Origin of the sequence: Caballeronia temeraria (assembly GCF_001544795.2) — a bacterium.
GTDB classification, from domain to species: Bacteria; Pseudomonadota; Gammaproteobacteria; order Burkholderiales; family Burkholderiaceae; genus Caballeronia; species Caballeronia temeraria.
Genome location: NZ_FCOI02000004.1, coordinates 281,140 through 336,098, shown reverse-complemented (window position 1 = coordinate 336,098; position 54,959 = coordinate 281,140). Strand labels below are relative to the sequence as shown.

Here is a 54,959-nt window from a genome sequence, read left to right as displayed (position 1 = left end):
TGCCGATTCTCGCGGGCATGCTCGATCGCGGCTTCACGAGCGTGCGCGATGCGGGCGGCGCGGACTATGCGCTTTCGCGCGCGATCGAAGACGGCGTGATCGCGGGACCGCGTTTGTTCGTCGCGGGCAAAGCGCTTTCGCAGACCGGCGGCCACGGCGATTTTCGCGAGCGTTTCGACAACTCCGATCCGGACCCGTGCGGCTGCAATCGCAACATGGGCGCGATCGGGCGCGTGGTCGATGGCGTCGATGAAATGCGCCGTGCCGTGCGCGAGGAAATGCGCGCGGGTGCGCATCACATCAAGATCATGGCGTCGGGCGGCGTGGCCTCGCCGACCGATCCTATCGGCAACCTGCAGTTTTCCGTCGATGAAGTGAAGGCCGCCGTCGAAGAAGCAGAATCGCATCAGACGTATGTGATGGCGCATGCATACACGTCGAAGGCGATTGCGCGCGTGGTGAAGCTCGGCGTGCGCACCATCGAGCACGGCAATCTGATCGACGAGGAAACCGCAGGCGTGATGGCCGAGCACGGCGCATACGCGGTGCCGACGCTCGTCACCTATGACGCAATGTCGAAAGTCGGCGCGCAGATGGGCCTCGCGAAAGACACGCTCGACAAGAACGAATCGGTGCGCAAGCGCGGCCTCGAAGCACTAGCTATGTTGCACCAGCGCGGCGTGAAGATCGGGCTCGGCAGCGATCTGCTCGGCGACATGCATCAGTATCAGAGCGATGAACTGTCGATCCGCGCGGAGATCGTCGGCGCATTCGAGGCGATTCGTCAGGCGACGGCCATCGGCGCGGAGATCGTCAACATGAAGGGCAAGCTGGGCGTTATCGCGGCGGGCGCGTATGCGGATCTGCTCGTCGTTGATGGCGATCCGCTGAAGGATATTCGCGTGCTCACGGGGCAGGGCGGGCGCATCGCGGGCGTGATGAAGAACGGCGCGTGGGTGCGTGAGAAGTTGCTGTGAGCCTGCATGCTACGATGCCGCAACTTCACGCATAAGCCAAAAAGAACATGCCTCCGGTCGCCAACAAGCCTCTTCGAACAGAGAGCGACGCTTCGCACAGGATCGTGCGCACGACGACGGTCGAACTCGTCACCACCGCGATCCGGCAACGCATTCTTTCCGGCGATCTCGCGCCCGGCGAGGTGCTGCGACAGGAGGCGCTCGCCGACGAACTCGGCGTGAGCCGCGTGCCGATCCGCGAGGCGATCACGCGACTCACAGGCGAAGGCTTGCTGACAAAAGTGCCGCATAAAGGTGCGTATGTCGCGGAGCTGTCGATAGAAGAAGTGCGCGAAACATTCGAGATTCGCATACGGCTGGAACCGTGGCTTTTTTCGCAGGCGATTCCGCATATCACCGATGCCGAAATCGCGAAAGCCGAGCGGCTGGTCAATGAAATGGATCACGCGGATTCCGGCGTCTGGGGCCAACTGAACTGGCGTCTGCACGAAACGCTCTATCTGCCCGCGCGGCGCGATATCACGCTGCAAATGCTGCGCGTGCTGCACGATCGCAGCGACCGCTATTTCCGCTTTCAGGTCGTGCAGGTGCCGATCCGCGAGCAGTCGCACGAAGAGCACATGAACCTGATCGGTGCATGCAAAAAGCGCGACGCGAAGCTCGGCGCGAGGCTGCTCGAACAGCACGTGAAGACGGCCGGGGAGCAGATCATGTCGGTTGTCGAGGCGATCATGGCGCGATGATTCGCACGCTGGCCGCCTGTGCCGCATCGATTGCGATGTGAGCATCGACGGCGGCGGCGATGTGAGCGAACGCGGCTTCATCGACCATCACAACGGGCACGTTCGTCGCATACAGTTCGTTCGCGACGATCGCGCCTATCGACAGAATCAGATCGCGCTCCGTCAGCACGATGCCCGCGGGTCCGGTGCCGTTGCGCAACGCTTCGGCGAGCACGCTGCTGCTCGAACTCGATCCGCGCGCACGCGGCATCACGAGAATGCGCGACGCGAGGCTTCGGCCGTTGCCCGCATGCGTGGCATCGACGATCACGCCGCTTTCGGCATCGTAGCCGCCCCAGAAACTCAACGGCGGCAACGCGATACCCGGCGCCCGCGCGCGGCCCGGAACGAGCGTGATGGCTTCAAACGTGTTCATCGATGCACACCTTTCCTTCGAACGCCGATCGCACGCATTCGCTCATGCTGCCGAACGCCACCGTCACGCCGATATTCGCCGGCGCGTAGTGCGCCCATTTGCCCGAGTTGGTCATCACGAGGCCGCTGATCTGCTTCATCACCGGCGTGATGTATGTGCACGTGTCGACGACGATCTGCACGCCGCGTTCCGCGAGCTTCTGCGCGAGGCCTTCTTCTTCCAGTTGCCAGAGCACGAAGCGGCTCGTGTTCACATAGAGATCGCAGCGCGGCGCGCCTTCGTATCGATCAAAGAGCGATGCCAGCGTGCGAAATTCGTCGACGGAAAAATGCGGCGTGCCGAGGCTCACGGCGGCGAGCGCGTCGCCGGGCTTTGCTTGCGACCAGCGTTGGCGCACCGCGTGGAGGTCCGAAGCGCCGACATCGATCGTGCGTTCGGGCGCGCGACCCTGAAGCGCGGCGTCGAGCGTCGCGGCTTCCGGCGTGATGCCGACCGCATGAAACAGCGCCACCGATCCGCTCGATGCCGCCGCCGCGCCGAGCGCCTTCAGCTCGTCCTCGGTGGTGTCGCCGGGCAGGCCGGTGATGGCGGCGACCGTCGCGCCGGCCACGCTTCCCAGCAGAAAGCCGAGCGCGGCGAAAGCGGCATCGCGATGCGGCGATGCACGCAGATCAGGCGCGTTGATCACGATGCGCGCCGCGCGATTCGCCGTGACGTGCAGGCCGGCGTTCGGTACGCGGCCGGTGATCGCGGCGGCGAGATCGAGGAAATCGCCGTAGCGGCTCGTGCGCGCGCCGAGCACGGAGTTCGCGAAGACGATCGCGTTCGATTCGGCCCACGCGATCTGATCGCCGAGCGTCGGCCGATGTTTCAGCTGATATGGCGCGCACGTGAAGCTCGCTTCGCAGCCGAGTTCGACATGCGCCTGCATGAGCCGCTTGCCGGCGCTCGCGACATGGGCATCGCCGCGAAACAGCTCGGGATGGATGAGATCGAGCGAGCCGACGTTGAGCGTGGTCGGCACGGCGACCTTCGCGCCGCTCGCGACGAAGCGCTCGACGAAATCGAGGCTCGCCGCGCCGTGATAGAGACAGCCGTCGATATGCGCGCACGAAATGTCGATGAGCGATTCGGCGTCCATGACGCGGGCCGTCGCCGCGACGATGCGCATCGCGAGCGCGAGGCCATCGCCGAGATCGCCGTCGAGCATCGCGGTGTCGCGTGGAGAAAGAGTGAGCATCGGGTTCGCTGCCACAGCGCTGATGGATGACAGCGCAGGATAGCGGATCGGCCTGATTCGATCTACCCGATGCGATGGCGGCGGGACGCGGACTACCTATTCCCGAAGCGCCGGATGAAACAATAGAAGAGCCACGGATGGATCTTCAACATGGCCATCACGATAGAAAGTTTCGGCCGATGATCCGAATACATGCCGAGCAAATGCGCGATGCGAAGCTTCTCCGACACACTGAGCAAAATCGGCTTCGCAAGTCCGTAGGTGGGCGCCTTCATTGCCGCCTGAAAGGCGATCGTGCGGTAAGCGTAGATGTACTTCAACCTGAACAGCAGCCGCCGATAATTCGGAATCGGCATCGGCGCGGTGATTTTCTCCACGCGATCGATGATGGCGAAAAGGTCCACGATATTCGGATTGAAGCGCGTGGAAATGCCCGTTTCGCGATACATGTACGAATACAGGGTATCGGGCATGAGCCGCACGATCTTCGACTTGCCGAGCGTCTGGACCGATACGCAGATATCTTCGTAGATCAGCCCGGTTGGATGTTCGACGCCGAGGAATATCGAACGGCGCACGAGTTTGTTACAGCAATAGGCCTGCAACGACAGATCGAGGATCTTCTCGACAGCCTGCACGCCGCTGATCACGGCGTCGCCGGTTTCGACGCGGTAATTGACCTTGCCGTCGGACGTGATGTTCTCGGCCGCGAAGACCACGACATCCGCATTGTGCGTTTCGGCTTCCTTGATCACCCGCCGAATGGTGTCGTGATGAATGTGATCGTCGCTGTCGACGCATAAAACGTATTCGCCGCGCGCCGCCATTGCGGCGATTTTGCGGGTTTCGGCGAGCCCTTTATTCTCAAGATTTTTAATAAGCTTCCACGGAATTCTGTCTTGCTGTTCCAGAATGCGGGAAGTCATTTCACCAGATCGGTCAGGACTGCTGTCGTCAACGGCAATGATTTCGAAGTCGGTGGAGGTTTGTGACAATAGCGAGTCGAGGCATTCTTCGATGTACGGCTCAACTTTGTACACAGGCAGCAGGACGCTGATTTTTGGCGGTGCTTGCATGTATGTGAACCCCAAGCTTCGGGATTTTTAAGTAGAACGATGGGTGGCCTTGTGATTCTACTTGGTGCATCGCATGCACGCATCAGGGTCATTGGCTATTGCCTGCACTCTTTGAGTGTTATTCAGCACATTTTGCTTGTAGATAAGCGACCGCACACGAAGTTAATACTTGAGTTCTCCTCCAATTGTGAGCTTTTGAAACATCGACCGCCTGCATGTTAGTAAATGTCATGCCGACACCGGATAAATTTTTTTCGAACGAACGGCAATAAAAATCGAAATGGCGAGTTCGGACCAGCCTTCCGGCGGCGCAGAGTGTGTCACGCGACGAGAGCAGACTGTCGCCGCGAGATTGACGTAGCGCAATGAGACCGGCATTAGACAGGCATGGCATCGTCCTTGCAGACGCATTTTCCTTCGGTCTTTCGAACCATCGTTCAACACGAAAAGGAGAGTGCCCATGAGTCTGGATCTGACGTTTCGCGCAGGCGAAGCAACCGTGTTCGCTGCGCCGGGACAAACCACCGATGCAATGCCCGAAATTCTCATCGGCCGCGCCGACGGGCCGGTCGGTCACGCGTTCGCCAACATGATGGCGCAGTCGAAAGGACACACCGCCATGTTCGCGATTCGCGCTTGCAACCAGATGGTGCGCCCCGCGACGATGATCGTGCCGAAGGTGACGCTCAAGGACATGGCGAACATCGACCTGTTCGGCGGCGTGGTGCAGTCCGCGACCGCCGACGCTGTAGTCGATTGCCTGATCGAAGGCATTCTGCCGAGGGACCAGGCCAACGACCTGTGCATCATCAGCCTCGTGTGGATCGATCCGCGCTGCGCGACGGACGCGAACCTCGACAAAAAGGACATGTACCGCACGAACTACGAGGCGACGAAGCTCGCCATTCAGCGTGCGATGAGCAACGAGCCGAGCGTCGAAGAGCTCATCGCGAATCGCCACAAGATCAAGCACGATATGGACGACTGGAGCTGATCCGCCATGACGACGCCGTGTCACGTTCGCGAACGGGAACCTGGTGGAGGTGTCGATGCAGATCGCGCGGGATTCCGGCGACCGATGCCGCCTCCTGTGGATCAGCGATTTCCTGCCGGACGAGGCTCGCGCTTTCGTGGAGCCGCTCGTCGGCGCGGGCTGCGCGGCGATTGCGCGCAATCTTCATCGATGGCGGTATCGGCGGATTTGCGTTGCGCGACGGCGGGCGGGGCGAGATCCGCCGCTTTCAACGTGAAATTGACGTGCACGGTGTGGAAAGGAAAGACGATGGCGCCGTGCTCGTCGTGCTCCAGCAGGCCGGCTTCGAGGAGCGCTTTCACATCGCGGTGCACGCCCTTCACGTCGCGTTCGAGCCGCCGTGACAGCTCGCGGATCGACATGGGACCGGCGCCGGTCATTGCGCGGATGATCTGCCAGCGTGGCGTCGTGAAGGTGCGGAAGAGAAGCTCGGGCGTGGCGTAGGAGAAGAAATGGCCCGGGAATTTGCCGCTGTCGACCGCCTTGAGCGCGCGATTCATGACCTCGTCCAACGACGACACGCCTATCGTAACGGTCCTGATCATATCGACCTCCATTTCTTCCAAATTTCCAGGTCCGACCTGAAGTCGGCAAGCAACTGTTTTAGCGACGTGAATTCGTACGGCGTCTCGCGGCCGGCAAAGTGCCGATGATCGCCTTTTCCGCGCTCGTTGTCGTATCGCAGCACGCATTCGCTGGAAACGACGTAGGCAAGTCTGTACTTGTATAAATGCCTGCTTCCCGGCACCGGTATTGGAAGCTCCCATATATTCAGTTCCACTAGTGAACCGGGCGACAGTTCTTCACGCTCACCCAAGATGAGCCTCGCTTTTCTGTTGTACATTTTGACAACACCCTGATGTGTTGTCAAATGCTCCAACACCAGCCGTTTCCCCGCCATTCACCGGACGGACGACTTGACGCACTTCCTCTGCCAAGCTCGCAAGACGCTGCTAGACTGAAACGGGCGCTGAGTTGCGCGCTTTCGTGACGAATCGAAGTCAGGCGCGCCGCAACAAGCTGGCGCCTGCGATCCCGCACTGCAGCATGTCGGCCTATAGCCGTCACCTATCATCGGCATTGCAAAAATCGCATTCTATTGAGCGCCGCTCTCACGTATTTTTTAAGTTGCACAAGGCTGCCGGGTCGATACACGCATCGCCCGGTGCACGCCGCGAAATCCCTTATCGGACCAGGTTCGTGCAGCATCGCAGTCACGAGTAGCAGAAGAACGAGTACCAGTGGGTACGTCCTCGCAAGGAGATAACGCATGTCAAACGAATCGAAGTGCCCGTTTACGCATGCCGCCGGCACGGGAACCACGAACCGTGACTGGTGGCCGCGTCAACTACGGGTGGATCTGCTGAGTCAGCATTCCGGCAAGTCGAATCCGCTCGACCCGGGCTTCGACTACGCTGCAGCATTCAAGAGTCTCGATCTCGCTGCGGTCAAGAAAGACCTCGCGGCAGTCATGACCGATTCGCAGGATTGGTGGCCTGCCGACTTCGGTCACTATGGTCCGCTGTTCATCCGCATGGCCTGGCACAGCGCCGGCACGTATCGCATCGGCGATGGCCGGGGAGGCGGCGGACGCGGCCAGCAACGTTTCGCGCCGCTCAATAGCTGGCCGGATAACGTCAGCCTCGACAAAGCCCGCCGTCTGCTATGGCCGGTCAAGCAGAAGTACGGCCAGAAGCTCTCTTGGGCCGATCTGATGATCCTCGCCGGAAACGTCGCGCTGGAAACGATGGGCTTCAAGACTTTCGGCTTCGCCGGCGGCCGCGAGGATGTGTGGGAACCGGATCAGGACGTCTACTGGGGCAATGAAAAGACCTGGCTCGGCGGCGATGTCCGCTACGGCAAGGGCGCGGCCGGCAATGATGAAGATCCGGGCGTGATCACTGCCGACGCACAGAAGCACGGGGAGGAAGTCAGCCGCACGGACAACGGCCGCAATCTGGAGAACCCGCTGGGCGCGGTGCAGATGGGGCTGATCTATGTCAATCCGGAAGGTCCGGACGGCAATCCCGATCCGCTCGCGGCGGCGCATGACATCCGCGAGACGTTCGCGCGCATGGCGATGAACGACGAGGAAACCGTCGCGCTGATCGCGGGCGGCCATACCTTCGGCAAGACGCACGGCGCGGGTCCGGCCGATAACGTCGGTCCGGAACCGGAATCGGCCGATCTGGAAAACATGGGCTTTGGCTGGAAGAACAGCTACGGTAGCGGCAAGGGCGCGGATACGATCACGAGCGGCCTCGAAGTCACCTGGACCACGACGCCGACGAAGTGGGGCCAGGGGTTCTGGGAGAACCTGTTCGGCTACGAATGGGAGTTGACGAAGAGCCCGGCGGGCGCGAATCAGTGGATCGCGAAGGATTCGACCGAAACCGTCCCGCACGCGCACGACGCATCGAAGAAGATCAAGCCGACGATGCTGACGACCGATCTCTCGCTACGCTTCGATCCGGAATACGCGAAGATTTCGAAGCGCTTCTGGGAGAACCCCGACCAGTTCGCCGACGCCTTCGCCCGCGCGTGGTTCAAGCTGACGCACCGCGATATGGGTCCGAAGGCGCGCTATCTCGGACCGGAAGTGCCGCAGGAAGAACTGCTGTGGCAAGACCCGATTCCGGCGGTCGATCATCCGCTCGTCGACGATCAGGATGTCGCGGCGCTCAAGCAGAAAGTGCTGGCGTCGGGGTTGCCGGTTGCCGCGCTGGTATCGGCGGCATGGGCATCGGCATCGACGTTCCGTGGCTCCGACAAGCGCGGCGGCGCGAACGGCGCGCGCGTTCGCCTCGCTCCGCAGAAGGACTGGGAAGCGAACGAGCCTGAACAGCTCGGCAAGGTGCTGTCGACGTTGGAAGGCATCCAGAAGGAGTTCAACGGCGCGCAGTCGGGCGGCAAGAAGATTTCGATGGCCGATCTGATCGTGCTGGCGGGCAACGCTGCGATCGAAAGGGCGGCGGAAAAGGGCGGTCAGAAGGTCACGGTGCCGTTCACGCCGGGCCGCATGGACGCGTCGCAGGACAAGACCGACGTGCAATCGGTTTCGGCGCTCGAACCGGTCGCCGACGGCTTCCGCAACTTCGTCAAGTCCAACGTGCGCGTGCCGGTCGAATCGCTGCTCATCGACAAGGCGCAATTGCTGACGCTGACGGCACCGGAAATGACGGCGCTCATCGGCGGACTGCGTGCGCTGAACGTGACGGCCAGCAAGAATTCGCACGGCGTCTTGACCGACAAGCCCGAAACGCTGACGAACGACTTCTTCGTCAACCTCCTCGACATGAACACGGAATGGCAGGCGCTGTCGTCCCGCCGCGATGTGTTCGAGGGGCGCGATCGGAAGACGGGAGAGCGCAAGTGGACGGGCAGCCGCGTCGATCTGATCTTCGGCTCGCATTCGGTGCTGCGCGCGCTCGCCGAAGTCTATGCGAGCAGCGATGCCAAGGAGAAATTCGTCAGCGACTTCGTCGCCGCATGGACGAAAGTGATGAACCTCGACCGTTTCGATCTGAAGAAGTAAGCAACAGCGCCGGTTGAAGCAGCACGCCACGCGGCGGTCCTTCGGGACCGCCGCTTCTTTTTTGCAAAGCGCGTCAATGTGCGTCAATGGGCGACGCGCGCGGGCCGCTGCCTGAAGATGAAGCCGCACACGACGATGAACATCACGAGCGCGATCGATGCGCCGTAGCGGCTCATCGCGAGTCCGCCGTTCGCGATGGGTTTGTCGAGAAAATCGCCGACCACGGCGCCGAGCGGCCGCGTCAGGATGAACGCGCCCCAGAACAGCGCGGTGCGCGACACGTTCGTGAAGTAATACGCGAGCACGATCAGCAACAGCAAGCCGCCGAAGATCATCGCGGCGCCGATGTAGCCGAAGCCCGCGCTGTCGGCGGTCCAGTCGCCGAGCGCGGTGCCGAGCGTCTGCGAGAACATGATCGTCACCCAGTAGAAGGCTTCGGCTTTCGGCGATGCGATCGTCGATACCGACACCGATCCCATCACGCGGTACCACACCGCGAGCGATGCGATCAGCAACGCAAGCAGGATCGCGCTGCCGCCCGCGTAGCCGATGCCGAGCGAGCGGTCCGCGAAGTCGGCGAGCGTGGTGCCGACGGTCGTCGTCGCGATGATCGTGATCCAGTAGAGCGCGGGCTGGAAGCGGTCGGCCTTGACTTGCGCGATCACCGCGACGGCGAACACCGCCGCGAAGATGAACGTGCTCATCAAATAGCCGAGATTCATCGACATCGAGAGCGCGTCGCCGCCGGTTTCGCCGAGCGTCGTCGCCGCGATCTTGATGATCCAGAACGCCAGGGTCAGTTCGGGAACCTTGGCGAGCGCGTTTTTTGCGTGCTCCATGTCGTCTCTCGTGCGAGGAAAAGACTCGAGCGTAGTGCGTGTGTGCTTAAGAGAGACTTAGCGTCCAGCACGCTCTCACGCGATCGCGTATTGTCTACGTTCTGTTCCGTTCACTGCCGACCAGGAGACCCGCCATGCCCCGCACCGTCGCCGAGAAACGCGCCGCTTTTCGCGCGCTGCACGAATCCGGTTGCTTCATGTTGCCGAATCCCTGGGACGTGAGTTCCGCGCGCTATCTCGCGATGCTCGGCTTCAAGGCGCTCGCAACGACGAGTTCGGGCTTCGCGTGGTCGAAAGGCTACGCGGACAATCACGTGACGCGCGACGCGGTGCTCGCGCATTTACGCGAGATGGTCAAGGCCACCGATATGCCCGTGAACGCCGACTTCGAGAGCGGCTTCGGCGAAACGCCGGATGAGGTCGCGCAAAGCGTGACGCTCGCGGTGCAGACGGGCGTCGCGGGCTTGTCGATCGAGGACTCGACCGGCGATGCCTCCACGCCGCTCTTTCCGGTCGATGTCGCCGTGGCGCGCATGAAGGCGGCGCGGCGCGCGATCGACGCGAGCGGCGGCGATACCTTGCTCATCGGCCGCGCGGAGAATTTCTTCGCCGGCAAGCCCGATATCGACGATGCCATCGCGCGTCTGAAAGCGTATTCCGATGCCGGCGCGGATTGTCTCTACGCGCCCGGCATCAAGACGCGCGAGCAGATCGAAGCCGTGGTGAAGGCGGTCGGGCCGAAGCCGGTGAATCTGCTGATCGGGGGCGTGTCGGAGTTCACGTTGCGCGACGTGGCCGCGCTCGGCGTGCGGCGCGTGAGCGTCGGCGGCGGGCTCGCGCGTGCGGCGTGGGGCGGCTTCATGCGCGCGGCGCAAGGTCTCGTCGATGGACGTTTCGACGGCTTCAAGGACGCCGCGGCCGGCAACGATCTCAACGGAATTTTCGACGGCCGCGCGTAGTTCTCAAGACCAGGGAGACGACGAACATGGCTCGCGACATCATCCGCGTCGAACCGCTTTCGACGTGGCTCGAACGCTTCAAGGCGCCGACTTCCGCCGTTACGCGCCACGGCGACACGGTCTACGTGTCCGGCTTTCCGCCGTTCGATCCGCAGACCGGCGAAATCGTCGCGAACGCGACGATCGAACGTCAGACGGAACTCGTGCTGCAGCAGTTGAAGCTGTGCGTCGAAGCGGCGCGATCGTTGCTCGATCAGGTGCTGAAGTGCAATGTCTACTGCACGTCCGTCGATGCGTTTCCCGTCGTCAATGCGGTCTACGCGCGCTTCTTCGGGCCGAATCCGCCGGCGCGCATCTTCGTCAACGTGCCGGCGTGGCCGGGCGGATTCGACATCGAGATCGATTGCGTGGCGGCCGTCGCCTGAGCGAATCCGCTACTTCTTGCGCTTCGCCATGTAGCCGAGATACGCGATGACCGCATCGAGATCGCTGTCGCTGATCGCGTTTTTATCGAAGCCTGGCATCTTCATGTCGGCCCATGCGCGGATCGACTTCGGATCGCGGATGAACGACTTCAGCACCCACGGCTGAAAATATTCGGTCGGATTGTGCGGGCGATTCAAATCCGGTCCGACCGATGCATCGCCGGCGCCGTTCAGCTTGTGGCAGACCATGCATTGCGTCGCGAACACGGTCTGACCGCGACGAACGGGCGAATTGGCGGGCACGTTCTTGTCGACGGCAATCTGCGGAAAGCGCGCGGCGAGCGTCGGTGCGATGCGGATCGCGTCGACCTTGAACGGCCATTGCTCGCTCGACACGCCCGACGCGGCCGGATCGATCCACACGACATAGAACGGGCCAATGTCGCCACTGCCCGGCACTTGCGGCCACGGCTCGTCCGGCGATTCGATCGCGAGCCACGGTTCGGCGCGCTTCTTCGCCTCGCCGAAGAGCAGCTTCGCGGAGAAGTGCGTGACGAAGCCATCGCTGGCGGTGATCTGCAACTCTGTGCCTGCGGGCATTTCCGTGATGCCGAGCAACGCGCGCAAAGGCACCGCGCGATACGTCATCGTGCGATGAAACGTGACGTCGTTCGGCACGCGAATGGTCGCGGCGTCCGGGCGCGAAAGCAACTGCTCGGTCGTAAGCGAGCGCTCGCCGCCCACGTTGATCCTGAGCGAAGCGGCCGTCGATGACACGCAGGCGAGCATCAGGCTCGCAAGCGCCAGCGCATGTTTGAACTTCATCGTCGCGGTCCTCCTTTGCGTCCGACGATCATACTTCGTCGCCGCTCAGTCGATGCGCTTCTGCCATGCCGCGATCACGCTCGCGCACAGCGCCACGCCGACGATGTAGCAGAAGCCATCCTGCGAACTGAGGAAGTTCGCCTGCTGCATCACGGTGCGGCCGATCTCGGCGAGCGCGAGGCTTTTTGCTTCGGCCGCGCCGTGACCCATGCGCTCGAACGCGCCGAAAAGTGCCTGAAACACGCTCTGAAACGCCGGGTTATACGGATTCACCGTTTCGACGAGCCGCGTCTGATGCAGCGCGACGCGATGCTGTTCGAGAATGATGATCGTCGCCGTGGAGAACGAATACGTCAGTTGCTTGACGATATTCTTGAAGCGATAACCGTGGCTGTATTCCTCGATCGCGAACACGCGAAACGTCAGGTTCGCGACCGGCAGCGCGATGAAGAGCAGCAGCATGCCGCGCAGGATCATCGGCGCGATGAGCCACGGCATGCTGACGCCGGGCGGCATGTTGATCATCCATGTGCCGATGAACGCCGCCAGCAGAAAGCCGGTCATGATCATCCACTTCTTGTGCCTGATGCGCGCCGAGTAGCGGAAATAGACGACGGCCATCGCGAGCGAGGCCATCGACGTGAAGCCGACGAGCCGCCCCGCGTTTTCCACCGGATAACCGAGCCCGCCTTCGAGCAGGCGCGAGACGAGGAAACTCATCGCGTTGCTGATGTAATAGAACGCGATATACAGCACGATGCCCACCTGAAACGTCTTCTCGCGCAACGCATGCAGCCGCAGCAGCGGTTTCGGATGATGCCACTGATGCCACACGAACCAGCCGAGCGACAGCAATGCGACGACGGTCATCACGATCAGTTCCGGCGACGTGCTGAACAGCTCGAAACGCACTTGCTGCATGACGATTTGCAGCGCGCACTGCGCGAACGCGAAGATGATGTACGGCCAGAAATGCGCATCGCCGCGTGCTTCGGGGTCCACGCGGCCCGTCGACGGCACCGCGACGAGCGCGAGCACGCCGAGCGCGACGCCCGCGAACGCCGTGCAGCTAAAGAGCGCGCGCCAGCCGAGCGCCGCGACCAGATAGCCGCCGCACAGGGGCGCGAGCGCGCTGCCGAGCAGGATCATGTTGAGAAAGCGGCGCGTGGCGGGAGGACGCGCCTGCGGCGTGAAGCGCGTCTGGATCAGAATGCGCGCGGCGCTCATCATCGGGCCGATGAAATAGCCTTGAAAACCGCGCGCGAGCGCCAGTTCGATCGCCGATTCCGACATCGTCGCCGCCATCGCGCCGACGGCGAACAGAAAGAGGCATCCGGCGATATAGCGGCGACTCCCGAGCCGCTCGATCCACCATTGCTGCTGCAGGATGCCGAGCACGGACGCCACCGCATACGCGCTCGATGCCCATACGAGCTCATCCGACGACGCATTGACGCCGCCCGCGATATAGCTCGTGAAAAAAGAAAAGACGGAGTTGTCGAAATAATCGAGGCCCGTGGCGAGCGCAATGGCCCACGGAAACAGATCGCCGAGGAACCGCTCCGCCAGTTGCCGCGGATGCCGCCATGCTGCTGCGATCATTCGTCGGCTTCTCCGGCGCTTTTTGTCTTGCGTTGTTTGCGCGCGGCCATGCGCTCCTGCAACAACGCGTCCTTGCTCTCGCCCGCGATGCGCCGCCGCAAATAATCGAGGTCGCTCGCGAGTTCGCCGCGCACCGCCTGCGCTTCCTTCAGCTCGCGTCGCACGGAAGCGATGCGCGCATCCACCGCTTCGATCTGCTGCGACAGCGCCGCCTCAATATCCCGCAACGATGACGCCGAGTAACCCGTGCGGCCTTCGCCGAGCGTTTCGATCGGCCGCTTCAGCATTTCGACGATGCCCTGCAACGAGAACCCGAGCGAGCGCAGGCGCAGGATGCGCGCGAAAAGGTCCAGATCCTGCTCGCTGTACAGCCGGTAACGGCCTTCGCTGCGAGACGGCGTCACGAGGCCGCGCTCCTCGTAGTACTTGAGCGTGCGCGGCGTAACTTGCAGACGCTCGGCGGCGTCGCGGATGGTGAGAAGCGCGGGTTTGGTCGCGGACATGGCGGGCATCGGAATGCAAACTCGATGCCGCGCATTATAACGCCAACCTGTACGTTCGCGTACAGGTTGGCCGGGCATGCGTAGTGCTAAGGAAAGAGGGCGCGATGATAGACTTGAAAGTCTTGCGGCGCCGGTCATCGGCGCTGCCCGAACGTCACGAAAACCGAAACGAATGAAAGCCAAACGATTCTCGATGATCCGCGACTTCCACCTGGCCGACTGGTTCACGCTGGGCAACGCGGTGTGCGGCACGGGCGCGCTCTTTTCGTCGATGTCCTATCTCGACGATTCCGACGTCCTGCATATTTATCTCGCCTGCGCGCTCGTGTTCGCGGCGCTCGTCTTCGACGTGCTCGACGGCCGCATTGCGCGCTGGCGTCAGAAGGCGTCGCTCCTGGGCAAGGAACTCGATTCGCTCGCCGATGTGATCTCGTTCGGCGTCGCGCCGGCGATCATCGGCTATGGATTCGGTATGCGCGGTCTCTACGATCGCGTGATTTTGGCGTATTTTGTCGCGTGCGGCGTGTCGCGGCTCGCGCGCTACAACGTCACGACCGAAGAGATGTCGGGCGCGAGCGGCAAGGTCACGCACTTCGAAGGCACGCCCATTCCGACGTCGTTTCTGATCGTGCTGCTGCTGACCATCGGTGCGTGGTCGGGCGCGATCGGCGAGAGCATGTGGCTCGGCACGCTGCGTCTCGGCGGCTTCACGCTGCATCCGCTCGTGCTGATCTACGCGATTTCCGGCTCGCTGATGATCAGCCGCATCCGCATTCCCAAGCCGTGACGTTCAAACGCGGCTCGACTTCAGGCGCGAGCCGCGTGATGATGCCGCCCGATCAGCAGAAAGTGCGCGAGCGCGACGAGCGGAAAGCACGTCGCGACGCTCGCAACGAGCGTCCAGCCGCCGTGCTCGTAGAGCGGGCTCGCGAACGCCGAGCCGAATGCGCCGCCCACGAAAATGCTCGTCATGTACACCGCATTCAGCCGGTTGCGGCTCGCGGCGTGTAGCGCGTAGATTTCGCGCTGGCCGAGCACCATGTTCATCTGCACGGCGAAGTCGAGCACGATGCCCGTCACGACGAGCGCGCCCACGCCCCACGCGGGATGAATCACCACAGGCAGATACGCGATGGCCGCGAGAATCAGCGCGATGAACGTCGCGCGCACGGTGTGGCCCGCATCCGCGAGACGCCCGGCGATCGGCGCGGAGGTCGCACCCGTTGCGCCGATGAGCGCGAAAATGCCGATGGCCGTCTGCGAAAGCCCGTAATGCCGCGTCAGCTCGATCGGAATGCCGGTCCAGAACAGGCTGAACGACGCGAACATCAGCGCCTGATACAGCGAGCGATGACGCAGCACCGGCATCGTGCGCACGAGATGGCCGAGCGAGCCGATGAGCTGAAAGTACGTCGCCTGATGATTCGGCTGCCGGCTCGGGATGGTGAACGCGAGCACGGTCGTGATGCCGACCATCAGCACGGCGGCGGCGCCGAACATCACGCGCCAGCCGAAGTGACCCGCGACGAGACTCGATATCGGCCGCGACAGCAAAATGCCGAGCAGCAGCCCGCTCATGATGGTGCCGACCACTTTGCCGCGCGATTCGTCCGGCGCGAGATGCGCGGCGAGCGGAATCAGAATCTGCACCGCCACCGACGAAAAGCCGATCAATAGCGAAATCACGAGAAACCAGCCCGGCGTGTGCGTGAACGTGGCGGCCGTGAGACTCGCAATCGACACGAGCGCGGTCGCGATCATCAGCTTGCGGTTCTCGAGCAGATCGCCGAGCGGCACGATGAAGAACAGCCCGAGCGCATAACCGATCTGCGTCAGCGACACGATCAGGCTCGCCATGCCGCCCGCCATGTGCAGATCGGGCGCGATGAGCTCGGTGATCGGCTGCGCGTAATAGAGGTTCGCGACGATCGCGCCGCAGCAGAACGCGAAAAGCGCGATCAGGCCGCGCGTGAGCTCGACGTGCTTGCCGCCGTCGCGCGCGGCCGATGTGGATGTCGACATGGGGGATATCCGGAGTGGCAAGACGGGACTATACGGTTTCGGCGCGAATCGCGCTCGGCGCGCCGTCCACGACATTTTCATCATATGAAACCGCGCGCCCGGAACCTATACGTACATATGATTTCGTGGCCCTTGCCGCGTGCGTAAGATGACATCCCATGCCCGCCGATATTCACGCACGGTCCAGGACAACGCCCTTGCAATCGCCTTCGAGAGTCTCCGTAATCGACGATGACGAATCCGTCCGCGTCGCGTCTTCCAGTCTGTTGCGCTCGCTCGGCTGGGACGTCAGCCTGTATGCGTCGGCGGAATCGTTTCTCGACGCCGATTCCCTCGACGGCCTCGCGTGCATCATCACCGATCTCAACATGCCCGGCATGTCCGGCCTGCAACTCCAGCAACGTCTGCGCGAGCTGAAACCGGGCGTGCCGGTCATGTTCATCACCGCGTTCGCATCCGATGCCGCGCGCCGTCAGGCGCTCGACGGCGGCGCGGTGTGCTTTCTCAGCAAGCCCGTCGACGGAACCGTCGTCGCCGATTGCCTCGAACGCATCAGGCAAAGCTTTTTGAAAGACTAGAATGTTTCTCTTCCAACGCCGATGACCCCGTGATGGACACCATCCAGAGCGCGCCGCGCGCGGTGCGTCGCGATACCCGCATCGTGTCGATGCTCGCGGCGGCCATCGCGCTCGCCGTGTTTCTCATCGACGCGCTCACGCCGCTCGATATCGCCATCGCGGTGCTGTATGTCGTCGTCGTGCTGCTGATCGCATCGACGGGCAATCGCGCGGCGACCGTCACGACCGCGTGGGGCTGCGTGATCCTCACGCTCATCGGCTTCATTCTTTCGCACGACGAGAACGTGTCGGGCGGCGCGCTCGCGCGTTGCGCGGTGAGCCTGCTCGCGATCGGCACGACCGCCGTGCTCTCGCTGCGCATTCAGGCCACGACGACCAAGACGCAGGAACAGCTCGAACTGCTCAATCTCGCGCACGATGCGATCGTCGCGCATGACATGAACGACCGCATCACCTTCTGGAATCGCGGCGCGGAAGCGCTCTACGGCTACACGGCGCGGGAGGCGATCGGCCAGCCGGTCCAGCGCATGACGCAATCGAACTCGCCGGTGCCGCACGCACAAATTCGCGCCGAGCTGTTGCGCTCGGGCCGCTGGGACGGCGAGATCACGCGCGTGCGCCATGACGGCGGCGAGATCGTGATCGCGAGCCGCGCGGCCTTGCTGCGCGACGCCAAAGGCATGCCGCGCGCCGTGCTCGCGACGAGCAACGACATCACGCAGCGCAAGCGCATGGAAGCCGAATTGCAGCGCCAGCGCGATGCGTTGAAGCGCAGCGAAGCCTTCCTGCTCGATGCGCAGCGCCTTTCGCTCACCGGCACCATCGCGACGCGCCTGCCCGCCGGCACAATGTGGTGGTCCGGCGAGGCGTATCGCATCTTCGATTACCCGCGCGACATGACGCCTTCCATCGACGCGATTCTGGCGCGCGCGCATCCCGACGACATCGGCATCGTGCGCGGCGCGCATGAAGCCGCGTTGAACGGCGCGTGCGATATCGATGTCGAGCATCGACTGCTGCTGCCGGACGGCTCGGTGAAGCACGTGCATTTCGTCGCGCATCGCGCATCGGGTGAAAGCGACGGCGATGAATACGTCGGCGCGCTGATGGACGTCACCGAAACCAAGCTCGCGCAGGAAGCGCTCGCGCGCTCGACCGCCGAGCTCGCGCACGTCACGCGCGTCACGATGCTGGGAGAGCTGGCGGCGTCGATCGCGCACGAAGTCACGCAGCCGCTGGCCGCGATCGTCACGAGCGGCGACGCCGGCCTGCGCTGGCTCAATCGCGCGCAGCCGGAAATCGCGGAGGCGCAGCAGTCGATCACGCAGATGATTCGCGACGCCAGGCGCGCGAGCGAGGTCATCGCACGCATTCGCGCGATGGCGAGAAAGCGCGACAGTCAGCCCGCGACGCTCGACGTGAACGAGATCATCGGCGAGACGATCGAGCTCGTGCGGCGCGAGCTGGGCCGTCATCGCGTGGATGTGCGCACCGATCTCGCGACACCGCCGCCGACCGTGCGCTGCGATCGCGTGCAGTTGCAGCAGGTGCTCATCAACCTGATGATGAACGCCGCGCAGGCGATGTCCGGCGTGAACGGGCCGCGCGTTTTGCGCATCGCGACGCGCGAGAGCGCAAGCGACGCCGGTTGCGCGGAGATCGCCGTGCAGGATTCGGGCACGGGCATCAGCGAAGACAATGCGCGCCGTCTCTTCGACGCCTTCTTCACGACGAAGGCCGAAGGCATGGGCATGGGTTTGTCGATCTGCCGTTCGATCATCGAGGCGCACGGCGGCAGGATCTGGGCGGAATCGCCCGATGAAGGCGGCGCACGTCTGCTGTTCGTGCTGCCCGAAAACGAAGGGAGCGACGATGAGCACTGACAAGCAGGCCGCGATGGTCTACGTGGTCGACGACGACGAATCGATGCGCGACGCGCTGCGCATGCTCTTGCGCTCGGTCGGCCTGAACGTGACGACATTCGCGTCCGCGCACGAGTTTCTCGCGTTCGACATGCCCGAAGTGCCGAGCTGCCTGATCCTCGATGTGCGGCTGAAAGGGCAGAGCGGCCTTGCGGTGCAGGAGCAGATGGCCGCGAGCCAGCTCGGCCTGCCGATCGTCTTCATGACGGCGCACGGCGACATCGCGATGACGGTGAAGGCGATGAAAGCCGGCGCGAAGGATTTTCTCGCGAAGCCGTTCCGCGATCAGGACATGCTGGATGCCGTCGCGCAGGCGCTCGAAGCCGACGAGGAACGGCGCGCGGCGAGCCGCTCGGTCGCGGATTTGCGGCGCTCGTACGATTCGCTCACGCCGCGCGAGCGCGAGGTGATGGCGTTCGTCGTGTCGGGTCTGATGAACAAGCAGATCGCGGCGGAGATGAATCTGAGCGAGATCACAGTGAAGATTCATCGCGGTCAGGCGATGAAGAAGATGGCCGCGCGCTCGCTCGCCGATCTCGTGCTCAAGGCCGAAGCGCTCGGCGTGACGATGCCGCACGGCGCATCGACGCCGGCGCGTGCTCAGCGGCTTTGAAGCATCGGGGACGCGGTTTCGTCTTTCAACGCGATCCGCTCCAGCGGCAATTCCGTGTCGTAACCCGCGCGATCCAGCGCGCTCCAGTCGTGCGGCGCGCTGAACGAATACCACGTTCCGAACGCCAGCACCGCGGCGCAACCGGATAACAGCCTGCGTGTCGATGTATCGCTCATGATGCGCTCCCGGTGCCTGACCATGACGTCAGCTTAGAGAAGCGCACGCGCGCCGGCCATTCTACGAACGGCTCGGCGCGCCTATACGAACGTTTGATTTGCTCTCCGCCCCGTCCCGCTTGGCCCCGCCCGAATGACAAACGTTTGCCGATGAAATACTTACGAACGGCCGTCAAGTTCATCTATCCGCCGCCGTTTACCCGTAGATGAAAAGGCGCGGCCTGCCCGGCGCGCGGCCTTGTCCAGAACGCCTGGCTCGCCGCGACGACATCGCGCGGCATTCCCGAGGCGGCACACGGAAACCCCGAAAACCCGTTGGAATGCCTCTCGCATGCGTTCGATTCACCCCAGGATGCGCGTCGCCGGCCTCGCCGTCGCGTTGCTCGCGTCGTTCTCGCCGTCCGCTTTCGCCGACGATCCGCCCGTCGTGCCGCTCACCGGCGGCAAGCTGCTGCTGACCGGCGGCGTCTCGGAAATCGAAGGCGCGGCCGGCGGCGGACTCACGCCCTGGGCCGTCATCGGCGGCTACGGCACCGCGAGCCAGCTCGGCGCGAACGCGCACGGCACCTACGTCCACACGCAGGATTACGCGCTCGGCACGTGGGGCCTGACCGTGGGCATCGCGAATCGCGTCGAACTGTCGCTCGCGCGCCAGAGCTTCGATACGCGCGATGTCGGCGCGCAGCTCGGCCTGGGCGAAAACTTCAAGTTCAACCAGAACATCTTCGGCGTGAAGGTGCGTCTCATCGGCGACGCCGTGCTCGATCAGGACACGTGGATGCCGCAGATCGCGGCCGGCCTGCAGTTCAAGCACAACGAAGAGGGCGATATCGTGAAGGCCGTCGGCGCCGCGAGCAATTCCGGCACCGATTTCTATCTCTCCGCGACCAAGCTGCTGCTCGCGCAAAGCCTCCTGCTCAACGGCATGCTGCGCTTCACGAAAGCGAACCAGTTCGGCCTGCTCGGTTTCGGCGGCGACAAGTCGAACGCGTATCACGCGGAATTCGAGTCGTCGGTGGCGTATCTGTTGTCGAAGAACGTCGCGATCGGCGCGGAGTATCGGATGAAGCCGAACAATCTCTCGTTCGCGCGCGAGCAGGACGCGTACGACGCGTTCGTCGCGTGGGCGCCGAACAAGCACGTCTCGCTGACAGCGGCCTATGTCGCGCTCGGCGATATCGCGACCGTGAAGAATCAGCGCGGTCTCTACGTTTCGCTACAGGCGGGGTTCTGACGATGAAAATCCGCCACGCCGCGCTGCTCGCCCTCATGCTCGTCTGCGCCGGCGCGCACGCCGACGACGCGCTCTACAAACAGTTCGGCGAAAAAGAAGGGCTGACGAAGATCGTCGACGACATGTACGACAACGTGCTCGCCGATCCGCGCACCGCGCCGTATTTCGACAACGCGCCCGTGAAGCGCATCAAGCAGAAGCTCGTCGAGCAGATCTGCGTGCTGCTCGACGGCCCTTGCGTCTACACCGGCCGCCCGATGCGCCGCGCGCACGAAGGCCAGAACATCGACCGGGCCGCGTTCAATGCGCTCGTCGAAGACCTTCAGGCCGCGATGGACAAGAACGGCGTGCCCTTTCACGCACAGAACAAACTGCTGGCGAAGCTCGCGCCGATGTACCGCGACGTGCAGGACCGCGAATGAACATGCTCAAAACCCTTTTCACCGTGCTCGCGTGCGGCGCGACGATCGCCCACGCCGCGAGCGTGCGCGTGACGATCGTCGATCAGACCGGCGCGCCCGTGCCCGACGCCATCGTCTATGCGCTGCCCGTAAACGGCAAGCTGCCGGCGACGAAGCCCGCGGGCGCCGTCATCGACCAGATCAAGCGGCGCTTCGTGCCGATGGTGTCCGTCGTGCAGACGGGCGCGTCGGTGACGTTTCCGAACAAGGACAACATCGAGCACGATGTCTATTCGTTCTCGCCGCCCAAGCGCTTCGAGCTGAACCTGTATCACGGCATTCCCGCCAATCCGGTCGTGTTCGACAAGCCCGGCCTCGTCGTGATGGGCTGCAATATTCACGATTCGATGGTCGCGTATCTGCTGATCGTCGAAACGCCGTGGTTCGCCAAGACCGACGCGAGCGGCGCCGCGATCATCGACAATCTGCCCGCCGATGCCTACAAGGTGATCGCGTGGCATTTCCGTCAAAGCGATCCGAACGCGCAACCGGCGCAGAAGGTCACCGCCGACGGCGCGGCGAAGTTCGCGCTGCAATTGCGGCCCGCCGAATAGGACGCCCGACACAATGCGCCTTCACAGCCTGCGCGCGCGAATCGCGCTCGTCTTCGTGGTCCTGATGCTCGTCGCGCAGGCTGCGGCGTTTCTCGTCATCAATTCGGTGATTCTGAAGAACGCGAATCGCAACGCGGAAGAGCAGCTGGCGGTGGCCGAACGCGTGTTCGCGCAGGTTTTGCGCGGCAACAGCGAGCAGTTGACGCAGGCCGCGAGCGTGGTCGCGCTCGACTTCGGCTTTCGCGAGGCCGTCGCGACGCACGACAGCAAGACGGTCGCGTCCGCGCTGCAAAATCACGGCGACCGCATTCACGCGGATGTCGTGATGCTCGTCGATCTCGACGGCAAGCTGATCGCGGACAGCGGCGGCGTCGGCCACGAAGGCATGGCGTTTCCGTTTCCCAAGCTCATCCGGACCGTCGCGAAGAAGGGCGATGCGTCGTCGTTCGGCATGATCGGTCCGCGCGCGTATCAGTTGGTCGCGGTGCCGGTGAAGGCGCCGATCGCCATCGCCTGGGTCGTGATGGGTTTCGCGGTCGACGATGCCCTCGCGCGCGACCTGAGTTCGCTCACCTCGCTCGACGTGTCGTTCCTCACGGCCGGCGACGACGGCAAATGGGGCGTGCTCGCCAGTTCGCTCGCGGACGGCGCGCGCGACGCGCTCACGAATCAGGCGCAACTCAGCGCCGACGGCTACGCGACGCGCATCATGCGGCTGCATTCCGAGGGCCGCACGATCGAGGTGCTGCTCGAACGCTCGCTGAACGAGGCGCTCGCGCCGTTCCATCGGCTGCAATCGACGCTGCTTCTGATCACGCTGCTCGGCGTGCTGATTTCGATCGTCGGCAGCGTGCTCACGGCGCGCTCGGTCACGCGTCCGATCGCGGCGCTCACGCAGTTTTCGAAGCGCATCGGGCAGGGCGATTACGCCGCGCCGATCGAAATTCGCCAGAACGACGAAATCGGCGAGCTGGCGCGCGCGTTCAATCAGATGCGGGACGGCATCTCGGAGCGCGAGAAGCGCATCACGGAACTGGCGTACATGGACCGGCTGACCGGCCTGCCGAATCGCGCGCTCTTCAACGATCGTCTGCAACAGGCGATCGCCGCCGCGATGCGCGAAAACCGTCCGCTCTCCGTGATGATGATGGACCTCGACCGCTTCAAGTACGTGAACGACACGCTCGGGCATCCGATCGGCGACATGCTGCTGTGCGAAGTGGCCAAACGCCTGCGCGCGGCGCTGCAACGCAAATCCGACACGGTCGCGCGTCTGGGCGGCGACGAATTCGCCGTGCTGCTGCCCGCCAACGATCTGCCGTCCGCGCGGCGGGTCGCCACGCGGATGCTGCGCGCGCTGGAAGAGCCGATCATGATCGAAGGGCAGCTCGTCGATGTCGGCGCGAGCATCGGCATCGTCACGTTTCCGCAGAACGGCACGGACATGAACGTGCTGCTGCGCCGCGCCGATATCGCGATGTACGTCGCGAAGCGCTCGAATCTCGGCTTCGCGCTCTACGACGAACGCCACGACGAGCACAGCGCCGAGCGTCTTTCGCTGATGAGCGAGCTGCGGCAGGCCGTCGAGCACGATCAGCTGACGCTCTACTATCAGCCGAAGGTCGATCTCGCGACGCATCGCGTGAAATATGTCGAGGCGCTCGTGCGCTGGGAACATCCGACGCGCGGCTTCGTCGCGCCCGACCAGTTCATCCCGTTCGCGGAGCAGACGGGCTACATCAAGACGATTTCGCGCTGGGTCGCCGACAAGGCGATCGGTCAGTGCGCCGCGTGGCGCAGGCAGGGCATCGAGCTGGCGGTGTCGGTGAACGTGTCGGCGCGCGAGCTGATCCAGTCGACGCTGCCCGAAATCTTCCAGGGCCTGCTCGACAAGCACGGCGTCGCGCCCGAATGGATCTGGATCGAGATCACCGAGAGCGCGATCATGGACGACCCAAATCACGCCATCGAGACGCTCGACCGGCTGCACGCGCTCGGCATTCGCCTGTCCATCGACGATTTCGGCACCGGTTATTCGTCGCTGTCGTATCTGAAGCGCATGCCCGTCGACGAGCTGAAGATCGACAAATCGTTCGTGATGGGCATGTTCCAGCACAAGGACGACGAGACCATCGTGCGCTCGACGATCGATCTCGGGCACAACATGGGACTGAAGGTCGTGGCCGAAGGCGTCGAAACCGAAGAGATGCTGGAGCGGCTCAGGGCGCTGCGCTGCGATCTGGCGCAGGGCTTCCATCTGAGCCGGCCGCTGCCGCCCGCCAAGCTCGAAGCGTGGCTCGACGTGTGGCAGACGACGACTCAGACGGCCTTGCTCGCCGCGCCGCCGGAAGAAGCGTAGCGGCGGCTACCAGGTGCGGCCGCGGCCGCGATCGGCATTCGCGACGGCTTGTTCGTCGTTGGTTTCGCCGTCGCGATCGGCGAATCGGTAGGTGCCGCGTTCCGCCGATTTCGCTTCGTACAGCGCGGCATCGGCGCGCTTCAACGCGCTTTCGAAGAGCTCGCCCGGCCGCGCGAGCGCAATGCCGATACTCACGCCCACGCGCACCGTTTCCACGCTTCCGAGCAAGTACGGCGCGGACAATTCGCCGATGATCTTGCGCGCGAACACGACGTTCGACGCATCCGCGATATACGTCGCGACGATCGCGAACTCGTCGCCGCCGAGACGCGCGACCAGCTCGCCGCGGCGCATCGCGTTGCGCAGGCGGTCCGCGACGCACTTCAGCAATGCGTCGCCGGCATTGTGGCCGTGCGTGTCGTTGACGTGCTTGAAGCCGTCGAGATCCACGTACATCACCATCACTTTCTCGCGGCCGACCGCGCCTGCCATCAGACGCGCGGCGTAATCGCCGAGATAGCGCCGGTTCGGCAGCCCCGTGAGCGAGTCGTGATGCGCCCAGTGCAGGATTTTCGCCTCGGCTTTGCGGCGCTCCGTGACGTCCTCGATGATGATCACCGAACTGCCGTCCGGCACCGGATTGCGGCTCAGTTCGAGATGGCGGCCGTCGCGCAGCGGGAGATCGAGCGGCAGCTTGCCGTCTTCGAGCCACTGCGCGCATCGCTCGGCAAATTGCTCGCGCAGCGACTCGCCGAATTTCGCGAGCCCGACATAGCCGATGAACTCCGGCAGCGAAACGTTCAACCGCAGCGTGTCGACGGTCGCGCCGAACAGCTCCGCCGCCTTGCGATTCGCGATCACCACCTTGCCCGACGCATCCACGGTGCACAGGCCGTGCGGCATATGCGCGAGCGCCGCGTCGAAGCGCGCGGCGATTTCGGCGTGGCCCTGTTCGGCGGCCATCAGCGCGACGAGGCCGCGATAGTGACGCTGCACGACCGCGCACATCGCGCCGATATAGAGCACGAGCGGCGGCACGAGAATCCAATAGCCCGGCGGCCCGAAGAGGCCGCCGGCGCCGATCGGCAGCGCGCCGAGGCACACCTGCGCGATCGCCAGATGCGGCGTGCCCGCGTTGCGCGACGCGATGCCGCCGAGCAGGCCCGCCGTCACCATGATCGCGAGCGCGGCGAGCACGGCGTCGCCGGACAGGACGCAGGCCATCGTGCCCAGGCCGGTCACGAGGCAGGCGGCGAGTCCGAACGGCGCATAGCGCGCGGCCCACGGACCGGGATGCGGCGCGTCCCGACGGCCGAGCGCGCGATAGCGGTGCACGATCGAAAGACGCGCGCCGAGCAGAATCGTGTCGATGGCGAGCCAGAGCATCGCCCAGAGCGTTTGCTGGCGTCCGAGCGCGATCACCGCGACGAACGCGCCGGCGAAGCCGGACAGCAGAAGCGGGCGGACGTCCTCGACGAGCGTCGACACCAGCGACGCGCGGATCGCGGGCGTGATGCGCCCGTCCTCCGTAGCCGGCGTGGCCAGAATCGAATCGATCAAGGTCGGATTGCCTGACATACGGAAGATCGGCCAACGAGAGAGCGAATATGAATGCCGCGGCGATGCCGTCACCGCCGGTACTCGTGTATACGGCGTCGTTTGCCCATTCTTTAGGCATGACTTAGGCGCGGCTTAGGTCGTTTGGGTGATTATTCGCTCGGAGCACATTCTGACTTTCCTTCGCGCCGGATTATGTTTTCGCGCGGACATAGTAATTTAGCGCTCAAGCCTTTCATGTCCGACGCACGCGCGGGTTTTGCCTCATCGAAAGCTTTCGATCCAGGGGCGATGATGCTTTGATGTCTTGCGCGCGATGCCGCGAAGGCATCGTCGGTGAGGAAGGAAAAGAAGCAGTATCGTCGTTGAGATGGCCACAGAAACCGTCGGGCGATTCAAAAAAGGAGACGTCATGGACACGAACTCTCTCTCACCCGGTGCGCAAGGCGGGTCGCACGCCGAGCACCACAAGCAGACGAAGAAGGCGACCGCGAGCGGCTGGATCGGCTCCGCGCTCGAGTACTACGACTTCTTCATCTACGCGCAGGCCGCCGCGCTGATCTTTCCGCAGCTCTTCTTTCCGTCCGGCAATCCGAAAGTGGCGATCGTCGCGTCGCTCGCGACCTACGGCGTCGGTTACGTCGCGCGTCCGATCGGCGCGTTCGTGCTCGGCCACTGGGGCGACACGCACGGCCGCAAGACCGTGCTCGTGCTGTGCATGTTCCTGATGGGCTTCTCGACGATGGCCGTCGGCCTGCTGCCGACCTATCACAGCGTCGGCATGCTCGCGCCGACGCTCCTCGTCGTCCTGCGGCTGGTCCAGGGCTTCGCGGTCGCGGGCGAAATCTCCGGCGCAAGCTCGATGATCCTCGAACACTCGCCGTTCGGACGGCGCGGCTATTTCGCGAGCTTCACGCTGCAGGGCGTGCAGGCCGGCCAGATTCTCGCCGCCGCCGTGTTCCTGCCGCTCGCGTACTACATGCCGGAGGATTCGTTCAATAGCTGGGGCTGGCGCATTCCGTTCCTGCTTTCGGCGTTCGTGCTGATCGCGGGCTACATCATCCGGCGCGAAGTGCACGAAACGCCCGCCTTCGAGAAAGAGGGCGAAAAGGGCGCGGTGCCGCGCTCGCCGATCGTCGATGCCTTCAAGTACAACCTCGGCGACATGATCCGCGTCGTCTGCATGGCGCTGATGAATGTGATTCCCGTGGTCGCGACCATTTTCGGCGCGGCGTACGCGGTGCAGGCGGCGTACGGCGTCGGCTTTCACAAGAGCGTGTATTTGTGGATTCCGGTCGTCGGCAACATTCTTGCGGTCATCGTGATTCCGATCGTCGGCAATCTCTCCGACAAGATCGGGCGCAAGCCGCCGATCATCGTCGGGGCGATCGCCTCCGGGCTGCTGTCGTATCTGTATCTCTACGCGATCAGCATTCACAGCGTCGGCATGGCGATCGGCGCGTCGCTGCTGATGTGGGGCATCGTTTATCAGGGCTATAACGCGATTTTCCCGAGCTTCTATCCCGAGCTCTTCCCGACGCGCACGCGCGTTTCCGCGATGGCCATCTCGCAGAACGTCGGCACGACCATCACCGCGCTGCTGCCCGCGCTGTTCGCGACGGTCGCGCCGCCGGGATCGACGAACATTCCGTTCACCATCGGCTCGATCACGCTCGTCGTCACGATCATCTCGGCGATCGCCGCGTGGAGCGCGCGGGAGACGTATCGCATTCCGCTCAACCAGCTCGGCGAGCAGGACGCGCGGCCGGTCGAAAAGTCCGAGTACGACCGCCTGCGCGCGGAATCCGTCGCGAACGCGCGGGCTTCCTAGCACTCATTCCCTCGATTGGTTTTTCTCACGGCGGCGCGCGAACCGCGCCGTCCGCGTGCTCTCGCGTGCGCATTTTTTCTCAACCGGTGAATTCAAGTGAATACAGACTCAGGCAAGACGCGTATCGCGGTGGCGGGCGCGGGTTATATCGGACAGGCGCACATGGGCGTCGCGCAGTCGAGTGCGACGTGCACGCTTTCCGCCATCGTCGATCCGGCGCCGGCCGCCGCGGCAATCGCGGAGAAAGCGGGCGTGCCGCTCTATAAGACGCTCGATGAACTGCTCGCGAAGGATCGCCCGGACGGCATCGTGCTCGCGACGCCGAATCAGTTGCACGTCGAGCATGCGCGGGTGTGTCTCGCGGCCGGCGTGCCGATCCTGCTGGAAAAGCCGATCGCGCCGACCGTCGAGCAAGCGCAGGCGCTCGTCGACGACGTCGAGCGCTCGGGCGCGAAGGTGCTGATCGGGCATCATCGCGCGCATAGTCCGATCATGGCGCGCGCGAAGCAGGTCATCGACGAAGGGCGTCTCGGCAAGCTCGTCGCGGTGATGGGCAGCGCCGTGTTCTTCAAGCCCGACGAGTATTACGCGAGCGCACCGTGGCGGCGCGAGCCGGGCGGCGGTCCGATCCTGCTCAACATGATCCACGAGGTGCACAACCTGCGCATGCTGTGCGGCGACATCGTCGCGGTGCAGGCGTTCGCTTCGCACGCGACGCGCGGCTTTCCCGTCGAAGATACCGTCGCGATCAATCTGCGTTTCGCGAGCGGCGCGCTCGGCACTTTCATGCTGTCCGATACCGCCGCGTGTCCGCGAAGCTGGGAGCAGACTTCGCAGGAGAACAAGGCGTATTCCACTTATCCCGACGAAGACTGCTACGTGATCGCGGGCACCTTCGGCTCGCTTTCCGTGCCGACGATGCGTCTCAAGTCCTATTCGAAGGCCGAAGACCGCTCATGGTGGAAGCCGTTCGACGAAACCATCGTGGCGATGCAGCGCGACGATCCGCTCGCGCATCAGATGGAACATTTCGGGCGCGTGGCGCGCGGAGAATCCGAGCCTATTGTCAGCGCGCGCGACGGGCTGCAGAATCTGCGGATCACCGAGGCCATCGTTCTTGCCGCCACGAGCGGAAAGATCGTCGAGACCGCCTGAATCTTTTCAATTCCCCATTCCGTTCAAGGAAATCACATGGCAAAGATCCTGACGCTGCACGGCGTCAACCTCAACATGTTCGGCAAGCGCGATCCGAAGCAGTACGGCACGGCGACGCTCGCGCAGATCGACGAGCAAATGGCCGCGCTCGGCAAGGAGCTGGGCGTGGACGTGGAGGGTTACCAGACGAATATCGAAGGCGAGATGTGCTCGCGCATTCATCGCGCGTTCGAGGAAAACGTGGATGCGATCGTGATCAACGCGGGCGCGTGGACGCACTACAGCTACGCGATCCGCGATGCGCTCGCCATTTTGAAGGCGCCGATCATCGAAGTGCACATGTCGCACGTGCACGCGCGCGAAGAGTTCCGCCACAAATCGGTATTCGCGGAAATCGCGAGAGGGCAGATTTCCGGCTTCGGCGTGGATAGCTACTTGCTCGGCCTGCGCGCAGCGGTCGCTGCGATCAACGCGGGCAAATAAGCGGCCTGCTTATCCGGCGAGGCGTGTGGGCGCCTCGCCGCGGTCATCGTGTCAGGCCGGGTGACTGAAGTCCTTCGAGGCGGGCGCGACCGGCTCGCGTTCGCTCTGCGTGCGTTGCGGTTCCTGATTGCGCTGCGCCGCGCCGCGGATGAACAGCACCGCGCCGGCCGCGCACACACCCCAGACCGCCGCGATGATCGTCAAGTAGCTCATTTCCTTCTCCCCGATGCTCCGAGCGCGGGCGGCTCATGCCGTCACCGCTGCTCTCCTACTGTTGGCCCTGTTGGTCCTGTAATCCGTCACGCCTGCGACGCGGGCAGCGCCAGCAAACGTCCGATCAGCTCTTGCGCGAGCGCATGCTGCTCGGTGATGGACTCTGCATCGTCGGCGGTGGCATCGCGCTCGCCGCGCAGCTTGCCGGCGAGGCGCATGATGTTGTCCGACACCGACTGCAACGCATTCAGCAACTCGGCCTGCGTGACTGCCGCGCCGTCCTGCGATCCTTCCGTGAAACACTGCGCCGTGCGATGCGGCCTGGCGTTTCCTTCCATCGTCTGATACATGGCGACCCCGTCGTGAGTGGATGGTGCAATTCTCCCGCCGACGCGCCCCAAGCAATCCTCCGAACAACCCCTGATTACGGCCTCAATTCGTTTGTTGTGCGCTCTGGAAATCGTCAGCGCGCTGCGCCAGGTCCGCCCACCAAGGCTTCACGGTTCGTGAGCGGTAAAATCGCAGGTCCGTGCGCTGATAATCGGCCTTTTTTGCAGCGGCTTGTGGGGTCATCCGCACGAAAAAACAACAGTTTTTACCAAAGAGCAGACCAAAAAATCGGACGAAACGACTCGCGCGATCGTTCGATCTTTGCGAGCGGCATTTTTTGCAGTGCAACAGGCATCGACATGGCTTCACCCACGACGAACGACACCTCCACACACGACACACTCAGGCGCGGACTCAAGAGCCGCCATATCCAGCTGATCGCGCTTGGCGGCGCGATCGGCACCGGGCTGTTTCTCGGCGTCGCGCAGACGATCAAGCTCGCCGGGCCATCGGTGCTGCTCGGCTACGCGATCGCCGGGCTGATGGCGTTCTTCATCATGCGGCAGTTGGGCGAGATGATCGTCGACGAGCCGGTCGCCGGTTCCTTCAGCCATTTCGCCGACAAATACTGGGGCCACGCCGCCGGCTTCATCTCCGGCTGGAACTACTGGGCCATTTACATCCTGGTGAGCATGGCGGAGCTATCGGCGGTCGGCATCTACATGCAGTACTGGTGGCCGGGGCTGCCCATGTGGATATCGGCGCTCGCGTGCTTCGTGATCGTCAACGCGATCAACCTGACGAGCGTGAAGTCCTACGGCGAGACCGAGTTCTGGTTCGCGATCGTGAAAGTGGCGGCGATCGTCGGCATGATCCTGTTCGGCGTCTTTCTGCTCGTATCAGGAAAAGCGGGGCCGGAGGCGAGCGTCGCGAACCTGTGGCGGCTCGGCGGCTTCTTTCCGAACGGCGTGCACGGACTCGTCATGTCGATGGCCGTCATCATGTTCTCGTTCGGCGGGCTGGAACTCGTCGGCATCACGGCGGCGGAAGCGGAAGATCCGTCGCGCAGCATTCCGCGCGCGACCAATCAGGTCATCTACCGCATCCTGATTTTCTATGTCGGCGCGCTCGGCGTGCTGCTTTCGCTTTATCCGTGGGACAAGGTCGCGACCGGCGGCAGTCCGTTCGTGCTGATATTCCGCGAGATGAACAGCACGATCGTGGCGAACGTGCTCAACGTGATCGTGCTGACGGCCGCGCTCTCCGTGTACAACAGCGGCGTCTATGCGAACAGCCGCATGCTCTACGGCCTCGCGCAGCAGGGCAACGCGCCGCGCGCGCTGCTCAACGTGAGCGGGCGCGGCATTCCGCTCGCGGCGCTGGCGGTGTCGGCGCTGGTGACGGCGGCGTGCGTCGTCATCAACTACGTGATTCCGGGGCGCGCGTTCGGCCTGCTGATGGGCCTCGCGGTGTCGGCGCTCGTCATCAACTGGGCGATGATCAGCATCATCCACCTCATGTTCCGCCGGCATAAGCGCGCGAACGCCGAAGTCACGACCTTCGCGAGCTTCGGTCATCCGTTCACGAACTACATCGTGCTTGCGTTTCTCGCGGGCATCGTCTGGGTGATGTACGCGATTCCCGACCTGCGCCTCTCCGTGTACCTGATTCCCGTCTGGCTGGCCGTTCTCGGAATCGGCTACTATCTCAAAACTCGGGCCGCGCGCGGAGACTGACGCGGCCGCTCTTGCTGATCTCTCGTCCAAATACCGTCACCATGTTCGAACATATCGATGCTTACCCCGGCGACCCGATCCTGTCGCTGAACGAAAACTTCCAGAAAGATCCGCGCACGAACAAGGTCAACCTGAGCATCGGGATTTACTTCGATGACGAAGGCCGCCTGCCCGTGATGCAGGCCGTGCGCGACGCGGAACTGTCGATCCTGAAGGAACTCGGCCCGAAGCCCTATCTGCCGATGGCCGGTTTCGCGCATTATCGCGACGCCGTGCAGGCGCTCGTGTTCGGCAACGACAGCCCGGCGCGCGCCGATGGCCGCATCGCGAGCGTGCAGACGCTCGGCGGATCGGGCGCGCTGAAAGTGGGCGCGGATTTCATCAAGCGCTATTTCCCGAAGTCGCAGGTCTGGGTGAGCGATCCGACGTGGGAGAACCACCGGTTCATCTTCGAGCGCGCGGGTTTCGACGTGAACACGTACCCGTACTACGACGAAGCCACCGGCGGCCTGCGCTTCGACGCGATGCTCGAAGCCATCGACAAACTGCCCGCGAAGAGCGTCGTGCTGCTGCACGCGTGCTGTCATAACCCGACGGGCGTCGATCTCGATCAGGCGCAGTGGGTGAAGATCATCGACGTGCTGCAAAAGCGCGACCTGCTGCCGTTCGTCGACATGGCGTATCAGGGCTTCGGCTCGGGCCTCGACGACGACGCCTTCGCCGTGCGCGAACTCGGGCGCCGTGGCGTGCCGGCGTTCATCGCCAATTCGTTCTCGAAGAATTTCTCGCTGTACGGCGAACGCTGCGGCGGCCTGCACGTGATTTGCGACGATGCCGCCGAAGCCGATCGCGTGCTCGGCCAGCTGACGAGCGCGGTGCGCGCGAACTACAGCAATCCGCCGACGCACGGCGCGAAAATCGTCACGCATGTGCTCAACACGCCCGAACTGAAGCAGTCGTGGGAGAAGGAGCTCGCGTCGATGTGCCAGCGCATCGCGCGCATGCGTCAGGCGATCCACGACGGCCTGAAGGACCACGTGCGCGGCGAAATGCTCACGCGCTACGTCAGGCAGCGCGGCATGTTCACGTACACGGGACTCGTCGCGGATCAGGCGGACCGTCTCAAGGAAGAGTTCGGCGTGTATATCCTGCGCTCGGGCCGCATGTGCGTCGCGGGCCTGAACGACAGTAACGTGCAGATCGTCGCCGATGCCATCGGCAAGGTGCTGGCGGCGAAGTAATCGCTACATCGCGGGACAGGACAGCACTTTCTGCGGCGGCAGGCTGCCCGGTCCCGTGTCGACTTGCGTGCCGCGCGGCGGCGTCAGGATGAGCCGCACACTCGTGGCGCCTTCGTTCGCGAGCACGTACACGTCCCCGCTTCCCTCAGGCTGCCAGTACACGCGATACACCTCGCCGTCCTTGTAGACATGCAGCGCGCCGTGCCGCACGGTGCCGCCTCGCCAGAAATTCACGCTTTCCCCTTCGCGCAACGCGATCATGCCGTCCTGCCCGTTCGTCGCGCTTTCGAGCGTGCCGCAGACGGCGTCGTCGGCGTGCGCGTGCGTGCAGAAGGCGAGCGCCGCCGCGCATAGAAACATCGTTTTGCGTTTCATCGACATTCGATTCCCGGAAAAGGCGCGTGCGCCGTCCCGCGCTCGTCGCAAGATATGCGCCGACGTTCCTCCGCGCGTGTGCTACTTTGAATGGAAGCAGCCTTCGACCACGGAGGGCGACATGACTGTGATCGCACCCGACGAAAAAGCGGATTTCCTCGCGATTCTCGCGCGCCATCGTCTCGACGAGGGCGATTTTCTCGTTCAGGAAGGCGGCGCTTCCGACATCGTGGACGATGTCTATCCGCTGCAAGGCACCGTAACCATCACGCGACGTTCCACGCTGAAGGAACGCGAATATCGCATCGGACACGGCACGGAATGGACCGCCGCGTTCGAGAAGGATTTGAACAAGGGCGTGTTCAACTGAACGAGCGTGCCGCATGCAGGTTTTTTTCACGCACTTTTTCGAAGCGGAGCAGGCGATGAGACCGACCGAATTCAAATCGTTCAAGGCGCACGTTGCGATGATGCTGCGCGATCTGCCGCGCGGCGTGACGGCCGATCTCACCGATGTGGCCGTCGCGTACTGGAACGGCACGCAAGTGGTCGGCGCCTATCTGCGCGATAACGGCCGAATCGACGAAGATTTCGATTTCGACGAAAACGCGTGGGGCAACTGGCGCGAGGAATTCCTGACGTGGTTCGATGCGCCGCGTTTCTCCGAGCGTGCCGATCTCAAGGCGGCGTTCACGTCAGGCGTCATGCCCGCGGGCGTGCACGGCGGGCTCTGGCCGAGACCGCTCTGATCCGGCTTCATCCGGCAAGCCATCTGTAAGCACTCCTCGCACACGCCATCGCCCGCCGAAACGGCACAGCGATTGCTCCTTCCCTCCAAGCGACAGCGTCCGAACCACGACCGCCAGACGGCCGTGTTCCGCCTTTCATCGTCACGGAGGATTTCAGCATGGCTGGCAACGGAAGACTCAATCCGCTCACGTTTTTCACGGCCATCGTGTTCATCGTCATCGGCGTGGCGCTGGCGGCGGGCGGCGCTTATCTCGTCGCGCTGAAGGGGTCGTGGTACTACGTGGTCGCGGGCGTGGCCATCGTCCTGACCGGATTGCTGTTGCTGATCCGGCGGCGCTCCGCGCTGCTGCTCTTTGCGCTGGTCCTGTTCGGATCGACGATATGGGCCGTCGTCGAAGTGCATTTCGATTTCTGGCAACTGATGCCGCGCCTGTGGATCTGGGTGCTGCTCGGCATCTGGCTGCTGATTCCTTTCGTGCACGGCGGCGCGCTGTTCGGGCCGCCTTCCACCGCGCGCGCGGCACGCACGCCGCTCGCCGCCGCGATCATCCTCGCGCTGCTGCTCGGTGCCGGCACCTGGTTCAACCATCCGCACGACCTGCCGGGACGCATCGACTTGACTGTCGCCGCCGATCCCAACCAGCCCGATGCCAACGCCGCGACCGGCCGCGCGCCGGGCGACTGGATCGACTATGGCGGCTCGCCGCTCGCGCAGCGCTACGTGCCGCTCACGCAGATCACGCCGGAGAACGCGCATCAGTTGAAGGTGGCGTGGACGTTTCGCACCGGCGACATGCCCGGCGCCGACGATCCGACCGAAACCACCGACGAGAACACGCCGCTCAAGATCGGCGACACGATTTTTCTGTGCACGCCGCATAGCAAGGTGATCGCGCTCGATGCCGCGAGCGGCAAGGAAAAGTGGCGCTACGATCCGCAGATTCAGAGCCCGATCGGATTCAAGCATTGGGAGCACATGACTTGCCGTGGCGTCGCTTATTACGATGGGTCGATGCATCCGATGCCTGCCGCTTCAGCCTCCGCTTCCGACGCCGCTGCGGCTTCCGCACCGGTCGATGCCGCATCGGCGCCGACGGAAGCATCGGCGCCCGTGCAGACGCCCGCGCAAACCACGGCGCAGGCCGAATGCCCGCATCGCCTGTTTCTGCCGACCGCCGATGCCCGCCTGATCGCGCTCGACGCCGACACCGGCAAGCCGTGCGCGAGTTTCGGAAAGGACGGCGCGATCGATCTGCGCGCGAACATCGGCCCGTTCACGCCGGGCGGCTATTACTCGACGTCGCCGCCGGCCGTCTTCCAGAATCTCGTGATCGTCGGCGGCCACGTGACCGACAACGAATCGAACAACGAGCCGTCAGGCGTGATCCGCGCATTCGACGTCAACGACGGCCATCTCGTCTGGAACTGGGATTCCGGCAACCCGGACGCCACCGAGCCGATCGCGGCGGGCGGCACCTACGTGCGCAACTCGCCGAACATGTGGTCGATGTTCAGCGTCGACGAGAAACGCGGCATGATCTATCTGCCGATGGGCAATCAGACGCCCGATCAGTGGGGCGGTCAACGCACGCCGCAGGCCGAGAAGTTCGGCGCCGGCCTCGTCGCGCTCGATGCGGCGACGGGCAAGCTGCGCTGGAACTATCAGTTCACGCATCACGATTTGTGGGATATGGATGTCGGCGGCCAGCCGACGCTCGTCGACCTGCAGACGGCACAAGGCGTGCAGCCGGCGGTGATCGCATCGACGAAACAGGGCAGCCTCTACGTGCTGAACCGCGAAACCGGCAAGCCGATCGTGCCGATCAGCGAAGTCGCGGTGCCGGGCGGCGCGGCGAAGGGCGATCACACCGCGCCGACGCAGGCGGTCTCCGCGCTGAATTTCAACCCGCCGCGCGTGACGGAAGCCGACATGTGGGGCACGACGCCGTTCGATCAGCTCTGGTGCCGGATCAAGTTCAAGAGTCTGCGCTACGACGGGCCTTACACGCCGCCATCGGAGCAGGGGTCGCTCGTGTTCCCGGGCAACTTCGGCGTGTTCGACTGGGGCGGCATTTCCGTCGATCCGGTGCGGCAGATTCTGATCGCGAATCCGGATTACATGGCGTTCACGTCGAAACTGATTCCGCGCGACAAGATTCCCGAGAACAACGGCGAAAAGAAGGGCAGCGAAACGAGCGGCATCAAGCTCGCGCGCGGCACGCCGTTCGGCTTTGAGATCAGCGCGTTTCTTTCGCCGCTCGGGATTCCATGCCAGGCGCCGCCGTGGGGCTACATCGCGGGCGTGGATCTGCGCACGCAGAAAATCACGTGGATGCACAAGAACGGCACGATCATCGACAGCGCGCCGCTGCCCATTCCGATGCCGCTCGGCGTGCCGAGCCTCGGCGGGACGATCGTGACGGCGGGCGGCGTCGCGTTCCTGACGGGCACGCTGGATCAGTACGTGCGCGCCTACGACGTGCGCGACGGCAAGAAGCTATGGGAAGCGCGTTTGCCGGCGGGCGGCCAGGCGACACCGATAAGCTACGCCGATGCAAGCGGCAAACAGTACGTGCTCGTGACGGCGGGCGGTCACGGATCGCTCGGCACGAAAGCGGGCGATTACGTGATTGCCTACACGGTGCAGTGATGCGGGAAACGCGGCGGCGGGGAATTTTCCCCGCCGCCCGCGCGTTACGTCCGGCGATACGCTTCGGCCATCAGCGCGCTGACCTTGGCGCGCGTGGCAAGTGCGTTGCGCACGGTGGCGACGATGAAGGAAACGAGGGCGATCGGCGTGGCAGCGATGATTCCCATAATGGACTCCGTACTAGGGGTAACTAACTAGGTAATAACCCTAGGTTAGCACAATATGACGCGTTGCAACAAATATCTTTCGGGGAATTGACCGTACACAAAAACGAAGCGCCGCGTTGTTCCGGCCCTCAGAGGGAGCATGCAGATGAAGACGCTTTTTTCGGCTCGCATCGCGGCGTTCGGCGCGACGGCAATCATCGCGGCGGTCGTCGTCGCGTGCAGCGGCGGCTCCGGCGACACGTCCACTGCGGCGAGCGGCAGCGCGCCGGCGGCCGCATCGAGTCCGTCGGCGCCTGCGTCGAGCCCGTCGGCGCCCGCGGCGGCCGTATCGAAAGATGTGGTCACCTGGCATAACGACATCGCGCGCACCGGACAGCAGCTCGCCGAAACCGTGCTGACGCCCGCGAACGTCAATCAGAGCACCTTCGGCAAGCTCGCGCTCTTTTCGGTCGATGGCGCCGTCGATGCCCAGCCGCTCTTTCTGTCGGGCGTCATGGTCGCGGGCGGCACGCACAACGTGCTGTACGTCGCGACCGAAAACGCGAGCGTCTACGCGTTCGACGCCGACAGCGGCGCCGTGCTGTGGAAAGTCTCGACGCTCGGCAACGGCGAATCGCCCAGCGACGACCACAAGTGCACGCAGATCACGCCGACCATCGGCGTCACGGCGACGCCGGTCATCGACCGGACGCGCGGACCGAATGGCGCGATGTACGTCGTCGGCATGTCGAAGGACGCGTCGGGCGCGTATCACCAGCGCATCCACGCGCTCGACGTCACGACCGGGGCCGAACTCTTCAACGGTCCCACCGAGATCCGCGCGACCTATCCGGGCAACGGCGCGGGCAGCCAGAACGGCACGCTGACCTTCGATCCGGGCCAGTACGCCGAGCGCGCGTCGCTGCTGCTGATGAACGGCGTCGTGTACACGTCGTGGACCTCGCACTGCGATTTCATGCCGTACACCGGCTGGGTCATGGGCTACGACGCGAACACGCTGCAGCAGGCGAGCGTGCTGAACGTCACGCCGAACGGCCAGATGGGCTCGATCTGGATGAGCGGCGCGGGGCTCGCATCGGACGGCCAGGCGATCTTTTTCCTCGACGCCAACGGCACCTTCGACCCGACGCAGAACGCGCAGGAAATGCCGATCAACAGCAATTTCGGCAACGGTTTTCTGAGGCTCGACACGTCGCCGCTCAGGGTGCAGGACTATTTCCAGCCATCGAACACGGTGCAGGAATCGAATGAGGACGAGGATCTCGGCTCCGGCGGCGCGATGGTGTTGCCCGATTTCACCGACGCGAGCGGCGCCGTCCGGCATCTCGCGATCGGCGCGGGGAAAAACTCGACGATCTACGTCGTGAACCGCTTTTCGATGGGCAAGTTCGATTCGAACGCGGACCACATCTATCAGGAACTCGTCGGCCAGATTCGCGGACCGATGTTCGGCGCGCCCGCGTATTTCAACAACACGGTCTATTTCGGCGCGGTCGGCGACAGCATTCGCGCGTTCCCGGTCACCAACGCGCTGCTCGCGGGCACGCCGGCGAGCCAGACATCGAATACGTTCGCGTTTCCCGGCGCGACGCCGAGCATTTCCGCGAACGGCACGTCGAACGGCATCCTGTGGGCGGCGCAGAACGGCACGACGGGCGCGCTGCGCGCCTACGACGCGACGAACCTCGCCCGCCAGCTCTACAGCAGCAACGACGCGGGCACGCGCGACCAGTTCGGCGCGGGCAACAAGTTCATCACGCCGATGATCGCGAACGGCAAGGTGTACGTCGGCACGAAGAACGGCGTCGCGGTGTTCGGGCTGTTGTCGAAATAGGATCGGCCGCGTGGAGCATGTGCTGCGCGCGAACGCGTCGATCGGCGCGAAGACGCGAGCGCACCGCGCCTAGACCGGCGGATTCACTTTCGGCGGCACGGCGTCGAGTTGCCGGAACACGCTGAGCCAGTCTTCCAGATGCCAGGTTTTCGACACGAGGCCATCGCGCAGTTCGTGAAACGAATGGATGGCGAAGCGAATCGGCTTTTTCGTCGCGGCGATGCCGAGCAGCGGGCCGGCCTGCGTGCCGCTGACTTGTGCGCGGACGCCGACGCGGTCGTCCTCCACCAGCATGTCGAGAATTTCGATATGCATGTCGGGCAGCGCGGTGGCGAGATCCTTGAAGATCGGGATCATCTGGTCCGGACCGGGCTTTTGTCCGGGTGGCTCAGGAATGTATTCCCAGTCGGGCGTGACGGCTTGCCGCAAGAGCGCGACATCCTGAGTGGCGAACGCGCGATAAAGACGCTCGACCGCTTCGCGCGCGGCCGGTTGGGTGGGGTGAGCTGCCGGCATGGTGCCTCCATGAGATGAAACGGCGGCATTGCGCATTCACTCTACCTTAAGCGGTCCGATACGCGCAGGAACGGTCGCAAAGCCGTGTTAAGCTCTCGGTTCTTCGCTGGGGAGTAGCCGGCTTTTCCGCAAAGGAAAAGCGCTCATGTCAACACGCTCGGTCGTTCAGGCCGTGGCATGGGCAGCCATCACAGGTTGGCAAGACCATCGACAGAATTCGCGACCGGTCGGGCGCGCGTTCTGTCGTTCCATCTTGCCCGACCAGAGCGCTACCCGATGAATCTCGCTTCCACCATTTTTCTAGCCTTTGCCATGTCCACCGACGCGTTCGCCGCAGCCGTCGGCAAGGGCGCGACCCTGCACAAGCCGCGCATCGCGGAAGCGTTGAAGACCGGCGTGATCTTCGGCGTGATCGAGGCGCTGACGCCGCTCGCCGGCTGGGCGCTCGGCCGGGCGGCCGCGCAGTACGTGACCGCATGGGATCACTGGATCGCATTCGGCCTGCTGTTCCTGCTCGGCGCGCGCATGATCCGCGAAGGCTTCAGCAGCGCGGGCCACGAAGAGGAAAAGCCCAATTCGCACTCGTTCTGGGTGCTCGCGCTCACCGGCTTCGCGACCAGCATCGACGCGATGGCGGTCGGCGCGGGCCTCGCGTTCATCGATGTCGATATCTTCTCGACGGCCGCGACCATCGGTTTCGCGACGATGCTCATGGTGACGATCGGCGTGATGGTCGGCCGGCTCGTCGGCGCGACGATCGGCAAGCGGGCGGAGATCGTCGGCGGGCTGATTCTGATCGGCGTCGGCAGCGTCATTCTGGCCGAGCATCTCGGCTATCTGAACTGAGCGCACGGGCCTTGCCGCCGCGCGGCGTGAAGATCGCGAGCACGGCGGCGACGATGAACAGCGCGGGCACGTCGCCCGTCAGATGACCGAGATGGCGGCCCGCGCCGCCGAACGACTGCACGGCCATGATCGCGCCGTGCACGACGCTCGACCACACCGTGAACCAGATGAGGCTCAGATGCTTCATCGGGTCGCGTGACGCGATGAGCAGAAACACGCCGAGCGTCGCGTAGATGCCAACGATCATCATCGCGTAGTCGGAAAGGCCTTCGTGGCCCGCTTCCCACGCCCATCCCGAAGGCCAGAACAGCATCAGCGGATAGAGAGCGAAAAGCGCGATCAGCCCGACGGCGACGAGCACGATGCGCAGGCAGGCGAGACGGCGAATGTCGTTCATGGCGGGCTCCTCGGCAGCGCGGCATGAGCGAGAAGATACCGCGAAGCGCGTCATGGCGGCGGGTGAGAGAAACAGGCGTTTCGACCAAAAATAGGCGCAAATAAAATAACAACCGCTGCCCTTTCGTCGATACGATTCGTCAATCCACTGCCTTCAATCCAAAATTCAGCACGTCATGCCACGTCCGATTTCCGCGCGCATTCATCTCGACGCCATTCGTCAGAATCTCCAGCTCGTCAAACGCATGGCGCCGTCGTCGCGCGTGTGGTCCGTCATCAAGGCGAATGCGTATGGTCACGGCATCGAGCGCATTTTTCCGGCGCTCGCCGAAAGCGACGGCATCGCGCTGCTCGATCTCGATGAAGCCGTGCGCGTGCGCGAGCTCGGCTGGACGAAGCCGATCCTGCTGCTCGAAGGCATTTTCGAGCCTGCGGACGTGGAGACGGCGGATCGTCACCGGCTCACGGTCACGGTTCATTGCGACGAGCAGCTCGCGTTGCTGAAGGCGGCGCGGCCCAAAGAGCGCATCGACATTCAGTTGAAGATGAACTCGGGCATGAACCGGCTCGGCTATCGGCCGGGCGCGTTCGCGGCGGCGCGCAAACGCGCGTCGGATATCGCGGCGATCGGCTCGATCGGCCTGATGAGCCACTTCGCGAACGCCGACGATGGCGCGATCGACTGGCAGATCGACGAATTCGAAGCCGCCACGCGCGATCTTCCGGGCACGCGCTCGCTGTCGAATTCGGCGGCGGTGCTGTGGCATCCGCGCGCGCATCGCGACTGGGTGCGGCCCGGCACGATCCTCTACGGCGCATCGCCAACGGGCTGCGCGCGGCACATCGAAGGCTTTCCGTTGCGCGCGGCGATGACGCTCGCAAGCCGCATCATCGGCGTGCAGACGCTCGCGCCGAACGAGACGATCGGCTATGGCCGCACCTTCACCGCGGATCGCGCGATGAAGATCGGCGTCGTCGCGTGCGGCTACGCGGACGGCTATCCGCGTCACGCGCCGGCGGGCACGCCCGTGATGGTCGATGGCGTGCGCACGCGCGTCGTCGGACGCGTGTCGATGGACATGCTCACCGTCGATCTCACGCCGTGCCCGGCGGCGGGCATCGGGTCATCGGTGGAATTGTGGGGCGAGCACGTTCGGGTCGACGAAGTGGCCGAACCGTCCGGCACGATCGGCTACGAGCTGATGTGCGCGCTCGCGCAGCGCGTGCCGGTGACTGTCGATGCGGGCGTCGAGAATCGGGTGGAAGCGCATTCCGCTTGACCATCACGTAGCGTAAGGTTCTGGCCTCCATCGTGCGCACTGAACGGAGGCTTGCATGCTGTTGAGAGTGGGAGAACTGGCGAAGAAGAGCGGACTGACCGTCCGCACGCTGCATCACTACGATGCCATCGGCCTGCTCACGCCTTCAGCGCGCGCCGATCCGCGCACGCGTTGCAGACCGAACCGGAACTGACGAAAGGCTCGTGGACGAACGAGGCGCTGCTCGGCTTCATGCGCGACGCGATGAGTCGCCTCGAAAGCGCCGCCTAATACCGCGCCCAGACGATGCCGAGAATCTTCGCTTCGTCGTCGAAGACATCGAGCGTATCGGTGAGCGCCTTCACCGGCCCCGCGTTGTTGACGAAGAGCGCGTACGAGAGACGCCGTCCGCTTTGCGCGTCCATGTAGCCCGCCATGTTCATCGCGATCATCTGGCCGCCGGTCACGGTCGCGCCGCTCTTCACGCGGATATGCTCCTTGCCGACGACATCCTTGCCGATCGCCGCAAGCGAACCGTCGATGCCCATGATCGACAACGCATCGCGATACACCGGATAGATCGGCAGGCGGCTCATCACCGTCAGCAGGTTCGCGGTCGTGCGCGCGGTCGCGCGGCTGTCGGGCGAGCCGCTGCCGTTGGTCGGAAAGTCGAAGCCGGCGCCGTCTATGCCGAGCGTGCCCGTCAGATACTGACGCTCGGCGACGAGCGCGGCATCGACGGTGCGCGCGCCTTTCGTCAGACCTTGATACATCAGGCTCAGATTCGCGCCGGTGTTCAGGCTCACCTTGAGGATCAGCTTGGCGATCTCGGAATAGGGCAGCGACGTGAAGTTCGCCACCTGCGTCGCGCTCGCATAGCTTTGCGCCGATGGCAACCGGCTCCGGTCGTTCGGCTGCACGGCGGCCGCCGCGACCGTGACGCCCGCGCGCGTCAATGCGTCGATGAACGCGGTGCGCGCGAACGACGGCGGATCTTCCACGCGCAGATTGCTCACGTACAGCGCGTTGCCGACGAGCGGCGACGTATAGCCCACGGGAATCGTCGCGGGCGCGGAGAGGCTCGCTTCGCCTGAGATCGTGCCGTGACAGCCCGGCGTCGCGAGACAACCGAGCGGGCCTTCGTCGAGGGCATCGCCGGATGTGACGATGTCCGCTGCGGTGTTCGCCGCCGTTGTGAGCGTCGTGCCCTTTATGGTCATCGCACTCGTGCGCGGGCGCCAGTCCAGTTGAGCGGCTTGTCCGGCCGATGTGGGCGCGAGCGTCACGTCGATCACGTTTTCGTTGATCAGCATCGGCGAGATGAGCACGTTGCCGTTGGGCACGCGAAACGCATCGAAGAGCCGGTCGTCGACGATCACATCGCCGCTCACCGATGTGATCCCCGCCGCCTTCACCTGCTGCGCGAGCTGATTCACGGCCGTCAGCGGATCTTCGGGCGTGAGGATCGCGCCGTCGAAAGCGCGCGCTTCGTTGTGGTCGAAGTCGGTGAAGTCGATGGTGCCATCGGGCTTCTGACGTCCGCCGAAAGTCAGATCGCCGGAAGCCTTGACGATGAGATCGCCGTTCAGTTTGCCCGATGCATCGACGGCGCCGTTGCGGTAGACCGGCGTCTCGAAGCGATGATCCGCGCCGATCGTATTGAGCGCGGTGCCGACCGAATACAGCTTGCGCACCGAGCCGGTGAACGAGAGCGTGTCCGGTTGCAGCGCGTAGAGCGTCTCGCCGGTGATGGCGTCCATGACGACCATCGACCATTGGGAATTCGCGCTGGTGTAGCGCGGCTTGTTCATCACCTGGGCGATCGCATCGTCCGAGGCGTTGCTGCCGCCTCCGCAACTCGCGGCGAGAAAACTGGATGCGACCAGCAACGGTACAGCCAGGATTCGCGCGCGCATGGTCTTGTTCCCGTCGTTATCGTTATTTAACGAGTTTCAGAATAGGACGGGCGGATTCGGAATACAAAGTAAAGCGCGCTACGGTTCCAGATGCGCGATGACATCGGCGAGCATTTCGATGCCTTTGCGGATCTCTTCGACCGGCATGCTCGCATAGCCGAGAATCAGCCCCGCCGCGCGATTGCGCGCCGCACCGGACGGCGCGACATGCAGCGGCGACACCGGATACACGCCGACGCCTCGCGCATGCGCGGCGTTCACGAGCGCGGCTTCATCCGTCGAATCGATGAACGGCAGCCACAGCGTCACATGCAGTCCCGCCGCCGTGCCGGTCACGTGCGCGCGCTTCGGCAGAAGCGCAGCGATTGCATCGAGCAAGGCCGCGCGACGCCGTTCGTATTCCCGCCGCACGCGCCGCACATGACGCTCGTACGCGCCGCCCTCGATCAGCGAAGCGAGCACGCGCTGATCCATGACCGCCGAATGCCGGTCGCTCAGTCTTTTGGCCTGACGAAACGCCGGCACGAGGTCGTGCGGCAGGATCATGTAGCCGAGCCGCAGATGCGGCGAGAGCGCCTTCGAAAACGTGCCGATGTAAATCACGCGGCCATTCGAATCGATCGATTGCAACGCGTCGATCGGGCGCTGGCCGTAACGGAACTCGCCGTCGTAATCGTCCTCGATGATCCACGCATCGTGCCGCTGCGCCCAATCGAGCAGTTCGAGACGGCGTCCGATCGGCAATACGCCGCCCAGCGGAAACTGATGCGATGGCGTCACGTAAGCGAGCCGCGCGCGTCCATCGGCGGGGAGGCGGCGCGTATCGAGGCCGTGTTCATCGACGGGAACGGGCAGCGGCACCCCGCCCGACGCCTCGAAGCAATGGCGCGCGATCAGATAGCCGGGATCTTCGAACGCGAAGGCGTCGCCGGGATCGAGCAGCACGCGCGCGCAAAGATCGAGCGCCTGCTGCGTGCCGTTCACCACGACGATCTGTTCGCTGTCGCAGACGAGCCCGCGCGCGCGGCCGAGATACGCCTGAAGCGCGCGCCGGAGCGACGCGTCGCCTTCGGGCGCGACGTAATAAAGGCTGTCCGGCTGATGCAGCAGTTCGGCCTGATACGCGCGCTTCCAGATCAATGACGGAAAGTCGCGCGCCGACACCGCGCCGTACAGGAAGTTGACGCTGCCTTTTTTGGGCTGGGCGAGCGCGGGCATCGGCAGCGCGGAAACGCGCCGGCCGTACGCAGAAAGCGCGGGCGCGGTGCGCTCGGTGCGCGCGGGGCTTGGCGGCGCGGGCGGCATCGGCGGCGTGGCAACGCGCGCGGCGCGTCCCGCCGACGTGACGAGAAAACCTTCGGCCGCGAGCTGCTCGTAAGCGGCGGTGACGGTCGTGCGCGAGACGCCGAGATCGGCGGCCAGTGCGCGCGTCGATGGCGCGGCGGAGCCGGCGGGCAAGGTGCCGTCGGCGATCTGGGCGCGCAGCAGGTCGTAGATGCGGCGTCCCGTGCCGATGGCGTCTTTCAACTGGACCATGAAAATCGAGCGAAACTGGATCTTCTTATTGTGCCTGTTTCGAGCGATAGTGACGGGATTCCGTCACTCTCCGTCGAGCATCCACGATGTATATCCCGCCGCACTTCGCCGAGACTCGCCCCGAGGAATTACATCGGATCATCCGCGCGCATCCGCTTGGCATGCTCGTGACGCGCGACGAAGCCGGTCTCGACGCCAATCACATTCCGTTCGAGTTTGATCCGGCGCAGGGCACGCACGGCCTGCTGACGGCGCACGTCGCGCGCGCCAACGACATCTGGCAGCGTTGTCCGACCGGCACGCCCGTCATGGTGATTTTTCGCGGCGCGGAAGGCTATATCTCGCCGAACTGGTATCCGAGCAAGCACGAGACGCATCGGCAGGTGCCGACGTGGAACTACGAAGTCGTGCATGCGCACGGCGTGCTGACCATCCGCGACGACGAGCCGTTCGTGCGCGGTCTCGTCGCGCGACTCACGCGGCGGCACGAGGCGAGCGAACCGAAGCCGTGGAAGATGGGCGACTCGGCGCCTGACTTCATCGACGGAATGCTGCGCAATATCGTGGGGATCGAGATTGCGGTGACGTCGCTCGTCGGCAAGTCGAAGCTGAGTCAGAACAAGGAGACGCGCGATCGTCTCGGCGCCGCCGATACGCTCGATGCGCGCGGCAATCAGGAACTGGCGCAGGCGATGTCGCGCGCGGGGTCCTGATATGTCCTTCGTGGCCTTTCTCATCGCGGCGATCGTGCTCGCCGTCACGCCCGGTCCGGGCATCGCGTATGTCGTGGCTCGCACCGTCGCGGGAGGCCGCTCCGAAGGCATGGCGTCGTGTCTCGGCACGGCTGCCGGCGGACTCTTTCACGTGGCCGCGGCGGCGCTCGGGCTGTCCCTGCTGATCGCGCGCTCGGCGATGCTCTTCGGCGTCGTGAAGTACATCGGCGCGGCGTATCTCGTTTATCTGGGCATTCGGCTTCTGTTGCGCAAGGACGAAGCCGCCGGGATTGCGACGGTCGCATCGCATGGTGCGCGGCGCGCGTTTCGCGAAGGCATTCTGGTCGAAGCGCTCAACGTCAAGACGGCGCTGTTCTTTCTGGCGTTTCTGCCGCAGTTCGTCGCGCCGGGTCAGCCGATGATCCCGCAACTGGTGATGCTCGGGAGCATCTGCGTCGCGCTGAACACGCTCGTCGATGTGGGTGCGGTGCTCGCCGCGTCGCGTCTGCTGAAGTCGAGCGCCGCACGCGCCGCGCGCGCGAGGATGCTCACGCGGACCTCGGGCGTCGTCATGCTGGGCTTGGGCGGATATCTGGCGCTGGCGCGCCGGGCGAGCGCGGTTTAGATATGCGACGATTGCGCTCAAATCTGCGCTCGAACGATTCCGCGTGAAGACAGTGGCGGAGCGTTCGAGAAAGGATAACCGCGATGAAGAGCTTACCGGGCTGGATCTCAAAAACGGGCATGGCGATTCTGATCGCCGCTTTGTCGATTTCCGCGATGTGGCTTTTCGTGGCGATTCTCGTTGGCGTGCTGAACGCCGACTTTCACAATCGCAGCCCCCAGTCGATCACTCTACGCACTGAACGTGAGCATCACGTGAAAGTGAAGATCATCGTTCATAAGCTGCTCGTAGAGGAGAACGCGGTGGAAGTGTCGCTGCTCGTTCAGGGCGACTATGCGAAATTGCCGAAGGCTCTTCAGGACAGGGATCCGTGTTATGTCCTCGTCTACCAGGATGCGTCCGATCAAGACGCCCCACCGAAAACCTTCAACGTTGCATGCAAGACGGCTCACATTCCCGGAATGGCGGACGACCGGTTCTCTGCAGAAACGCCGCCGTTCAAGCTGACCGCGTATCCATCGGTCGAAGCGTATCCATTCGACGACTGGGAGTTCTTTCCCATGATGACGCTTATTACGCAAGCGCCTGTTTTCAGCGGCGCGGTCTTTTCGATAGAACGCATGATTCCCGGAAAGGAACTCAGCGTTTCAGGCGATGCCTATAACTGGCACATCCATTTGCAGCGGCCGGCCGCTGAGAAAGTGTTGGTACTTACGGTAGGAATCGCATTCCTGCTTCTCAGTCTGCTTATTTCCTGGCGCCTGTTTTCGGGACACATTGTCTTATCCGGCATTCAGGAACTGCTGACGCTCGCTGGCTTCGTGGTTGCAATTGCAGGTCTTCGCGACATGCTGGGCGTTTCACGCGTCGCGGGCGTGAGTCTATGGGAGATGGCCGTCATCGGCGTTCCGATGACGGCTTTATGCCTCGGAATGGCCTACTCCACGCTCAGACGAATGGCCAAACCACCGGCCGTGACGCCCGGCGATGGCAGCGAAGCAAAACAGGCCGCTCGCGATCAGGATTCGGCTTCCTGATTCGCGCGGCTCATAACGTTTATCTCCACCGCGCCTCTGCCGTCCCCGGCGGCGCCGATTCCCGCGCATAACCCGCCGGCGTTCGCACGAGTTGCGCGCTCGGCCGCACCGCCACCAGTTCGCCGAATCCCGATTCATAACGCTCGACATACGGCGCGAAATCCGGCTTCGCGATCGCCCACCCGCCGTCCACGCGCCCGAGTCCGCGCAACCAATGCCCCGTCTGCGCGAGCGAAACCTGCACGTGCCAGCTTCCGCCTTCGCGTTGCTGCTTCCATAACGCCGCAGCCGCGCCGAACGCCATCAGAAAACCGCTCGCCATGTCGAGCATCTGCATCGGCAGGGGACGCGGCTTGCTTTCGCCGGCCGCTCCGCCTTCGGCGGCGTTGAAGCCCATTGCGGTCTGCACGAGCGAATCGAAGCCGCGCCGATCGGCCCACGGCCCTTTCGTGCCATACGCCGTCAGCGACGTATAGACGATCCCCGGCCGACGCTTCGCCACCGCTTCCGGCCCAAATCCCAGCGACGCGATCCCGCCCGGCCGATACCCCTGCGCAAACACATGCGCCTCATCGATCAGATGCCAGAGCGTCTCGCGATCCGATGGCGTCCGAAGATCGAGCAGCGCCGAGCGCTTCCCGCGGCTCGTATCCGCGATCGCCGGAATATTCGGCAGATGCGGCCCGTTCACGAGCATCACGTCCGCGCCGAACGCGGCGAGCGCGCGCCCGCCGACCGGCCCCGCGAGAATGCGCGTGAAATCGAGCACGCGCAGACCGTCGAGCGGCCGCGCATCGGCGGAGAGAGAAGGCAGGGAAAGCGGCGGCGCATCGCCGATGCGCGTGATCGTCATCAACGGCTGCGCGGCGATCGCTTGGGCTTGCGGCGTCGCATCCCATTCGTCGAACGTGCGCAGCATCGTCACGACGAGACCGCGCTCGGCCGCCGCGTTCTCGAAGTCGCTGCCGCGCCACGCAAGCAGCGCGCGCTCGGCGTCCTCGCGCGTCGCGGTGCGCGGGTCGAGCCCGAGCAAACGCAGCGCGCCATCCTGATGATGTTCGAAGTTCGCGTGAATGCGCACGTAGCCATCGGCGCATCGATAGAGACCGGAGAAGCGTCCCCATGTCTCCGGCTCCTTGCCATCGACGGTGAACGCGCCGGTGCATTCGACCGCCGCGTGCGTCATGTCGACGGACACGCGCTGCCGCTCGACGCCACGCAGCGCGCCCAGCTCGCACGCCGCGAGCGCCGCAGCGCCGATGGTCGCCTGCGCCGCCGTGCCGACAGCAAAACTGGATGGAAAAACCGGATCGCGACCGGGAAGGTCGATGAAAGAAAGCGCATCGCCGGGCAGGCCGGCGATGCGCCAAAGATCGTGCAGCGTATCGAGGGAGGACATGATGATGGGTGCTCGTACGTCGTGTGAAGCGCCCATTATCACGCCATATGTGTCACTGACGCCGCGTGGCCAGCTCCGCGCCCTGACGCAGCGCTTCGAGCATGCTGCCTTCATCGGCGATGCCCTTGCCCGCGATATCGAACGCCGTGCCGTGATCGACCGACGTGCGGATCACATCCAGTCCGACCGTCACGTTCACGCCCGCTTCGAGACCGAGCACCTTCACGGGGCCATGACCCTGATCGTGATACATCGCGACGACGAGATCGAAGTCGCCGCGCCCCGCGCGATAGAACAGCGTATCGGCGGGCAGCGGGCCGGTCACGTCGAGCCCGCGTTCCTGCAAGAGCTTCACGGCGGGAATGATCTTCTCCTCTTCCTCGCCATAGCCGAACAGACCGTTCTCGCCCGCATGCGGATTGATGCCGCACACGCCGATGCGCGGTTTCGCGATACCCGCCTTCACGAGCGTCGCGTTGCCGCGCTCGATCGTGCGTTGCACGAGACCCGGCTCGATCTTGCGGATCGCATCGATGATGCCGATGTGCGTCGTCACGTGAATCACGCGCAATTGCGGCGCGACGAGCATCATCGACACTTCGTCGACGCCCGTCAGATGCGCGAGCATTTCCGTGTGGCCGGGAAACTTGTGGCCGCCCGCGTGCAGCGCTTCCTTGTTGAGCGGCGCGGTGCAGATCGCGTCGATCTGCTTCGCCTGCGCCAGTTCGACGGCGCGCGCGATGTACTGGTACGCCGCATCGCCCGCCACGGAAGACAGCTCGCCGAAGGGCAGATCGTCGGGAATGAGACCGAGATCGACGCAATCGATCACGCCCGGCTCGTAACGCGCTTCGGTCGCGTCCTTGATGCGGCGCACCGTCGCCTTGCCGCCGACGATGTCGTTCGCGCGCTCGAGACGGCGCGCATCGCCGATCACGAGCGGACGGCACTGCTGATAGACCGCGTCGTGCGCGAGGCTCTTGACGACGACTTCGGGGCCTACGCCGCTCGCGTCGCCCATCGTGATGCCGATTACGGGGAGATAGTTGCTCATGATGTTCGTCTGTGATGTCGTGTCTTAACGCGCGACGGGAATGTCCGCGCCGCGCAAATGCAGATAGGCGCCGAGCAGCGCGTGCTCGCTGCCGAACGCGCCGGCTTTGGTGACCACCGACGGACCCTTGCCGTTCGATGGCCGCCCGAGCGCGACGCCCGCTTCGATCTCGCGCACGAGTTCGAGGCTGCCGACGTTCGCGGCGGCGAGCATCGCGCGTGCCGTTTCGCCGCCGGTCGCGATCAGTCCGCCGAGCGCGTCGAAATGCGGTGCGACGAGCGCCGCGAGCGCGTTCGACAAAAGCGCGCCTTCGGCGGGATCGAACGCGTCGTCACGGCCGATGCGCACGATCGCGTCTTCCTTGCCGCGCACCGAATCGCCGATGCGCGCGCTCCACGTCTGCCACGCCGGATGGCGCGCGCCGTCGCGCAACACGGCGGGCGGCACGATCATTTCTGCGACGCCGGCTTCGGCGCGAAGCATCGCGCATTGACGCTCGGAGATCGCGGACAGGCTGCCGACGAGCGCGAGGATCGGGCCTTGCGCCGGGTCGATCGCGCGTGGGGCTTGCGTGGAGGCATGTGCGTCGAAGAGGTCGGGCAGCGCGGCCAGTTCGCGCGCGAGTCCGCCGGAGCCGACCCAGAAGAACGGCGCATCGACCGATGCCGTCACGCGCGCGAGCGAGGCCAGATCGTCGGTGGTTTCGGCATCGACGACGATCGCATCGATGCCATTGCCCGTCGCCGCCGCCGACGCGACCATCGCGGCGACGTCCTGCGGCGCGGTGCGGAACGCATCGAGCGAAACGTGCGCGACGCGCAGACCGACCGCGCCGAGCATGTCGCGCAGACCGGCATGCTGCCCGGCATGTTCGAGCTGCCACGTTTCGGTGTCTTCGAGCGGCACGCCGCGCACGAACACGCGGGCATCGCGCACCGTGCGGCCCGTCGCCGGGAACGCGGGCGTGACGATGGCCGGTCCCGCGAGGCGCGTCAACGCTGCGACCTCGGCGGTCCAGTTGCCGCGCAAGGTCGAATCGATCTTCTTGTAGAGACGCCGTCCGGGCGCGCGCAGCGCTTGCCACGCGTCGGCCGTGCGCTTCGCGGCGTCGGCGGGCGCGAGGCGGCGCGTGTCGGTGTCGGCGGCGATGACGATTGCGTGCGCATCCGGCGCGGCTGCATCGAGCGACACGACCGTCTTGCGGCCCGCCGCCGCGAACGCGATCGCGCAATCGGCGGCGCCCGACAGATCGTCGGCGACGATCAGCAAGCTCTTCATCACGTGGCCTCCCGCGCCTTCGCGGACGCACGCGCATCGAGCCGCGCATTCACGCGTTTGGCGATGGATGCCGTCAGGATCGGCGACACGATCGCCGTCACGACGACGCACGCCGCGACGAGCAGCGTCGCCGACTTGGCCGCTTCGGCATAGACCGGATTGGCCGCCGCGATCAGCGCGGGAACCGCCGCCGCGTTGCCCGCGGTATTCGCCGCCGCCGCGCCCGCGACGCCCGTGCCGCCCGTCAGACGATCCGCGAAGTAGAGCGGAATGCCCGTCACGATGACGACCGCGAAACCCAGTCCGATGCCGAGCAGACCGGCTTGCCAGACCTTGTGCAGATCGAGGCTCGCGCCGAGCGCCAGCGCGAAGAACGGAATCATCACCGGCACGGCGCGGCCGAGGAACTCGCGCATCTCGCGATCGAGATTGCCGAGCAGCATGCCGACCGCGAGCGGCAGGATGCTGCCGACGAGCGTCGGCCACGGAAACGCCGACAGACCGGCGACGCCGAGCGTGACCATCGTCAGGAACGGGCCCGATTCGAGCGACATGATCGTGTAGGCGCCGACATCTTCCGAGCGTCCGTACTGGCCCATCAGCGCCATGTAGAGTCCGCCGTTGGTGTCGTTCATGGCGGCGACGACGGCGAGCGTCGAAATGCCCGCGAAGAGGCCGGAGCTGATCGGCTGCTCGCCAAGGAAATGCCCGAGCACGACGCCCGCGACGATCGCCGTGCCGACTTTCGTCGCGAACAGCGCGCCGCCTTTCTTGAGCAGATACGGCGTCGCTTTCACGTCGATGCTCGCGCCCATGCACACATAGAACACCGCGAGAATCGGCAGCGCGCCGGTGAAAAGCGCGTTCGTGAACGAGCCGAAGAACTTCGGCATGCCGGGCGCGAACGTCGCGATCAGCGAGCCGATGAGCAACGGAACGATCATCATCCCGCCGGGAACGCGCTCGACGGCGCGCTTGATGTGAATCTGAGCCATGGTGTCTCCAGAGTGGTTTCTGTCCGATTCGCTCATAGATTGATTGAATCGATCAAATCGGAGTGTAGCGCTCTGCCCCGTCTTGCGCAAATCGCGCGTTATGCGGGTTTACGCTGATCGAAAGCGATGATTTTGCCTGTTCGAATGATCGAATCGATCAAAATTGAGATGGCGCGGTCGCTGACGAAGGCGAGCATTCGACGGACCCGGCCGGTTCGCTACACTGTGCGTCGCCGTCAGAACGTAGAAGAAAGGAACAGGATGAAAGTCGAGAAACGCCGCGAGGCCATGTTGAAGGCCGTGCTCTCCGGCATGAACGATGTCGCCGCGTTGTGCGAGCACTTCGGCATGTCGGAGGCGACGGTGCGCCGCGATCTGCGCGCGCTCGCGGACGAAAGGCGCATCGTGCGCACTTATGGCGGCGCGGCGTCGGTGGGCATGCATGAGCCGGAAGAATCGCTCGATACGCGGCGCGAGAGTTTTCGCGAGCAGAAGGAAGCGATCGCGCGCGCGGCGGCGCGTCACGTGCAGGACGGAGACACGATCTTTCTCGACGGCGGCACGACCACCGCCGCGCTTGCGCGCTGCCTCGCCGGGCGCACCGAGATTCACGTCGTCACGAACAATCTGCTGGCGGTGAGCACGCTCGCGTCGGCGGATGTGCGCGTGACGCTGATCGGCGGCGACGTGCGGCCGTCGAGCATGAGCACGCTCGGGCCCATCGCGCAGGTGGCGCTCACGCGCGTCACCTTCGACAAGGCGTTTCTCGGCGCGGACGGCGTTGTCGTGGGCCGCGGGCTGTGCGAGGCGACGGCGGAGCAGGCTTTTCTGAAGGAATGCATCGTCGGACAGGCGGCGGGCGTGTTCGTGCTGGTCACGTCGAACAAGCTGGAGCGCGCGAATCAGCAGCACTGGACGCCGCTGGAACGCCACTGGACGCTCGTCACCGATGCGCTGGCCGAAGCGCCGGTGCTCGCGCGCTTCGAAGAGCGGGGGAATGTGACGGTGGAATGCGCGGAGTTCAGGTCGAAAGAATCGTGATCGTGACCAGCGCGACGGCGGAATCGATGAACACGGCCGCGCCGCCATCGCCGATCGACGAGCACATGAAAAGCGTCAGCGGATCGCTGACCATGCGGCTCGTCAGCACTTCCTCGACGCTCGTTTCCTTGCGGAACTGCGCGTGCGGATTGAGCGAGCCCGCATGACGGCTCTTCACGACGACGCGCGCGAAGTCTCTCGCACCGCCGAGCGTTTGAGGAGACGACGATGAGCATTCGCTATAGCGTCTCCGATCACGTCGCCGTCGTGACGCTCGATCGGCCCGAAGCACTCAACGCACTCGATATCGACACGCTCGTCGAACTGCGCGCGCGTCTCGCCGAAGCACGCGATGACGACGACGTGCGCGTAATCGTCATCACCGGCGCGGGCGCGAAGTCGTTTTGCGTCGGCGCGGATCGCGGGCGCGGTGCCGGTGATGCGTGTCGACGAACTTCTCGAAGACAGCGACTTTCTCGCCGATGTGCTCTCCGCCGCCCGCGACGCGAACGGCGCGTTCTGGCCGGTCGTGAAGCTGCCTTACCGGCTGACGAAAACGCCCGCGCGGGTGCGCGCGGTGCCGGGCGCGCCGCAACCCGTCAGACGCGTCCCGCCAGCGCCAGCACGCGCTCCAGATCCGGAAGATCGACCGGTTTGACGAGATGCGCATCGAAACCGGCGGCGCGCGTGCGGGCCATGTCTTCGTCGGAGCCGAGACCCGTCATCGCCGCGACGATCACATGCTTGCCGCCGGGCTTGTCCGCATCCTGGCGCATGCGGCGGATCACGTCGAAGCCCGTCATGCCGGGCATCGACAGATCGAGCAGCACGACCTGCGGACGCGACGCATCGAACGATTCGAGCGCGTGCGGGCCGTCGTACGCGGCGCGCGCGTTGTGGCCGAGCATGTCGACGAGCAGCGTCATGCTGTCGGCGGAATCGCGGTTGTCGTCGACGACGAGCACATCGAGCTGGCGCCCCGCGACGGCGGCCGGTTTCCCGCTCGACGGCGCGCCGCTCGCGGGCGGCTCGGCCAGCGGCAGCCACAGCGAAAACGCGCTGCCTCGTCCCGCGCCGCCGCTCTTCGCCTCGACGTGCCCGCCGTGCAGCTCCGCGATCGCGCGCACGAGCGTGAGGCCGATGCCGAGTCCGCCTTCGTCGGCATGCGCGCCCGGCGGATGCTCCTGCACGAAGAGATCGAACACGGTGCCGAGCGCCTCGGCGGAAATGCCGCGGCCTTCGTCGCTCACGCGCACCATCGCCGTGCCGCCGCGCGGGCCGACTTCGAGCGTGATCGTCGAACCATGCGGGCTGAATTTCGATGCGTTGTTGAGCAGATTGTTGAGCGCCTGCACGAGGCGCGTCGGATCGCCGTTGACGAAAAGCGGCTGGCCGCCGTCCTTCACGTCGATGCGTTGCCCGCGCTCGTCGAACGACGGCTGGCTCGCCTCGACGCTCAGATGCACGACATCCGCGATATCGACGATGCCGGTCGTCAGGCGAATCTTGCCGGAGCTCACGCGCCCGGCTTCGAGCAGATCGTCGACGAGCTTGGTCAGATGCGCGAGCTGACGGTCGACGATCTGGCGGCTGCGGATCACGTCGGGATCGTCGGACGATGTCAGCTTGAGGATGCTCACCGCGTTGCGGATCGGCGCGAGCGGATTGCGCAACTCGTGACCGAGCAGCGCCAGAAACTGGTTCATGCGGCGGCTCGACGCTTCCAGTTCTTCGAGACGCCGCCGCGCGGTCATGTCGCGCGTGATCTTGACGAAGCCCTGCGGACCGCCGTTATTGCCGGGCAGCGCGCTCAGCATGACGTGCGCCCAGAACTCGGAGCCGTCCTTGCGCACGTGCCAGTCCTCGTGCTCGATGCGGCCGCGTTGTGCGGCGAGCGCGAGATCGTCGCTGGGGCGGTCGCGGCCGTGCTCGTCG

The 54,959-nt window shown here is 64.4% G+C and carries 54 protein-coding genes, 3 pseudogenes and 1 riboswitch (2 of these 58 only partly in view); of the genes and pseudogenes, 31 read left to right on the top strand and 26 right to left on the bottom strand.

The genetic code is table 11. The annotated features are described in order from the left end of the window. Both AWB76_RS08720 and AWB76_RS08715 read left to right on the top strand, forming a co-directional pair. Positions 1-977, top strand: the 3' portion of a protein-coding gene (locus AWB76_RS08720; RefSeq protein ID WP_061159712.1) for a metal-dependent hydrolase family protein. It extends 259 nt beyond the left edge of the window; 977 of the gene's 1,236 nt are visible here — the last part of the coding sequence; its start codon lies beyond the left edge, outside the window; the stop codon is at positions 975-977. Positions 978-1,024: 47 nt separating this feature from the next. After that, the gene (locus tag AWB76_RS08715) at positions 1,025-1,720 is read left to right on the top strand and encodes a GntR family transcriptional regulator (protein ID WP_061159711.1); all 696 of its coding nucleotides are present in this window, start codon (positions 1,025-1,027) and stop codon (positions 1,718-1,720) included. On the opposite strand, the gene AWB76_RS08710 is transcribed toward AWB76_RS08715, so the two are convergent. The 3 genes from AWB76_RS08710 to AWB76_RS08700 all read right to left on the bottom strand — a co-directional run bounded on the left by AWB76_RS08710 (position 1,707) and on the right by AWB76_RS08700 (position 4,451). Beyond that, on the bottom strand, positions 1,707-2,135 hold the full coding sequence (locus AWB76_RS08710; RefSeq protein ID WP_061159710.1) for an aconitase X swivel domain-containing protein: 429 nt from the start codon (positions 2,133-2,135) through the stop codon (positions 1,707-1,709). The two genes, AWB76_RS08715 and AWB76_RS08710, sit on opposite strands and share 14 nt — an antisense overlap. Beyond that, the gene (locus tag AWB76_RS08705) at positions 2,122-3,375 is read right to left on the bottom strand and encodes an aconitase X (protein WP_061159709.1); all 1,254 of its coding nucleotides are present in this window, start codon (positions 3,373-3,375) and stop codon (positions 2,122-2,124) included. Before AWB76_RS08705 ends, AWB76_RS08710 begins: the two co-directional genes overlap by 14 nt. Before the next feature lie 92 nt (positions 3,376-3,467). Next, a complete protein-coding gene (locus AWB76_RS08700) occupies positions 3,468-4,451 on the bottom strand; it encodes a glycosyltransferase family 2 protein (RefSeq protein ID WP_061159708.1) in 984 nt (327 codons plus the stop codon). Between the two features lie 460 nt (positions 4,452-4,911). Here AWB76_RS08700 and fae point away from each other — a divergent pair, with 460 nt between their 5' ends. Beyond that, a complete protein-coding gene (gene fae, locus AWB76_RS08695) occupies positions 4,912-5,445 on the top strand; it encodes a formaldehyde-activating enzyme (protein WP_061159707.1) in 534 nt (177 codons plus the stop codon). A gap of 101 nt (positions 5,446-5,546) precedes the next feature. On the opposite strand, the gene AWB76_RS08690 is transcribed toward fae, so the two are convergent. Together AWB76_RS08690 and AWB76_RS41530 are read right to left on the bottom strand one after the other, a co-directional pair. Next, positions 5,547-6,029: an HVO_A0114 family putative DNA-binding protein gene (locus AWB76_RS08690; protein WP_061159859.1), complete on the bottom strand. Its 483-nt coding sequence runs from the start codon at positions 6,027-6,029 to the stop codon at positions 5,547-5,549. Then, entirely contained in the window at positions 6,026-6,328 is a 303-nt protein-coding gene (locus tag AWB76_RS41530; RefSeq protein WP_061159860.1) for a toxin-antitoxin system TumE family protein, read from the bottom strand. Before AWB76_RS41530 ends, AWB76_RS08690 begins: the two co-directional genes overlap by 4 nt. Positions 6,329-6,754: 426 nt before the next feature. Here AWB76_RS41530 and katG point away from each other — a divergent pair, with 426 nt between their 5' ends. Further along, positions 6,755-9,019 carry a catalase/peroxidase HPI gene (katG, locus tag AWB76_RS08680; protein ID WP_061159706.1) on the top strand — a complete coding sequence of 755 codons (2,265 nt, stop codon included), beginning with the start codon at positions 6,755-6,757 and terminating at the stop codon, positions 9,017-9,019. An 83-nt stretch (positions 9,020-9,102) separates the two neighbouring features. On the opposite strand, the gene AWB76_RS08675 is transcribed toward katG, so the two are convergent. After that, positions 9,103-9,858 carry a COG4705 family protein gene (locus AWB76_RS08675; protein ID WP_061159705.1) on the bottom strand — a complete coding sequence of 252 codons (756 nt, stop codon included), beginning with the start codon at positions 9,856-9,858 and terminating at the stop codon, positions 9,103-9,105. 134 nt (positions 9,859-9,992) lie between these two features. Between AWB76_RS08675 and AWB76_RS08670 the strand changes: the two genes are divergently transcribed. Then, positions 9,993-10,817, top strand: a complete 825-nt coding sequence (locus AWB76_RS08670) for an isocitrate lyase/PEP mutase family protein (RefSeq protein ID WP_061159704.1) — start codon at positions 9,993-9,995, stop codon at positions 10,815-10,817. Positions 10,818-10,843: 26 nt separating this feature from the next. Next, complete coding sequence (locus AWB76_RS08665; protein ID WP_061159703.1) at positions 10,844-11,242, top strand: RidA family protein; 399 nt, start codon at positions 10,844-10,846, stop codon at positions 11,240-11,242. Between the two features lie 9 nt (positions 11,243-11,251). On the opposite strand, the gene AWB76_RS08660 is transcribed toward AWB76_RS08665, so the two are convergent. Genes AWB76_RS08660 through AWB76_RS08650 form a run of 3 tightly spaced genes read right to left on the bottom strand, consistent with a single transcriptional unit; the run spans position 11,252 to position 14,172 of the window. After that, positions 11,252-12,067 carry a cytochrome c gene (locus AWB76_RS08660; RefSeq protein WP_061159702.1) on the bottom strand — a complete coding sequence of 272 codons (816 nt, stop codon included), beginning with the start codon at positions 12,065-12,067 and terminating at the stop codon, positions 11,252-11,254. A gap of 45 nt (positions 12,068-12,112) precedes the next feature. Next, a complete protein-coding gene (locus AWB76_RS08655) occupies positions 12,113-13,669 on the bottom strand; it encodes an MFS transporter (protein WP_061159701.1) in 1,557 nt (518 codons plus the stop codon). After that, positions 13,666-14,172: a MerR family transcriptional regulator gene (locus AWB76_RS08650; RefSeq protein WP_061159858.1), complete on the bottom strand. Its 507-nt coding sequence runs from the start codon at positions 14,170-14,172 to the stop codon at positions 13,666-13,668. Before AWB76_RS08650 ends, AWB76_RS08655 begins: the two co-directional genes overlap by 4 nt. A 172-nt stretch (positions 14,173-14,344) precedes the next feature. Between AWB76_RS08650 and pssA the strand changes: the two genes are divergently transcribed. Then, on the top strand, positions 14,345-14,959 hold the full coding sequence (pssA, locus tag AWB76_RS08645; protein ID WP_061159700.1) for a CDP-diacylglycerol--serine O-phosphatidyltransferase: 615 nt from the start codon (positions 14,345-14,347) through the stop codon (positions 14,957-14,959). 20 nt (positions 14,960-14,979) lie between these two features. Here the strand turns inward: pssA and AWB76_RS08640 are convergent, their stop codons facing one another. Further along, positions 14,980-16,194: an MFS transporter gene (locus tag AWB76_RS08640; RefSeq protein ID WP_061159699.1), complete on the bottom strand. Its 1,215-nt coding sequence runs from the start codon at positions 16,192-16,194 to the stop codon at positions 14,980-14,982. A 197-nt stretch (positions 16,195-16,391) separates the two neighbouring features. On the opposite strand from AWB76_RS08640, the gene AWB76_RS08635 reads away from it, so the two are divergent. Genes AWB76_RS08635 through AWB76_RS08625 form a run of 3 tightly spaced genes read left to right on the top strand, consistent with a single transcriptional unit; the run spans position 16,392 to position 19,307 of the window. Continuing rightward, positions 16,392-16,772 (top strand): response regulator transcription factor, encoded by a 381-nt coding sequence (locus AWB76_RS08635; protein WP_082864383.1) that lies wholly within the window; start codon positions 16,392-16,394, stop codon positions 16,770-16,772. Positions 16,773-16,804: 32 nt separating this feature from the next. Then, a complete protein-coding gene (locus tag AWB76_RS08630; protein ID WP_061159697.1) occupies positions 16,805-18,655 on the top strand; it encodes a PAS domain-containing sensor histidine kinase in 1,851 nt (616 codons plus the stop codon). Continuing rightward, entirely contained in the window at positions 18,645-19,307 is a 663-nt protein-coding gene (locus tag AWB76_RS08625; protein WP_061159696.1) for a response regulator transcription factor, read from the top strand. The genes AWB76_RS08630 and AWB76_RS08625 overlap by 11 nt, the downstream gene beginning before the upstream one ends. Here AWB76_RS08625 and AWB76_RS38965 read toward each other — a convergent pair. Continuing rightward, entirely contained in the window at positions 19,295-19,483 is a 189-nt protein-coding gene (locus tag AWB76_RS38965) for a hypothetical protein (protein WP_244173269.1), read from the bottom strand. The genes AWB76_RS08625 and AWB76_RS38965 overlap by 13 nt on opposite strands. A gap of 331 nt (positions 19,484-19,814) precedes the next feature. Here AWB76_RS38965 and AWB76_RS08620 point away from each other — a divergent pair, with 331 nt between their 5' ends. From AWB76_RS08620 to AWB76_RS08605, 4 genes are read left to right on the top strand one after another with little or no spacing between them, the layout of a single operon-like run. Beyond that, positions 19,815-20,717: a DUF3034 family protein gene (locus AWB76_RS08620; RefSeq protein ID WP_082864382.1), complete on the top strand. Its 903-nt coding sequence runs from the start codon at positions 19,815-19,817 to the stop codon at positions 20,715-20,717. Between the two features lie 2 nt (positions 20,718-20,719). Continuing rightward, positions 20,720-21,139, top strand: a complete 420-nt coding sequence (locus AWB76_RS08615; RefSeq protein ID WP_061159694.1) for a group I truncated hemoglobin — start codon at positions 20,720-20,722, stop codon at positions 21,137-21,139. Beyond that, positions 21,136-21,732 carry a methylamine utilization protein gene (locus tag AWB76_RS08610; RefSeq protein WP_061159693.1) on the top strand — a complete coding sequence of 199 codons (597 nt, stop codon included), beginning with the start codon at positions 21,136-21,138 and terminating at the stop codon, positions 21,730-21,732. The genes AWB76_RS08615 and AWB76_RS08610 overlap by 4 nt, the downstream gene beginning before the upstream one ends. A 13-nt stretch (positions 21,733-21,745) precedes the next feature. Continuing rightward, a complete protein-coding gene (locus AWB76_RS08605) occupies positions 21,746-24,091 on the top strand; it encodes a bifunctional diguanylate cyclase/phosphodiesterase (RefSeq protein WP_061159692.1) in 2,346 nt (781 codons plus the stop codon). A gap of 6 nt (positions 24,092-24,097) precedes the next feature. On the opposite strand, the gene AWB76_RS08600 is transcribed toward AWB76_RS08605, so the two are convergent. Then, positions 24,098-25,669: a sensor domain-containing diguanylate cyclase gene (locus AWB76_RS08600; RefSeq protein WP_063936313.1), complete on the bottom strand. Its 1,572-nt coding sequence runs from the start codon at positions 25,667-25,669 to the stop codon at positions 24,098-24,100. A gap of 391 nt (positions 25,670-26,060) precedes the next feature. Between AWB76_RS08600 and AWB76_RS08595 the strand changes: the two genes are divergently transcribed. From AWB76_RS08595 to aroQ, 3 genes are all read left to right on the top strand, one after another. Continuing rightward, on the top strand, positions 26,061-27,479 hold the full coding sequence (locus tag AWB76_RS08595) for an MFS transporter (RefSeq protein ID WP_061159691.1): 1,419 nt from the start codon (positions 26,061-26,063) through the stop codon (positions 27,477-27,479). Between the two features lie 96 nt (positions 27,480-27,575). Next, a complete protein-coding gene (locus tag AWB76_RS08590) occupies positions 27,576-28,634 on the top strand; it encodes a Gfo/Idh/MocA family protein (protein ID WP_279616394.1) in 1,059 nt (352 codons plus the stop codon). 36 nt (positions 28,635-28,670) lie between these two features. Continuing rightward, complete coding sequence (gene aroQ, locus AWB76_RS08585) at positions 28,671-29,117, top strand: type II 3-dehydroquinate dehydratase (RefSeq protein WP_061159690.1); 447 nt, start codon at positions 28,671-28,673, stop codon at positions 29,115-29,117. A 51-nt stretch (positions 29,118-29,168) separates the two neighbouring features. Here the strand turns inward: aroQ and AWB76_RS41525 are convergent, their stop codons facing one another. Both AWB76_RS41525 and AWB76_RS08580 read right to left on the bottom strand, forming a co-directional pair. Next, on the bottom strand, positions 29,169-29,330 hold the full coding sequence (locus AWB76_RS41525) for a hypothetical protein (protein WP_167357739.1): 162 nt from the start codon (positions 29,328-29,330) through the stop codon (positions 29,169-29,171). An 86-nt stretch (positions 29,331-29,416) separates the two neighbouring features. Next, positions 29,417-29,680 carry a hypothetical protein gene (locus AWB76_RS08580; protein WP_061159689.1) on the bottom strand — a complete coding sequence of 88 codons (264 nt, stop codon included), beginning with the start codon at positions 29,678-29,680 and terminating at the stop codon, positions 29,417-29,419. A gap of 339 nt (positions 29,681-30,019) precedes the next feature. Here AWB76_RS08580 and AWB76_RS08575 point away from each other — a divergent pair, with 339 nt between their 5' ends. Beyond that, a complete protein-coding gene (locus AWB76_RS08575) occupies positions 30,020-31,396 on the top strand; it encodes an amino acid permease (protein WP_061159688.1) in 1,377 nt (458 codons plus the stop codon). A 41-nt stretch (positions 31,397-31,437) separates the two neighbouring features. Further along, positions 31,438-32,637 carry an amino acid aminotransferase gene (locus AWB76_RS08570; protein ID WP_061159687.1) on the top strand — a complete coding sequence of 400 codons (1,200 nt, stop codon included), beginning with the start codon at positions 31,438-31,440 and terminating at the stop codon, positions 32,635-32,637. Positions 32,638-32,640: 3 nt separating this feature from the next. On the opposite strand, the gene AWB76_RS08565 is transcribed toward AWB76_RS08570, so the two are convergent. Further along, positions 32,641-33,012, bottom strand: coding sequence for a hypothetical protein (locus AWB76_RS08565; protein WP_061159686.1), 372 nt, complete (start codon positions 33,010-33,012; stop codon positions 32,641-32,643). Positions 33,013-33,133: 121 nt separating this feature from the next. On the opposite strand from AWB76_RS08565, the gene AWB76_RS08560 reads away from it, so the two are divergent. The 3 genes from AWB76_RS08560 (at position 33,134) to AWB76_RS08550 (ending at position 36,412) form a co-directional block, all read left to right on the top strand. Next, positions 33,134-33,382 carry a hypothetical protein gene (locus tag AWB76_RS08560; RefSeq protein WP_061159855.1) on the top strand — a complete coding sequence of 83 codons (249 nt, stop codon included), beginning with the start codon at positions 33,134-33,136 and terminating at the stop codon, positions 33,380-33,382. Between the two features lie 13 nt (positions 33,383-33,395). Further along, complete coding sequence (locus tag AWB76_RS08555) at positions 33,396-33,761, top strand: hypothetical protein (protein WP_244173268.1); 366 nt, start codon at positions 33,396-33,398, stop codon at positions 33,759-33,761. A gap of 158 nt (positions 33,762-33,919) precedes the next feature. Then, on the top strand, positions 33,920-36,412 hold the full coding sequence (locus AWB76_RS08550) for a glucose/quinate/shikimate family membrane-bound PQQ-dependent dehydrogenase (RefSeq protein ID WP_061159685.1): 2,493 nt from the start codon (positions 33,920-33,922) through the stop codon (positions 36,410-36,412). A gap of 44 nt (positions 36,413-36,456) precedes the next feature. On the opposite strand, the gene AWB76_RS42660 is transcribed toward AWB76_RS08550, so the two are convergent. Then, on the bottom strand, positions 36,457-36,579 hold the full coding sequence (locus tag AWB76_RS42660; protein WP_279616393.1) for a hypothetical protein: 123 nt from the start codon (positions 36,577-36,579) through the stop codon (positions 36,457-36,459). Positions 36,580-36,724: 145 nt separating this feature from the next. Between AWB76_RS42660 and AWB76_RS08545 the strand changes: the two genes are divergently transcribed. Continuing rightward, complete coding sequence (locus tag AWB76_RS08545; protein WP_061159853.1) at positions 36,725-38,413, top strand: outer membrane protein assembly factor BamB family protein; 1,689 nt, start codon at positions 36,725-36,727, stop codon at positions 38,411-38,413. A gap of 69 nt (positions 38,414-38,482) precedes the next feature. On the opposite strand, the gene AWB76_RS08540 is transcribed toward AWB76_RS08545, so the two are convergent. Continuing rightward, complete coding sequence (locus tag AWB76_RS08540; RefSeq protein ID WP_061159684.1) at positions 38,483-38,929, bottom strand: ester cyclase; 447 nt, start codon at positions 38,927-38,929, stop codon at positions 38,483-38,485. Between the two features lie 101 nt (positions 38,930-39,030). Further along, positions 39,031-39,197, top strand: a riboswitch (yybP-ykoY riboswitch). Between the two features lie 8 nt (positions 39,198-39,205). On the opposite strand from AWB76_RS08540, the gene mntP reads away from it, so the two are divergent. After that, positions 39,206-39,775: a manganese efflux pump MntP gene (gene mntP, locus AWB76_RS08535; protein ID WP_061159683.1), complete on the top strand. Its 570-nt coding sequence runs from the start codon at positions 39,206-39,208 to the stop codon at positions 39,773-39,775. On the opposite strand, the gene AWB76_RS08530 is transcribed toward mntP, so the two are convergent. Then, complete coding sequence (locus AWB76_RS08530; protein ID WP_061159682.1) at positions 39,741-40,172, bottom strand: DUF6632 domain-containing protein; 432 nt, start codon at positions 40,170-40,172, stop codon at positions 39,741-39,743. The genes mntP and AWB76_RS08530 overlap by 35 nt on opposite strands. 175 nt (positions 40,173-40,347) lie before the next feature. Here AWB76_RS08530 and alr point away from each other — a divergent pair, with 175 nt between their 5' ends. Together alr and AWB76_RS38960 are read left to right on the top strand one after the other, a co-directional pair. Next, positions 40,348-41,451, top strand: a complete 1,104-nt coding sequence (gene alr / locus AWB76_RS08525; protein ID WP_061159681.1) for an alanine racemase — start codon at positions 40,348-40,350, stop codon at positions 41,449-41,451. A 55-nt stretch (positions 41,452-41,506) separates the two neighbouring features. After that, positions 41,507-41,611 (top strand): annotated as a pseudogene (locus AWB76_RS38960) (MerR family DNA-binding transcriptional regulator); the annotation flags it as partial. 106 nt (positions 41,612-41,717) lie between these two features. On the opposite strand, the gene AWB76_RS08520 reads toward AWB76_RS38960, so the two are convergent. Further along, positions 41,718-43,346, bottom strand: coding sequence for a D-alanyl-D-alanine carboxypeptidase/D-alanyl-D-alanine-endopeptidase (locus AWB76_RS08520; protein ID WP_063936312.1), 1,629 nt, complete (start codon positions 43,344-43,346; stop codon positions 41,718-41,720). A 78-nt stretch (positions 43,347-43,424) separates the two neighbouring features. Next, positions 43,425-44,882 carry a MocR-like pyridoxine biosynthesis transcription factor PdxR gene (gene pdxR / locus AWB76_RS08515; RefSeq protein WP_061159679.1) on the bottom strand — a complete coding sequence of 486 codons (1,458 nt, stop codon included), beginning with the start codon at positions 44,880-44,882 and terminating at the stop codon, positions 43,425-43,427. An 86-nt stretch (positions 44,883-44,968) separates the two neighbouring features. Between pdxR and AWB76_RS08510 the strand changes: the two genes are divergently transcribed. The 3 genes from AWB76_RS08510 to AWB76_RS08500 all read left to right on the top strand — a co-directional run bounded on the left by AWB76_RS08510 (position 44,969) and on the right by AWB76_RS08500 (position 47,257). Then, entirely contained in the window at positions 44,969-45,595 is a 627-nt protein-coding gene (locus tag AWB76_RS08510; RefSeq protein ID WP_061159678.1) for an FMN-binding negative transcriptional regulator, read from the top strand. Position 45,596: 1 nt separating this feature from the next. Then, positions 45,597-46,220 (top strand): LysE family translocator, encoded by a 624-nt coding sequence (locus AWB76_RS08505; RefSeq protein WP_061159677.1) that lies wholly within the window; start codon positions 45,597-45,599, stop codon positions 46,218-46,220. 83 nt (positions 46,221-46,303) lie between these two features. After that, positions 46,304-47,257, top strand: coding sequence for a hypothetical protein (locus AWB76_RS08500; RefSeq protein WP_061159676.1), 954 nt, complete (start codon positions 46,304-46,306; stop codon positions 47,255-47,257). 19 nt (positions 47,258-47,276) lie between these two features. Here the strand turns inward: AWB76_RS08500 and AWB76_RS08495 are convergent, their stop codons facing one another. From AWB76_RS08495 to AWB76_RS08480, 4 genes are read right to left on the bottom strand one after another with little or no spacing between them, the layout of a single operon-like run. Beyond that, positions 47,277-48,656, bottom strand: coding sequence for a CoA transferase (locus AWB76_RS08495; protein ID WP_061159675.1), 1,380 nt, complete (start codon positions 48,654-48,656; stop codon positions 47,277-47,279). Positions 48,657-48,708: 52 nt separating this feature from the next. Further along, positions 48,709-49,710: a 4-hydroxythreonine-4-phosphate dehydrogenase PdxA gene (pdxA, locus tag AWB76_RS08490; RefSeq protein ID WP_061159674.1), complete on the bottom strand. Its 1,002-nt coding sequence runs from the start codon at positions 49,708-49,710 to the stop codon at positions 48,709-48,711. Between the two features lie 24 nt (positions 49,711-49,734). Continuing rightward, positions 49,735-50,988, bottom strand: a complete 1,254-nt coding sequence (locus tag AWB76_RS08485; RefSeq protein ID WP_061159673.1) for a four-carbon acid sugar kinase family protein — start codon at positions 50,986-50,988, stop codon at positions 49,735-49,737. Beyond that, complete coding sequence (locus tag AWB76_RS08480; protein ID WP_061159672.1) at positions 50,988-51,983, bottom strand: 2-keto-3-deoxygluconate permease; 996 nt, start codon at positions 51,981-51,983, stop codon at positions 50,988-50,990. The genes AWB76_RS08485 and AWB76_RS08480 overlap by 1 nt, the downstream gene beginning before the upstream one ends. Before the next feature lie 261 nt (positions 51,984-52,244). Here AWB76_RS08480 and AWB76_RS08475 point away from each other — a divergent pair, with 261 nt between their 5' ends. After that, positions 52,245-53,024, top strand: a complete 780-nt coding sequence (locus AWB76_RS08475; RefSeq protein ID WP_061159852.1) for a DeoR/GlpR family DNA-binding transcription regulator — start codon at positions 52,245-52,247, stop codon at positions 53,022-53,024. Between the two features lie 19 nt (positions 53,025-53,043). Here AWB76_RS08475 and AWB76_RS08470 read toward each other — a convergent pair. Then, positions 53,044-53,226, bottom strand: a pseudogene (locus AWB76_RS08470) (thiolase family protein); the annotation flags it as partial. Between the two features lie 26 nt (positions 53,227-53,252). Between AWB76_RS08470 and AWB76_RS38955 the strand changes: the two are divergent. Next, a pseudogene (locus tag AWB76_RS38955) lies at positions 53,253-53,432 on the top strand (enoyl-CoA hydratase/isomerase family protein); the annotation flags it as partial. Positions 53,433-53,623: 191 nt separating this feature from the next. On the opposite strand, the gene AWB76_RS08465 reads toward AWB76_RS38955, so the two are convergent. Continuing rightward, a protein-coding gene (locus AWB76_RS08465; protein WP_244173267.1) for a hybrid sensor histidine kinase/response regulator crosses the window boundary here: on the bottom strand, positions 53,624-54,959 show its 3' portion. Its footprint extends 1,151 nt past the window's final position; only the last 1,336 of its 2,487 coding nucleotides appear in the window; its start codon lies beyond the right edge, outside the window — the gene reads right to left on this strand; its stop codon occupies positions 53,624-53,626.

Excerpts from the sequence above, each read along its gene's own strand:
- pssA (WP_061159700.1), top strand. The coding sequence starts at position 14,345 with ATGAAAGCCAAACGATTCTCGATGATCCGCGACTTCCACCTGGCCGAC.
- AWB76_RS08655 (WP_061159701.1), bottom strand. The coding sequence starts at position 13,669 with ATGATCGCAGCAGCATGGCGGCATCCGCGGCAACTGGCGGAGCGGTTC.
- AWB76_RS08500 (WP_061159676.1), top strand. The coding sequence starts at position 46,304 with ATGAAGAGCTTACCGGGCTGGATCTCAAAAACGGGCATGGCGATTCTG.
- AWB76_RS08595 (WP_061159691.1), top strand. The coding sequence starts at position 26,061 with ATGGACACGAACTCTCTCTCACCCGGTGCGCAAGGCGGGTCGCACGCC.
- AWB76_RS08495 (WP_061159675.1), bottom strand. The coding sequence starts at position 48,656 with ATGTCCTCCCTCGATACGCTGCACGATCTTTGGCGCATCGCCGGCCTG.
- AWB76_RS08480 (WP_061159672.1), bottom strand. The coding sequence starts at position 51,983 with ATGGCTCAGATTCACATCAAGCGCGCCGTCGAGCGCGTTCCCGGCGGG.
- mntP (WP_061159683.1), top strand. The coding sequence starts at position 39,206 with ATGAATCTCGCTTCCACCATTTTTCTAGCCTTTGCCATGTCCACCGAC.
- AWB76_RS08620 (WP_082864382.1), top strand. The coding sequence starts at position 19,815 with ATGCGTTCGATTCACCCCAGGATGCGCGTCGCCGGCCTCGCCGTCGCG.
- AWB76_RS08545 (WP_061159853.1), top strand. The coding sequence starts at position 36,725 with ATGAAGACGCTTTTTTCGGCTCGCATCGCGGCGTTCGGCGCGACGGCA.
- AWB76_RS42660 (WP_279616393.1), bottom strand. The coding sequence starts at position 36,579 with ATGGGAATCATCGCTGCCACGCCGATCGCCCTCGTTTCCTTCATCGTC.
- AWB76_RS08640 (WP_061159699.1), bottom strand. The coding sequence starts at position 16,194 with ATGTCGACATCCACATCGGCCGCGCGCGACGGCGGCAAGCACGTCGAG.
- AWB76_RS08690 (WP_061159859.1), bottom strand. The coding sequence starts at position 6,029 with ATGATCAGGACCGTTACGATAGGCGTGTCGTCGTTGGACGAGGTCATG.
- pdxA (WP_061159674.1), bottom strand. The coding sequence starts at position 49,710 with ATGAGCAACTATCTCCCCGTAATCGGCATCACGATGGGCGACGCGAGC.
- AWB76_RS08670 (WP_061159704.1), top strand. The coding sequence starts at position 9,993 with ATGCCCCGCACCGTCGCCGAGAAACGCGCCGCTTTTCGCGCGCTGCAC.
- pdxR (WP_061159679.1), bottom strand. The coding sequence starts at position 44,882 with ATGGTCCAGTTGAAAGACGCCATCGGCACGGGACGCCGCATCTACGAC.
- AWB76_RS41525 (WP_167357739.1), bottom strand. The coding sequence starts at position 29,330 with ATGAGCTACTTGACGATCATCGCGGCGGTCTGGGGTGTGTGCGCGGCC.
- AWB76_RS08625 (WP_061159696.1), top strand. The coding sequence starts at position 18,645 with ATGAGCACTGACAAGCAGGCCGCGATGGTCTACGTGGTCGACGACGAC.
- AWB76_RS08505 (WP_061159677.1), top strand. The coding sequence starts at position 45,597 with ATGTCCTTCGTGGCCTTTCTCATCGCGGCGATCGTGCTCGCCGTCACG.
- AWB76_RS08580 (WP_061159689.1), bottom strand. The coding sequence starts at position 29,680 with ATGTATCAGACGATGGAAGGAAACGCCAGGCCGCATCGCACGGCGCAG.
- AWB76_RS08665 (WP_061159703.1), top strand. The coding sequence starts at position 10,844 with ATGGCTCGCGACATCATCCGCGTCGAACCGCTTTCGACGTGGCTCGAA.
- AWB76_RS08575 (WP_061159688.1), top strand. The coding sequence starts at position 30,020 with ATGGCTTCACCCACGACGAACGACACCTCCACACACGACACACTCAGG.
- AWB76_RS08530 (WP_061159682.1), bottom strand. The coding sequence starts at position 40,172 with ATGAACGACATTCGCCGTCTCGCCTGCCTGCGCATCGTGCTCGTCGCC.
- AWB76_RS08540 (WP_061159684.1), bottom strand. The coding sequence starts at position 38,929 with ATGCCGGCAGCTCACCCCACCCAACCGGCCGCGCGCGAAGCGGTCGAG.
- AWB76_RS08570 (WP_061159687.1), top strand. The coding sequence starts at position 31,438 with ATGTTCGAACATATCGATGCTTACCCCGGCGACCCGATCCTGTCGCTG.
- AWB76_RS08550 (WP_061159685.1), top strand. The coding sequence starts at position 33,920 with ATGGCTGGCAACGGAAGACTCAATCCGCTCACGTTTTTCACGGCCATC.
- AWB76_RS08610 (WP_061159693.1), top strand. The coding sequence starts at position 21,136 with ATGAACATGCTCAAAACCCTTTTCACCGTGCTCGCGTGCGGCGCGACG.
- AWB76_RS08510 (WP_061159678.1), top strand. The coding sequence starts at position 44,969 with ATGTATATCCCGCCGCACTTCGCCGAGACTCGCCCCGAGGAATTACAT.
- AWB76_RS08555 (WP_244173268.1), top strand. The coding sequence starts at position 33,396 with ATGCAGGTTTTTTTCACGCACTTTTTCGAAGCGGAGCAGGCGATGAGA.
- AWB76_RS08705 (WP_061159709.1), bottom strand. The coding sequence starts at position 3,375 with ATGCTCACTCTTTCTCCACGCGACACCGCGATGCTCGACGGCGATCTC.
- AWB76_RS38965 (WP_244173269.1), bottom strand. The coding sequence starts at position 19,483 with ATGAGCGATACATCGACACGCAGGCTGTTATCCGGTTGCGCCGCGGTG.
- AWB76_RS08715 (WP_061159711.1), top strand. The coding sequence starts at position 1,025 with ATGCCTCCGGTCGCCAACAAGCCTCTTCGAACAGAGAGCGACGCTTCG.
- fae (WP_061159707.1), top strand. The coding sequence starts at position 4,912 with ATGAGTCTGGATCTGACGTTTCGCGCAGGCGAAGCAACCGTGTTCGCT.
- AWB76_RS08485 (WP_061159673.1), bottom strand. The coding sequence starts at position 50,988 with ATGAAGAGCTTGCTGATCGTCGCCGACGATCTGTCGGGCGCCGCCGAT.
- katG (WP_061159706.1), top strand. The coding sequence starts at position 6,755 with ATGTCAAACGAATCGAAGTGCCCGTTTACGCATGCCGCCGGCACGGGA.
- AWB76_RS08615 (WP_061159694.1), top strand. The coding sequence starts at position 20,720 with ATGAAAATCCGCCACGCCGCGCTGCTCGCCCTCATGCTCGTCTGCGCC.
- AWB76_RS08520 (WP_063936312.1), bottom strand. The coding sequence starts at position 43,346 with ATGCGCGCGCGAATCCTGGCTGTACCGTTGCTGGTCGCATCCAGTTTT.
- AWB76_RS08605 (WP_061159692.1), top strand. The coding sequence starts at position 21,746 with ATGCGCCTTCACAGCCTGCGCGCGCGAATCGCGCTCGTCTTCGTGGTC.
- alr (WP_061159681.1), top strand. The coding sequence starts at position 40,348 with ATGCCACGTCCGATTTCCGCGCGCATTCATCTCGACGCCATTCGTCAG.
- AWB76_RS08660 (WP_061159702.1), bottom strand. The coding sequence starts at position 12,067 with ATGAAGTTCAAACATGCGCTGGCGCTTGCGAGCCTGATGCTCGCCTGC.
- AWB76_RS08675 (WP_061159705.1), bottom strand. The coding sequence starts at position 9,858 with ATGGAGCACGCAAAAAACGCGCTCGCCAAGGTTCCCGAACTGACCCTG.
- AWB76_RS08560 (WP_061159855.1), top strand. The coding sequence starts at position 33,134 with ATGACTGTGATCGCACCCGACGAAAAAGCGGATTTCCTCGCGATTCTC.
- AWB76_RS08710 (WP_061159710.1), bottom strand. The coding sequence starts at position 2,135 with ATGAACACGTTTGAAGCCATCACGCTCGTTCCGGGCCGCGCGCGGGCG.
- aroQ (WP_061159690.1), top strand. The coding sequence starts at position 28,671 with ATGGCAAAGATCCTGACGCTGCACGGCGTCAACCTCAACATGTTCGGC.
- AWB76_RS08565 (WP_061159686.1), bottom strand. The coding sequence starts at position 33,012 with ATGAAACGCAAAACGATGTTTCTATGCGCGGCGGCGCTCGCCTTCTGC.
- AWB76_RS08700 (WP_061159708.1), bottom strand. The coding sequence starts at position 4,451 with ATGCAAGCACCGCCAAAAATCAGCGTCCTGCTGCCTGTGTACAAAGTT.
- AWB76_RS08630 (WP_061159697.1), top strand. The coding sequence starts at position 16,805 with ATGGACACCATCCAGAGCGCGCCGCGCGCGGTGCGTCGCGATACCCGC.
- AWB76_RS41530 (WP_061159860.1), bottom strand. The coding sequence starts at position 6,328 with ATGTACAACAGAAAAGCGAGGCTCATCTTGGGTGAGCGTGAAGAACTG.
- AWB76_RS08600 (WP_063936313.1), bottom strand. The coding sequence starts at position 25,669 with ATGTCAGGCAATCCGACCTTGATCGATTCGATTCTGGCCACGCCGGCT.
- AWB76_RS08650 (WP_061159858.1), bottom strand. The coding sequence starts at position 14,172 with ATGTCCGCGACCAAACCCGCGCTTCTCACCATCCGCGACGCCGCCGAG.
- AWB76_RS08475 (WP_061159852.1), top strand. The coding sequence starts at position 52,245 with ATGAAAGTCGAGAAACGCCGCGAGGCCATGTTGAAGGCCGTGCTCTCC.